Below are 57,671 nucleotides of genomic sequence, written 5' to 3'. Positions count from 1 at the left end.
CCGAGATGTATTACGATCCCGCCGAGCGCCCCATGTCGATCCTGGAGATCGAAGGGGCTCGCGAGGTGGCCATTGAATTTCATTCCCTGTCCAAGACCTACAACATGACCGGCTGGCGCATCGGCATGGCCGTTGGCAACGAGCAGTTGGTCAAGGGCCTGGGCAAGATCAAGGAAAACGTCGATTCCGGCATCTTCCAGGCCGTACAGGAAGCCGGCATCGTTGCCCTGGCCAAGGGCGAGCCTTATGCTGAACAGTTCCGGGGCATCTATAAAGAGCGCCGGGACGTGGCCGTGGCCGCCCTGGCCAAGATGGGCATTGCCTGCCGCACGCCCAAGGCCTCGTTTTACCTGTGGTGCAAGACCCCGGCCGGCCAGACGTCTTCGGCCTTTGTCACCAAGGTGCTCCAGGAAACCGGCGTGGTCCTGACCCCGGGCAACGGCTTTGGCGCGCCCGGCGAAGGCTATTTCCGCATTGCCATGACCGTCCCGGTGGCCCGTCTGGAAGAGGCCCTGTCACGCATCGCCAAACTGTAATCGCCTATATCGGCCTGGGGTCCAACCTGGGAGACCGATCAGCTTGTCTGCAAGCGGCCCGGGAGCGCCTTGCCGCGCTCCCGGACGCTTTGTTGGCGGCAGCCAGTCCGATCTATGAGACCGAGCCGTGGGGCGATCCCGACCAGCCGGCCTACCACAATCAGGTTGTGGCCCTGACCCTTGGCCCGACCTGGACGCCGCATCGCCTGCTGGCCGCCCTTTGGGCCATTGAAGCCGACCAGGGCCGGATACGCCACCCCAAGCGTCCGTACGGCCCCCGGACCCTGGATCTGGATATCCTGCTTTTTGGCGCGCTCCGTCTTGATACGCCAGAGCTGACCATTCCGCATCCACGGCTGCGCCAGCGCGCCTTTGTGCTCCTGCCTCTGGCCGACCTCGCTGGAGACGTGCCCATCCCGGACGGGCAGGGGGGAAGCGTTGCCCAGGCGTTGGCGAAAATGCCTTCCAAAGAAGTCGGGAAAATTGTAAGAGCAACCGAGTGACCGGCCTTACATCGGGGCCAGGGAAGGAGTGCTATGACCAAATGGCTTATTCTGATTGCAGCCGCTTTTATTCTCTATAAGCTTTTCATGGGCGACCGGGGACGCAAAAAAGAAAAAGAAGTCGAGATCAAAAAACACATGGCCGCCACAGGCGAGATGGTCAAAGACCCGGTCTGCGGCACCTATGTTCCGGCCGACGCCGACATCCGCGCCCGCGATGGCAACAAGGTCTATGCCTTTTGCAGCTACGAATGCCGCGACACCTTCGTCAAGCGCCTGGAAGCCAGTCGGACCCAGTCCGTTGACCAGGGCAAAGCCTCGGACCGCCCCGAAGACGGCCGCGCCTAGTGTCGCCTTCGGCCATTGCTGTCATGGTTTTCCTGGTGGCAAAGCTCTAAATTTATTAATCTATTCACAAAAAAATATAAATGTTCCTTTGTGAACGCTGCACGAGCTGCGGTCTGGAAGCGCCGGCATACATTTGGGCGTGCTCATAAGTCGTATAGCGTCATCGTCGCCGCAACACTTTGGACTCATGGTTCGATCATCGGTGTTGCAACCGACATCCGACCCATGAGTCTCTTTCTCCGCAAACTTCGTTTGACGCTGGAAACACGGCGTCGCCATCTGGCGCACAGCGTTTGTTTTGGGCGTGCCGTTCGGGAGTGCCCGCCACCGGCCCGCATGGCACCCGGTTGGCGGCGTCCGGCTGGCGGCAGCGCGGTGCGCCGTTGGCGAAAGACGAACCGTGCGCCAGCACGGTTTGGTTTCGTTTCGGGCGTGCCATGCGCCTGGGGCGCCGGCGCGGCAAAGAAGATGCGAGGGGATGCGCGCGACCACAGTCCGCATAGGCGTCCTTCAGAAAGCCCCAAATGGTGCGGTCCCGTTTTTCGCCGATAGTGTTGGCGTAGGCGAACCCATTGGTTGCGAGGCTTTTCTTGCGAATTGACTATGGATGGATAGTTCACGCCGAAAGAAGTCATCCAGGTGTTCGTGACGTTGCGGCTGGCTGTGCCCGTTATTTGAAAAGACGGAGCATGAGGGGTTTCCTTTGCCAGGGCCGGGTGCCGGGAGCACGGCAAGGCCTGGGCTTGGACAGGGCAAGGCGTTTTGGACAGATGATTGTCGGCGGCAGGATTTGCCGCCCTCATTTCCCCTTGCTTGAGCAAAGTTAACATAATTTACATTATGGGACATTGGCAAGGGTGGCATTGAAGCGGGGGTCGGTGTCCACGCGCCCTGCCGAAGAAGCCCCCGGCAAGCCGCACACTGACGGCTTGCCGGGGGCTGATTACTTTTTGAATACGATTCGTATTACACTTTGTTTACTGATTGCCGTCGCAGCCCTGATGCCGATACGACCCCTGTCGGCTGCATGTCTGGCGGCCGGCTTGTCGGCCAGGATGGACGCTGGATCAGCAGCATCTCGCCACAGCAGACTCAACCCACGCACTCCGGGGCAGCAACCGCAGCATTGCCAGTCAATCGCTCCTGTGCGGCTTAGAGGAAAAGCGGCACAGGCGCAAAAGCCATAACGTCCACCAGCCCCTTGTCCGTGAGCTTGAGGCTCGGGATGACCTCCAGGGACAGAAACGACATGGCCATAAACGGATGCGCCTCCACGTGCGGCGACAGGCCGGCGATTTCCCGATAAGCCCCGTCCAAAGCCTGAAGGCCCGAAAGAACGACTTCCAGCGGCGCATCGCTCATAAGCCCGGCCACGGCCAGCCGCACCTGGGCCAACACCTGGCCGTCACGCACCACGGCAAACCCGCCGCCAGACACCATGAGCGTGCGGGCGGCCAAGGCCATGTCCGCGTCATTGACGCCAGCCACAATGATGTTGTGGGCGTCATGGGCCACGGTGCCGGCAATGGCCCCGGCTTTGAGGCCAAGGCCCTGGACGAAGCCCAGCCCCAGGTTGCCGGTGCCTTTGTGGCGTTCGATAACGGCCAGTTTGGCCAAATCGCGCCCCGGATCGGCCACGGCCAGCCCATCGCGTACCGTCGGGGCGACAACCAGCGCTTCGGTAACGATCTGGCCCGGAACGATGCCGATAACCCGCATCCGGGACGATGTGGCCGGTACAGCCAGACGGGCCTCGGCCAGTTCCCCTCCCACCCGCATGGCCCGGGGCGGGGTCAGACAAGACCGGTCGGCAAATTCCCATTCCTCCAGCCGCCGTCCGGCCAGCACCACCTGGCTTATGGAAAAAGACGTTAAATTCTCGACGAGTACAGCGTCGGCCCGATAGCCCGGAGCAATGGCCCCCCGGCGATTCAGGCCGAAATAGCGGGCCGGGTTGATCGAGGCCATGGCCACGGCCCGAAGCGGCGGCACGCCCAGGGCAACCGCCTGACGCACCAGGGCGTTTAGGTGCCCTTCCCGGCTCAAATCCGTGGGGTCACGGTCGTCGCTGACCAGGGAGAACTGGGCCGCGTTGTCCGGGGTCACCAGCGAGATCAGCGTTTCCAGATTTTTTTCGGTGCTGCCCTGCCGGATCATAATGTGCAGGCCCCGGCGTAATTTTTCGCGCGCCTCGTCAAGTTCGGTGCATTCGTGGTCCGACCCCGGTCCGGCCGTGGCATAGGCGTCCAGCGCCCGGCCGGTCAGCCCCGGGGCGTGCCCGTCAATGACCCGGCCCCGGGCGGCGATGAGCTTTCGCAGCACCATATCGTCGCCGGCCACAACGCCGGGGAAGTTCATGACTTCGGCCAGCCCCAGGATGCGGTCGGGATGCCGGGCCAGCATGGCGGCCACGTCCATGGCCCCCAGACGCGCCCCGGACGTGGCCATGTCGGTGGCCGGCACGCACGACGGCATCATGAAATAGCAGGTGACCGGCAGATCCTGGCTGCAGGCCAGCATGTATTCGATGCCGGGCAGCCCGAGCACGTTGGCGATCTCGTGGGGATCGGACACCACGGCGCAGGTGCCATGCGGGGCCACGGCCCGGGCGAACACCGGCGGCGACAGCAAGGTGGATTCAATATGAATATGCCCGTCGATAAACCCCGGGCACAGATAGCGGCCGGCGGCGTCGATGGTTTCGACGGCCTCGCCGCCGGCAAACCCGACAAAGACGCCGTCGGCTATGGTCACGTCGGCGTCATGAATTTCCCCAGACAGCACGTTGAGCAACCGAGCGTTTTTGATGCGCAAATCAGCCGGTGCGTCGCCGCGGGCCACGGCCAGCCGGTGTTTGAGGACATCAAGATTTTCGGCAACAGGCATGGTCGGCCTCTTTTTGTTAAAGCATCACTTTAGAAAATGGGATTGAATCGCCGGCCGTTTTTCTCTATAAGCCGGCCCATGAACGCACCAGGAACTTTCATCCTCGGCCCAGCCGACGGCCGCGCCCGCACCGCTCGGCTGACCACCGCTCATGGCGACATCGAAACCCCAATCTTTATGCCGGTCGGCACCCTGGGCACGGTCAAAAGCCTGTGCCCCACCGATTTGCAGGCACTTCACGCCCAGATTATTCTTGGCAACACCTACCATCTCTATCTGCGTCCCGGCGACGAACTGATAGCCCGTCTGGGCGGGCTGCACAAATTTATGGCCTGGGACGGCCCCATCCTCACTGATTCCGGCGGTTTCCAGGTGTTTAGCCTGTCCGGGCTGCGCCAGATCGCCGAGGAAGGCGTCACCTTCGCTTCCCATATCGACGGCTCGCGCCACCTGTTTTCGCCGGAAAAAGTCATTTCCATCCAGCGCAATCTCGGCTCGGACATCATGATGGTTTTGGACGAATGCGTGCCCTATGGCGCAGACCGGGCCTATACCGAAAAATCCCTGGGTCTGACTACCCGCTGGGCCGCACGCTGCCGGGAGGCGCACCCGGCCGGCGACCGGGGGCAGCTTCTTTTTGGCATCGTCCAGGGCGGATTTTTCAAGGATCTTCGGGCCAAAAGCGCCGAAGAAATCATCGGCCTCGGCTTTGACGGCTATGCCCTGGGCGGGTTGTCCGTGGGCGAGAGCCGCAGCGAAATGTACGACATCCTGGACGACGCGGCCCCCCTGCTCCCAGCCGAACGGCCCCGCTACCTCATGGGCGTGGGCGCGCCCCGGGATCTGCTGGCCGGCATGGCCGCCGGCATCGACATGTTCGACTGCGTGCTGCCCACGCGAAATGCCCGAAACGGCACGCTTTTCACCTTCCAGGGTAAGGTCAACATCAAACGGGCCGAATACCGCGAAGACGACTCGCCGCTGGACCCCACCTGCCCCTGCTACGCCTGCCAGACCTTTTCCAAAGCCTATCTGCGTCACCTCTATATTGCCAAGGAACTGCTGTCCTATCGCCTGAACACCCTGCACAACCTGACGTTTTTCTCAGTCATGATGGAGCGGGCCAGGGAGGCTATCCGCCAGGGCCGTTTCGCCGCCTTCCGGGCCGAGATGGAAGCCCTCTACCCTGATGCCGAGGATGAGGCGACGGAATAAAAACTTTTCCCAGTGGGGGGGTCCGGGGGCCTCAGGCCCCCGGCCGCCGGAGGCATCTTCATCTTCTGCCTTTTCTTCTTCAATCTCCTAATAATTTGAGCATCTTCGCTACGTCGGTGGTCGGCGGTTGGCATGAGCCGCCCCGGCAGACATGGGCAGCGGCATGGCCGTCTGCCGGCAGTTGGTAGCGGGTAAAGGGGGCCAAGGCCACGATGTCCGGCTCGTCGTCGTCAGAGGCCGTGGCCGGGCGCAGCACCACCGCCGCTTCCGGCAGATATTGGGTAAAAATCGCCCGGGCCAGGGCCTGGGTGTCCGGGCTGGCCGGATCACCGGCAATGGTCACTTCCGAGGCGCGGGCCAGCAGTTGGGACAGGCCGCACAGGAAAAAGGCGTGGCCCGAGGCATGCTCGGCCAGCCGTGGGGCCATGGCCCGGGCCAGGGCGGCGGCGCTTTCTTTGTATGTCGTATCCCCGGTCAGGCGGAACAGCGTGGTCAGCACGAAAAAGGCCACGCTGTTGCCGGACGGAATGGCCGCGTCGTAATAGATTTTTTGGCGCAAAAGCAGCGTCTCGCCGTCGTCGGGCGTGAGGAAAAAGCCCCCGGCCTCGCCGTCGCCAAAATGCGCCAGCAGGGCCTTGGTCAAACCGACCGCCTGCCCCAGATAGGTTGTCTCAAAGACGGTCTGGTAGAGTTCGATGAGTCCCCAGGCCAGAAAGGCGTAGTCGTCGAGCATGCCGGGGATGGCCGCCTCGCCCAGCCGCAGCCGATGCAGCAACCGGCCGTTTGGCAGCGCGAGGTGTGCCAAAAGGCCGTCGGCGGCCCGGCGCGCCTGATTGGCCAGCTCCTCGTCGTCAAAGGCCCGGGCGGCCTTGGCCAGGGCGGCGATCATCAGCCCATTGATGTCTGTCAGCACTTTGTCGTCGCAAAGGGGGCGCACCCGCTTTTCCCGCGCGGCAAGCAGGATCAACCGGCAGCGTTCCAGGCGCTCGGCCAGCCCGGCCGCGTCCAGTCCGGCCGTGGCCGCCGCTGCTTCCAGGCTGGCCGGCAGGGACAGGATATTGCCGCCGCTGCCCTCGCCAGTGGCTTCGTCGTGGAAATTGCCGTCCTCGCTGGCGCCGTAAACGTTCATGAAAAGCGTCGCATCGGCTCCCAGCAAGGCGCGCAGTTCTGTGGCCGTCCAGACATAGAACTTGCCCTCGACCCCTTCGCTGTCGGCGTCCTCGGCGCTGTAAAAAAGCCCGTCCGGGCTGGTCAGATCGCGGCGCACATAGTCAAAAATCTCCAGCGCCGTGCGCTTGTACGCCGCCTCGCCAGTGGCCAGAAAGGCTTCGGTGTAGGCCATGGCAGCCAGGGCCTGATCATACAGCATCTTTTCAAAATGCGGCAGGAACCAGACGGCATCGGTGGCATAGCGGTGCAGGCCAAACCCAACCTGGTCGTAGACTCCGCCCCGGCGCATGGCGTTAAGGCTGGCCCGAACCATGGAAAGGCAGGCCGAATCCCCGGTGCGGCGGTATTCCCGAAGTAAAAAGAGCAGGTTATGCGGCGAAGGGAACTTGGGCGCGCCGCCGAAGCCGCCGTTTTGGGCGTCAAAGATAGCTGTTAACTGGGCGCGCCCCGCTTCCAGCTCGGCCTCGGCCGGCTCCACGGTCGCGCCGGTATCGGCGGCGGCCATCTGGTCGCGCACGGCGTCCAGCACCTGGGAGGCGTTGCCGATAACAGCCTGCCGGTTGCTTTTCCAGGCCATGAGTACCCGTTGCAACAACTCGCGCAGACCGGTGCGGCCGTAGCCCGATTCCTTGGGGAAATAGGTGCCGGCGAAAAAAGGCTGGCCGTCGGGTGTGAGAAAGACAGTCAGCGGCCAGCCGCCCCGGCCGGTGAGCGCCTGGCAAAAGGTCATATAGAGGGTGTCCAGGTCAGGGCGTTCCTCGCGGTCCACTTTGACGGCCACCACCGTGGCTCGCAACAGGGCAGCAATGTCCGCGTCCTCAAACGATTCCCGTTCCATGACATGGCACCAATGGCAGGTGGAATAGCCGATGGACAAAAAGATCGGCTTGTCCTCGGCCCGGGCCAGGGCAAAAGCCTCTTCGCCCCAGGGGTGCCAGTCCACGGGGTTATAGGCGTGTTGCTGGAGATAGGGGCTTTTCTCGTTGATAAGCCGATTGGGCGTGCGGTGTTCCATGGCGTCCTCCCACGGTTGCTATGTCCCAGCCGGCGGCGCTTGGCAACCTCTTGACGCGGCGTTTGACCCGCGCCCCGCGGCATTTCGATTCCCGGGTATGGATTTTCGCGGCGCAGTTCGTTTGGCCCGAAGCCGCAGCGTTTGGCTCCTGGTTCCTGGGTGTGGTGCCCGGACTTGCCTTCGACTGTCCATTGCGGCATAGGGTGGTGTAAGTTTCACAATTTTGACGACTTCAACCCGTTTTATACCTGGAGTACCGCCATGCAAGCCAAAAAAGCCCTGATTATCTCCGCTGATGCTTTCGAAGACAGCGAACTTCTCTACCCGCTGTACCGTCTGCGCGAAGCCGGGTTCGTGGTGGACGTCGCCGCGCCCGCTGCCGGAACCATCACCGGCAAGCACGGCTATGCCGTGGCTGCCAATCTGGCTGTGGACGCCGTGGAATCGGCCGGCTCGTGCGGCTACACGTTGCTCGTCCTGCCCGGCGGCAAGGCTCCGGCGACCCTTCGCACGCTCCCCAAGGTCATTGACATCGTGACGGATTTTGCCTCTTCCGGCATCCCCATAGCCGCCATCTGCCACGGTCCCCAGATTCTGGTCAGCGCCCGGCTGCTGCGCGGCAAACACGCCACTTGCTACGAAACCGTGGCCGGGGAACTCAAGGAAGCCGGCGCGCTTTATGAGGACTCCCCGGTGGTGGTGGACGGCCCGCTCGTCACCTCCCGGATCCCCGACGATCTGCCGGATTTTATGCGCGAGGTCATGAAAAAGGTCGGCTAACCATACCGCCCTCTCTCGTGTCGCGTTCGGTAATTGCTGTTCTGGTTTACCTAACATCAACATACTGAATTTATTATTTTTATTCACAAAAAACATACATGTTTTTTGTGAACGCCACACGAGCCAATTCCCTGGTTGCTTCCGGCGTCCCGGCGCGGTAAGGCCTGCCGTGTCGCCGATGCCGGAGGTATGCCCCACGCCATGACCCAGCCTGTGTATCTCAAACGCGTTGCCCGCTACGACGACCCGGGCCTGGACACCGCCGTGGCCGCCCTGCTTGATGGGGCCGGCTGTCCGGTCGGGGTTGGAAGCAAGGTGCTCATTAAACCCAATCTGGTGGCCCCGCGCAATCCCGCCCTGTCCTGCACCAGCCCGGCCGTGGTGCGGGCCGCCTGCCTCTATGCCTTGGAAAAGGGCGCGGCCCGGGTCACCGTGGCCGACTCCCCGGCCTTTGGCACCGGGCGCATTGTGGCCCGGCTGGCCGGACTGACCGAGGCGGTGGCCGATCTGCCGGTTGCCGTAGCCAGCCTGGATCGCCCCCGGGCCATTGCCCTGTCTGTCGGCGGCAGCATAGGCGTCTCCCGGCTGGCTTTGGAGGCCGACCACATCCTAAACGTCGCCCGGCTCAAATGCCACGATCAGATGGGCCTGACCCTCACTGTTAAAAATCTCTTCGGCTGCGTGTGCGGCTTTCGCAAATCCCTGGCCCACCAGCGCCTGGGCAGGGAACCCGGCCGCTTTGCCGCAATGATCCTCGATGTGCTGGCCGCTCTGCCCCCGTCCACGGCGCTGCTGGACGGCGTGGTCTGCATGCACAAGGCCGGGCCGGTGGGCGGCGAGCCTTTTGCATTGGGCCTTTTGGGAGCGGCGGCCAGCCCCGTGGCCCTGGACACGGCCGTCTATACCCTGCTTGGCCTGTCGCCGCGCCGGATTCCCTTATGGCAGGCGGCCATAGCCCGGGGCCTGCCCGGAACCGACCCGCTGGGCCTTGTCTATCCACTCAACAATCTCAACGATTTTAGCGCAGAAGGCTTCGTGGTCAAAGAGCTGCTGGCACCGCTCAACTTTGAAACCAGCCGGTTCATCCGGGGACGCCTCAAAAGCCTCCTGGTGACCCTGCGCCCCACTCCTCAGAAGCCCCCCAAACATTGACAGGACGGCAAAGCCCGCTACCTTGCGCGGTATGCCAAATTGCATGCGAAGCCGCCATGTTGTGGCCGGTCAGGTCCAGGGCGTGGGATTTCGCCCGTATATCTACCGTCTGGCCCGGGAACTCGGGTTGGCCGGCTGGGTCCAAAACACCCCGGCCGGCGTGGTCATTGAGGTGGAAGGCGCGCCGGAAGCGTTGATGGCCTTTGCCCGCCGCCTGCCGGTCGAGCTGCCGCCCCTGGCCCGCCTCCTGTCCCAGAGCACAGCCACCATCCCGGCTACAGGCGAAACCGGCTTTGGCATCGTGCCCAGCGCGCCCGGCACCGGGCATGCTGTGCTGATCAGCCCGGACACGGCCACCTGCCCGGACTGTCTGGCCGATATGGCTGATCCGGCGGGACGCCGCCACCGCTATCCCTTCACCAACTGCACCAACTGCGGCCCGCGCTACACCATCACCCGCCGCGTCCCCTACGACCGGGAAACCACGTCCATGGCCTGCTTTCCCCTGTGTCCGGCCTGCGCCGCCGAATACAACGATCCGGGCGACCGGCGCTTCCATGCCCAGCCCAATGCCTGTGCGGCCTGCGGACCGGCTTGGTGGCTGGCCGACCGGCAGGGAACCGTCCTGGCCCGGGGTGATGCGGCCATCCAAGCCCTGGCCCAGGCCCTGGCCCAGGGGCAGCTCGCTGCGGTCAAGGGCCTGGGCGGCTTTCATCTGGTCTGCGATGCCGGCGACGACGCGGCCGTGGCGCTGCTGCGTCGCCGCAAGCATCGCCCCACCAAGGCCCTGGCCGTCATGGTTGCGGATCTGGCCGTTGCCGAGCGCCTGGGACAGGTGGACGCGGCCGCGCGCGACCTGCTGGCCGGGGCCGTACGCCCCATCTGCCTGCTGCCGCTGCGACCTGGAAGCGGGCTGGCGGCCTCGATCGCCCCGGATGTGGCGGAAATCGGCGTCATGCTGCCCTACACGCCCCTGCACCACCTGCTGCTGGCCGATTTCGCTGCCGCAGTTGGTCCCGGGCGTTTGCCGGCCCTGGTCATGACCTCGGGCAATCTCGGTGGCGATCCCATCTGCCTTGGCAATCGGGAGGCGCTGGCACGGCTGGGCGGCATTGCCGACGTGTTTTTGCTGCACACCCGCGACATCCTGGTGCGCACCGACGATTCGGTGGTGCGGCCCCTTAATGCCAGTGAAGCGGCGGCGGCCGGGACGTCAGCTATGTTTTTGCGCCGGGCGCGGGGCTATGTTCCCTCGCCCGTGGCCCTGGCCCGGTCCGGCCCGGCCGTGGTCGGGCTTGGGCCGATGCTCAAGGCCACCATCTGTCTGACCAAGGGCGACCAGGCCTTTGTCAGCCAGCATATCGGCGACCTGGAGAGCCTGTCGGCCATGCAGTTTTACCGGGAAACCCTCGACCATCTGCTCGGAGTGCTTGGTGTTTCGCCCCAACTGTGCGTGGCCGATCTGCATCCCGATTATCCGAGCACCCACTACGCCCTGGAACAGGACCGCTGGCCGGTGGTGCGCCTGCAGCACCATGTCGCCCACATCCATGCCGTCCTGGCCGAGCATCGGATAACGCAACCGGTCCTCGGCCTGGCCCTGGACGGCACAGGGCTTGGCGAGGATGGAACCCTGTGGGGTGGGGAATGCCTGCTCGTTGATCCGAGCGCTTTGACCCACAAGCGGCTGGCCCATATCGCGCCCATGGCCCTGCCCGGCGGCGACGCGGCCGTGCGCGAACCCTGGCGCATCGCCCAGGCCTGCCATTTCACCCTGGGCCGGCAGCTCGGGGACGGCCTGCCCTGGCCGTGGCTGCCGGCCCACGCTGGCGCGGCAAGGGTGGTGGAGCAGATGCTCCAAAAAAATATTAACTGCCCCGTGACAACCAGTTGCGGGCGGTTGTTCGACGCCGTGGCGGCAGCGCTGGGGCTGTGCCTGACCATTGAGTATGAAGGCCAAGCCGCAATCCGGCTGGAGCGAATCCAGGATGTATCCGAGACGCGTCCCTATGCCTGCCCGGTTGTTGGCGCAGGCGAACCGGCCGTGCTGGACACCCTGACACTGTATGATCAGGTGGCGTCTGATGCCGCCCGGGGCGTACCGCCGGGGTGTGTGTCGCGGCGCTTCCACCTGGGGCTGGTGGAAGGACTGGCTGATCTGGCCCAGGCCATGGCCAGGCGGGCCGGCATCCGGCACGTGGCTTTAAGCGGCGGTGTGCTGCAAAACCGCACCCTGGCCGTTGCCCTGCCGGCGGCCTTGCAACGCCGTGGTTTGCAGGCCTTGGTGCACCGCCGCCTGCCGTCCAACGACGGATGTATAAGCCTTGGGCAAGCGGCCTTCGGGTCCATGCTTGCTCGATAGGAAAACGCAATAGGGTAGCGATATTCCACGAAGATTAAATTTGGATTAAATTGGTATAAATTGAATTGACAGGCTTGCTGCCGGGAAGTAGGCCTCAGCGCAAATGGCTGCTGGCGCATTTTCCCCCTACGCCTCGGGCCTGTGGCAGACTGGTTGGAGGACCGAGGCACGCCAAAGATGGCGCGTCCAGCCGGCTGTCCTGTCTGGAACCGGGCTGCCTGGTGTGACGAAGCCCTCTCCTTACAAAACCGTTAAAAAAAGCATAGTATCAGCACTGGGGCTGTGTCCAGGGCGGGAAGGCCCGCACTGTTTTATCGATTCTGCAAAAATCACAACGCAACCGGCCACAATCCAGAACACTGGTAATTGTTAGCAGTATAACGAAGCGCTGACAACCGACGCATGTATGACAACCCTTGACGATTCGTGTTTTGATGCGTATTTTATATAAAGAAGTGGCTTGTCAAAGCGTGAAAATGCAAAAAATATTTACCCTGCAATAGGCATCAGTTCATATGCAATTAATCAAATACGGAAATTATTCCAAGTGATGGATGCTCCGGTATCAGTATAACTGACTTGTGTATGATTATCTTTTGCAAGCAGCACCCCTACTTTTTCTTGCAGAGCCAGTAGTACCCATGTCCGCTTCTGGACATGTGACACAAATCAATTCATAGCGTTGGAGGCGACATGAACACAGATGAAACAAACCAGGCAACGATGAGCCGCTTCGACGATGCATTCGATCGCATCAAGAAAGCCACCGGCATGCGCACGCAGGTGGAAATCGCCAAACTGCTGGACATTCGTCAATCCAGCATATCGGATGCCAAGCGTCGCCAGTCCATTCCCGATAGCTGGCTCATCAAGCTCTATCAGGTCTACAACCTCAACCCGAGCTGGATTCTCGACGGCGATACCCCGCAGTTTCTGGGCGAACAGCGGACAGGTGCCTTCCAGGTCAAGGAACCGGCCGAAGCGTACGGACGTAAGCCAAAGCACTACCAGATGCCGGTGTGCACCATGGCCCTGCCGGAAGACGCACAAGGGCCCTGGCAGGAACAGCCGGTGGAATCCTTGACCGTGCCCGAACAGTTCCATCGTCCTGGGCTGGTTGTCGTGCGTATGGACGAAAGCGACATGGAGCCGGTCATCCATCGCGGTGCCTATGTCGGCATCGACAAGGACCGCCGGACCATCCGCTCCGGTGCGCTCTATGCCCTTGATATGCCCATGGAAGGACTGGTTATTAAAAAGATCGTGCATGACAGTGAAAACGGCAGGCTCATCCTGCGCTCGGAAAATACGGATTTCGCGGATCAGACGCTGCCGGCCGATGGTTCGGCCGAGCGCATCGTCGGCCGTGTTATCTGGGTGATCCAATCAGTCTGATTTCGCTCCGGTCTGTTTTTGCCCGCCTTATTCCCCAGAAGCGCGCCGCCAGCCCAGGCGGCGCGCTTTTTCGTTTGGGCTGACCCAGCCGCGCCCGCGTTGTGCCCTGGGGCGGGCGTTTGCCGGGATGCCGGCCGTCTGAGACGCCAGAACGGCTGCCCCCACACGGCGCTTTTCGATTATAATTGACAACAATTCTCAATTTCAATATCAAGAAGGTGTCCCGAGGCGTTGCCCGACGGTGGCCCTGCCCGGCGCGTCAGGCGGTACGGAAGTCCGCGCCAAGCCGTTTGACGCGTTCCTGCTCTGATCATGGCAACGCTTCGGGATAGTATCCACCGGAGGCTCCCGTACGTGATCCCATCCCATATCCGCCGCGCCCTGACCACCCTGCTCCCCATCCGCCAGCCCGTGTTCCTCTGGGGACCGCCGGGCGTGGGCAAAAGCCAGATCGTGGCCCAGACGGCCGCCAGCCTTGGCCTTGACCTCATCGACATCCGGGCCGTGCTTCTCGATCCCGTGGATCTGCGTGGTCTGCCGCAAATCGATGCCGATGGGCGCACCCACTGGCGCGCTCCGGCTTTTCTGCCTGTCCAGGGCCAGGGGGTGCTCTTTCTCGACGAATTAAACGCCGCCCCGCCCCTGGTCCAGGCTGCCTGCTACCAGCTCATTCTCGACCGGGCCTTGGGCGAATACCGACTGCCCGACGGCTGGACCGTCCTTGCCGCCGGCAACCGCGAACAGGACCGGGCCGTCACCCACCGCATGCCCTCGGCCCTGGCCAACCGGTTTGTGCATCTGGAAATCGAGGCCCATCTCGAAGACTGGGTGGCCTGGGCCACTTGCGCCGCAATGCGCCCGGAAGTCATCGCCTTTCTCCGCTTTCGGCCGTCACTGCTCCATGATTTCGATCCTGCCGTAGCCTCGCGGGCGTTTCCCACGCCCCGGTCATGGGAGTTCGTCTCCACCATGCTGGCCGGCTCGCCCGACCCGGACGTGGAACTGGAACTGTTGCGCGGGGCCGTCGGCGACGGTGCGGCCCTGGAATTTTCCGGTTATTTAAAGCTGTGGCGGGAGCTTCCCGACACCGATGCCGTGTTGGCCGATCCCGACGCCGCGCCGGCCCCGGTCGAACCCGGGGCGGCCTATGCCATCTGCGAGGCGCTGGGGCGCATGGCCTCCCCCGAGACCATGCCGGCGTTGACCCGCTACGCCGCCCGGCTGCCGGTGGAATTCGGGGTGCTGCTCATGCGCGACGCCGTGCGCCACGACAGCCGGGCCGCCCAGACCGAGTCGTTTGCCGCCTGGGCCAGGGACAATGCTGCGGTGTTCGTGTGAGCGCCCCTGACGCCATGGTCCGAAAGCTCGTGCGGGCCAGGATGGAACTGGTGCTGGCCCATCCCTTTTTCGGGGCCATGGCCCTGCGGCTCATCCCCATCGACGACGCCGGCTGTCGGGACATGTGGACCGACGGCGTCCACCTTGGCTACAATCCGCTGGCCCTGGCCAGCCGCAGCGAAGAGGATATAACGGTCATGGTGGCCCATGAGATCCTCCATCTGGCCTGCGAGCATCATCTGCGCCGCAAAGATCGCGACCCGGCCCTGTGGAACAAGGCCTGCGATCTGGCCATTGCCGCCCTGCTGGTGGAAGCGGGCTTCCCCCTGCCCAAAGGCCATCCTTTCGAAGCTGCCCAGGCCGGCAAACCGGCCGAGGCCATCTATGCCGCCTTAACCGGCAACAACGACGAACGCGGTGGCGGCGGATCGGAGAAAAAGGCCAAGACCTCGGCCGCACCGGCCGAAACAGCACCCGGCGGCGGCGACGGCGACACGCCCTTTGCCGGTGCCCCCACCGATCCCAAGGCCGCCCCGGCCGGGGCCGATTTGTCCGGGGCCACAAGGCAACGCCAATCGGCTAGCGGCGACAAAGACGGCGACGGCCGGATCGGAGACAAATCCAGCCACAGTGTTGGCGAAGTGCGCGACCATCCCGATCTGGACGGAGCGCGCCAGGAGCCTAAGCGCCGCGAACTGACCGAAAAACTGCGCCAGGACGTCAGCCAATCCCGCCGGGCCGCTGCCGCCATGGGCAACATGCCGGCCGGGCTTGAACGGGTGCTGGCCGGACTGGCCCGGCCAAAGCTCGATTGGTCCACCCTGCTGCGCCGGTTTATTCTGGACCGGGCGGTCAGCGACTATTCCTGGTCGCCGCCCAACCGCCGTCATATCCACATGGGCCTGTATCTGCCCTCACCGCGTTCCATGTCACTCGGCGACGTGGTGCTGGCCATCGACACCTCAGGCTCGGTGGACGCGCCACTTCTGGCCGCCTTTTGTGCCGAACTGTCGGGCGTCCTTGAGGTCTGCGACGCCCGTCTGCTGGTCTACTGCTGCGATATGGCCGTTAGCCAGGCGCAGGTCTGGACCCGGGCCGACCCGCCCTTGGAATTTGTCCCGGCCGGTGGTGGCGGCACGGACTATCGCCCGGTCTTCGCCAAAGTGGCCAGCGAAGGCCTGCACCCGGCCTGCCTGCTGTATTGTACCGATCTTGAATGCGACCGATTTCCGGCCGAGCCGCCCTATCCGGTGCTCTGGGTCGTGCCGGCCGCAGCCCGGGGACGGCCGCCCTTTGGCGACGTCCTGCATCTTTCCGCCTAAAAGGAAACATCCATGCGCATTACCTGGCATATTGAAAAAAAACGCGGCAACCTGCGCCCGCAACTGTTCTACGACGTGCTGCTCGAAGGCCATGAAAAGGCCCTGGCCCTGCCCTATGTGCGCATCGACTCCACCATCCCCGAGCCGGACGCGTCCTGGCAGTCCCATTGCTACCCCAACGAACACGAACGGGCCGGCAAAGCGCCGGCCAGGGTCTATCAGCTGGCCACGCCCAACCACGCTGCCGGCACACTGCGGCAATCCGTGCGCCTGCCCTGGCGCGAGGACAATGCCTATCCCGAGGTGGAGGCGTCGTTTCGGGAATTGCGCCGGGTCTTCGAGGCGGCCCTGGCCGCCGCCCATGACAGCCAGCCCATGGACGTACGCGGGGAACTGGCTCTGTCGGCCAGCCTCAAGCGGGATATCGCCCCCGGGCTTATGGCCGAGCGGCTCTTGCGGCTTGCCCGCTAAGAGGACGGCAACCCCGCCGCAAAATGACCAGGCCGGCGGCCCTGTCCTTCCTATGGACAGGGCCGCCGGCCTGCACCGTCAGCGCGAGGCGGTGCGCCTGCCTATTCCCCGCGTAGTTCCTTGTAGTAATTGATCAGCCCGTTGGTCGAGCTATCATGGCCCGCCACCGGCTCGACACCCGAAAGCTCGGTTAAGATCGTCCCGGCCAGCACCTTTCCCAGCTCGACCCCCATCTGATCATAGGAATTGATGTCCCAGATGGTCCCCTGGCTAAAAATCTTATGCTCATACAGCGCAATGAGCGTTCCCAGGGTCTTGGGATCAAGCTTTTCATAGAGAAACGAATTGGTCGGCCGGTTGCCGCTAAAGGCCTTGGCCTGGGACAAGAGCGCCAGCCGGTCCTCGTCCAGGCCCGAATCGGCCAGTTCGGCCCGGGCTTCGTCTGCGGTCTTGCCCTTCATGAGCGCTTCGGTCTGGGCGAAAAAGTTCGACAGGAGCATGTCCTGGTGCCGGCCCAGGGGATTTTGCGTCTGGGCGGCGGCCAGGAAATCGCAGGGAATGAGCCGCGTACCCTGGTGGATGAGTTGGTAGAAGGCATGCTGGCCGTTGGTGCCCGGCTCGCCCCAGATGACCGGGCCGGTGGAATAATCGACCGCACGCCCATCGGTGGTCACTGACTTGCCGTTACTCTCCATGTCGCCCTGCTGGAAATAGGCTGCAAAGCGGGTCAGATACTGGTCATAGGGCAGGATGGCCTGGGTCTGGGCCCCAAAGTAGTTGTTGTACCACAGGCCAAGCAGTCCCATGATGATGGGAATATTGCGCTCCAGGGGGGTGGTGCGAAAATGCTCGTCAGCAAGAAACGCCCCTTCGAGCATGGCCTCGAAATGATCGAAGCCGACAGTCAGGGCAATGGTCAGGCCGATGGCCGACCACAGGGAATAGCGTCCGCCGACCCAGTCCCAAAAGGCGAACATATTGGCCGTGTCGATGCCAAAGGCGGCCACGGCCTTGGCATTGGTGGAAAGGGCCACGAAATGTTTGGCCACCCCGGCCTCATCCCCTGCCTGGGCCAGAAACCAGTCCCGGGCTGCATGGGCGTTGGCCATGGTTTCCAGGGTGGTAAACGTCTTGGAGGCAATGATGAACAGCGTGGTTTCCGCCGAGAGGCGTTTGAGCGTCTCCACCATGTGCGTACCGTCCACATTGGAGACGAAATGCGGCGTTATACCCGGCACGGCGTAATGGGCCAGGGCCAGGGAGGCCATCTGCGGACCGAGGTCGGAACCGCCGATGCCGATATTGACCACATCGGTGATGCGCTTGCCGGTATACCCCTTCCACTGGCCGGAATGGATGCGGCCGCAAAAGATGCGCATCTGGTTGAGCACCTTGTTGACTTCGGGCATGACATCGCGCCCGTCCACAACAATGGGTCGGTTGGACCGGTTGCGCAGGGCGACATGGAGTACGGCCCGGTCCTCTGTGCGGTTGATCTTGGCCCCGGCAAACATGGCGTCGCGCCGGGCTTCGACCCCGGCCTGCCGGGCCAGATCGAAGAGCAGGCCCATGGTCTCGTTGGTGATCCTGTTTTTGGAATAATCGAACAGGATATCGCCCAGGCGCAGGGAATGCCTGGCGAAACGCTGCGGGTCGGCCGCGAACAGCTCACGCATGTGCAGATGCTGGACCGTTTTATGATGCTCGGCCAGGGCCGCGTGGGCAGGCAGTTCCGTCATCAGTGGCATGGCGCAGACTCCTTGTAAAAAACGGGCTTGGCAGGGAGCATCCCCGGCCGGACAGGGATGCGGCAGCTGGTTGACCCGGCCGAAAAACCGCCGATGGTGCGCTCGATTCCGGGCAAGGCGATCATAGACCAGAAGTCTTGCCCAGTCCTCAATAAAAAAACAAACCAGACAGGAGCCCCGGGAAGAACTTCTCCCCTTGCCTCCAGGTGGGATTCCAAAGGGCTCAGCCCTTTGGCCGCCGGAGGCCTCTTCTGCCTTCTCTTCTCATCTCTTCGCATCACCTTCCAAAAACGCCAGCTCCGCCTCGGCAAAGGCCACGGCCGGCCCCACGATATGGCCGGCGGCCAGGCCGTGCCCCAACAGCGCCGTGAGTGTCAGCGGCGCGGTCACGGGCAGGGCAAATGTCTGCCGCAGCCCGGTCGGCCGCTTGTCCACAAAGACATAGAGCGACACATCGCCCATCCCCTGCCCGGCAAAGGCTTTGGCTGCGGCCAGGGCTGTGCCGCCGGAGGTGAGCACGTCGTCGAGAAGGACCACGGGCAGCCCGGCTTCACCGCCAAAAACCTGCCCGGCCAGGCCTTTTTCCGACGTATCCGGCCGGAAAAGGGCCAGCGGCAGGCCACACCGGGCGGCAAAGGCCCCGCACAAGACCGGCGAAAGCAGGCTGCTCACGCTGCCAAGGGCCAGACGCCGCTCGGCCAGCCAGAGCGCAAAGACATCCCCCAGCAGTTTCAGATTGCCCGGGTTACAGACAAACTGGCGCAGCGACACGTAGACGTGGCTGACGCGCCCGGATTTAAGCGTAATGGGCTCGGCCGAGACGGTGACCGCCCCGGCCTGCCAGAACCGTTCGGCCAGGGCCGGTCCGGCCGACATCAGACCGCCCCCTGCTTGTGGCTGTCATACAGGGCCAGATATTCCCGCAACATTTCCGGGATGGGCAGATTGTAGGGACACCGCGTGGCGCACTCGCCGCAGTCGATGCACTCGCGCACCGTCTCCATGGTTGCGCCGGAAAAGCCGACCGCCTTGGCCGGGGACAGCCGCTTGGTCACCACCTTGTACATCATGGCGTAGGTGATGCGCACGCCCTGGGGACAGGGCTGGCAGTATTCGCAGCGCCGGCAAAACCGCGAGCCGAGTTCCTGGCGAAACGCCTCGGCCTTGGCTGCGTCGGCTTCGGTCCAGACGGCCTCGCCCGAAAAGACGTCGGCCGCCTGATCCACCTGCTCTGCCGTGTCGCAGCCGGCCAGCACGAGGAGGTCAGGCTCGCGGCGCAAAAAGCGCAGGGCCAGCTCGCCGTCGTCGAGCATACCGCCGGCAAAGGGCTTCATGGCCAGGATGCCCATGCCCTTGGCCCGGGCCTCGGGGAAAAGGTCGGCGGCGGCTTCGGTCTCAACGATGTTGTAGGGAAACTGGATGGTGGCGAAAAGGCCCGTGGCCACAAGCTTTCGGGCCATCTCCAAACTGTGGGAGGTGACGCCGATATGAAGGATCTTGCCCTGTTCCCGGGCCTTGACCAGCGCTTCCATGGCCCCGCCCGGCCCGAGCAGGGTCTCGAAATCCTCGGGCGTGGACACCTGATGCGGCTGGTAGAGGTCGATGCGGTCCGTTTGAAGACGCGTCAGGCTCAGTTCCAACTCCTCCATGGCTTCCTTGGCCCCGCGCATGCCGGTTTTGGTGGCGATGACCACCTTGTCGCGCAGGCCGGCAAAGGCCAGACCCATCTTTTCTTCGCTGTCCAGGTAGCGGTTGGCCGTATCGAAAAAGGTGAAGCCCCGGTCCACGGCATGGCGCAACAGCGCCGCCGCCGCCTCCCGATCCAGGCGGATGATGGGGATGCCGCCAAAGCCCACGGCCGAGGCGACGATGCCGGTGGTGCCGAGTTCCCAGGTACGCATGATCGAACTCCTTGGCCGCGCCGGGCCGGCCGGTTTGATTGCCAATGAGTGTGCCGCCGGTCCAAACCGGCTGTCAACAGGCTAGGGGCATGTCTGGTTGGGGTTGCTGCTCCGGCGATCCAGGCTTGCAAAAAGGGCCACCCCGGCCGCGCACAGTCCACCGGCCAGGGCAATGGCGGTCGGCGCGTCCACAAGACTGGCCGTCGTCCCGGCCAACAGCGAACCGAAGGGGGCCATGCCGACGAGAGTGACGGAATAAAGGGCCATGATACGGCCCCGCATGGCGTCGGGGCTTTGCTGTTGCAGCATCGTATTGGAAGCGGCGAAAAAAAAGATCAGGCAAAAACCCAGGAGCGTTGACAGGCACAACGAAAGCCAAAACGTCTGGGAGAAGGCGAAGGCCACCATGACCAGCCCCACTCCCAGACCGGAAATGACGCGCCACCGCGAAAGCCCCCGGCCCTTCTGGCGAAGGGCGAGCAGCAAGGCGCTCGCCACGCTGCCGATTCCTGTTGCGGCCATAAGAAAGCCCAGGCCCTGGGCTCCCTGGCCCAGCACCGTCGTGACGACCACAGGCAACAGTACCATGTAAAACGAAGCAAACAGGCTTGTAACGATAAGGCAGCCCAGGATCGAACGTATGCTGCCCTCGCCCCAGGCATAGGCCACCCCCTGGCGGACATGGCTTAACACCGAGCCGGTGTTGGAGCGCGGCTGGGAAGGCGGCAGGCGCATGGCAGCCAGGGCGGCGATGACGGCCAGATAACTGAGGCCATTGACCAGAAAGCACCAGCCCTCGCCAATGACGGCCACCAGCACGCCGGCCATGGCCGGGCCGACGACCCGGGCGCTGTTGAACATTGAGGAATTAAGCGCAATGGCGTTGTGCAGATCTTCGCGCCCCACCATGTCCACCACAAAGGCCTGGCGGGTCGGCATATCCACGGCATTGACCAGCCCCAGGAAGGTGGCCAGGGAGACGACCAACCAGACATTGGCGGTTCCCGACAGGGTCAGGGCGGCCAGGGTCAGGGCTTGCAGCATGGCCGCAGCCTGGGCTGCGATGAGGATGGCCCGTTTGTTGCCGCGATCAGCCAGACAGCCGCCAAAAAGGCCAAAGAGAAAGACAGGGATGTGGCTGGCAAAGCCCACCAGCCCCAGCGCCATGCTCGATCCGGTCAGGCGATACACCAGCCAGGACACAGCCACCGACTGCATCCAGGTTCCGGTGAGCGAGACAAACTGGCCGGCAAAAAAAAGCCGGAAATTGCGGTGCCGAAAGGAGCGCAGCAGGCGGTCGCGGGCTGGCGCAGCAGGGGTTTCCATAGGGAGGACAAACGGCCGCGCCGCTTAGGCGGCTGCGGGCCGTTTGTCTGTCATCCTTTCCCGCCAGGGATCAACTGCCGGTTTCGTCGCCTTCAGGGGCCAGGGCAAACAGCGTGTTCAAAAGCGCCATACTGGCGGTGATGGTGGCCACTTCGTCAGGGGTCAGCCGGGCCAGCTTGGCGGCAAAGGAGGCTTTGACCGCCTCCCGGGCCGTGGCCAGGATGGCCAGACCGGCTTCGGTCAGCCCCAGGCGCACCCGTCGGCGATCCGACGTATCCGGCGTGCGTTCGATAAAGCCCCGAGAGGTCAGCGTATCCACCAATTTGGACATCGATGGCAGGGAAACGCCAATGTACTCGGCCAGATCCGTTAAGTTGGAGCCAGTGTTGTGCCGCAAAAAGGCCAAGCTGCGCAGTTCCGGCACCCGCAGATCAGGAGCGCTCTGGCTGCGCATGGTACGCCTGAAGTCCTGCATGACCAGCGGCATGACGTCGAGCATTTCACGGGCGCAGATGTCGAGGGAATTGACCATGGCTGTACCCTACCGCTAATAGTTAGTTAAGGAAACAGTAAGGCCGCCTCAGCGATGCGTCAAGGCCACGTCGGCGTTATTCCAAGAGATCGACAGCCATATGCTGAGCCGGAGTAAGCCCCAGGCAGCGGCAGACCGTGGCCGCCAGCCGGGTCTGGGCCACGCCGTCGGCAGCGGCGGCCAGCGGCAGATTGGAAAAAAGCGATCCCGGCACAAAAGAGGCGTCCACGCAGTGGTCGCCAGACCATTTCTGGCGGTTGTCCGTAAAGACCGCCCCGCCCGTGCCGCCGATGGCCGAGGTCCAGGCCACCCGGTACGGCGGGCGGCAGCCCACCACCAGATCCGGGGCCTGGGCGGCCAGCGGCCCCTCGTAGAGGTCGGCCTGCCGGTGCACGGCGGCAATGGGCGCGGTGTTGCCGTCGGTCAGGGCGGTAAGGCGCGCGGCAAGCTCCCGGGCCAGGGAGTCAGCCGGCTCGCCCGCAGTAACGACCCCTTGCGGTTCGCGCCCGGCCACATTGAGGTAGATGGAGCCAAAGCCCATGGCAAAGGCCCGGCTGGCCGGCCAATCGACAAAGCGGAACAGTTCGCCGCTGTCGGCCGGATCGTGGGGAGTAAGCTTCAAATAGCCTTCCCGGACCAGCCAGGCATTGAGATTGATGGAACGGGTGTAGGAACAAAAGCCGTGGTCCGAGCAGACAAACAGGGCTGTATCGTCGCCGGCTGCGGCCATGGTCCGCCCGACGACGGCGTCCATGCGAACCATATGGTCGTCAATGACCGGCCCCAGACGGGCGGCCTCGGCTGCGTCGTAGAGGGGATGGGCCGGGTCGTGCAAACGCCAGAAACAGTGCTGGATGCGGTCGGACGTGTCGAAAACAACGGACAACAGCCCTTCCCGAAACCGCCCCAATTCGTAATCGAGCATGGCCTCGCGTTCGCGGGTGACGTCGTCGCACAAGGCTAAAAAAGCCTCGTCGGTCATAACGCCGTCGGTCAATCCCTTGGTCTCTTCAGGCATGCCCAACGTGGCATAGGGACCGCCCAGGGCTGTGGCCAATTCGGCGGCATAGCCCGGCGGGGCGGCAATGGGCAGATGCGGTTGGCTCGGATCAATCTGGAGGGGGCCGAGATAAAGCGCCAGGGGTGTAACGCTGCCCAGCCACAGCCGGGTCAGGCCGCGCACCACCCCGCCCTGGCCCGTATCGAAAAAAAGGGGCAGATACGGCGACCACTGGCCGGGTTCAAGGCTGCCGGACCGGCCGCACAGCGTATAGGCCAATCGCCCGTCCGAGCGCGTCAGTTCCAATGAAACGGTGGCGGCCGCCCGCTTGCCCATGACTGTGGCCAGCGGGCCTTCCACGGCAAGCTCGGCCCGGCCGTCGGCAAAGCGCACCGGCACGAACTTTCCACGCCCCCCCGCTTCCCGGGTTTGCGGCGCGTCTTCGGCATACTGGACGTAGTTGCCCAGGCGTCCCTTGATATCGGGAGCGCCAAGACCGGCCAGGGTGGTCACACCATCAAAGGCCGGCGGATAGGTCACAGGCCAGCGCACGGCCGTGACCGGCAGCCCGGCTTTGGCGGCCGTCTCGAAAAAGGTTTCGCCGGTGTAGGCCGGTTGGGGCACGCCTCCCGGCCCCGGGCGGGTCAGCGACAGGCGCGGCAGATAGGCCCCGGGGCTGCGCACGATGAAATCAAAAATGCCATGGCGGCCAGGGTTGGTTCCGGTGGCCAGACACGTCCAGGCCACCGGGCTCTGAGCCGGATTGGCCGTAGAAAGGGCAACGAAACGGCCGGTTTCAGCCAACCGGGCCAGATGCGGCAGGCGACCCTGGGCCATAAGCCGGCGGCACAGGGCCGGGTCGAGTCCGTCGATGCCAAGAACAATGGCCTTGGGGAAGGTCTTTGGATGCTGCATGAACCGGATTCCCTGGGGTTGGAATTTTTTCATGGGGATGTCCGCACCACCTAGCATGAAATCCCCCCCCTGCCCAGGTTCTCCGGTCAGCTTCGACCAGCGAGATACACAATGGCCCGCATGGCCGCCGCCTGGGCTTCGGCCACGGACTCATCCAGCGGTTTGGGGCCAAGGCACAGCCCGGCGGCAAAAAGACCGGGCCGGGGCAGATCCACGGGCAATAGGACCGGATGCACCGGGGCAAGAAACCCGGGGCCGGTTGTCGGCAGGGCAAAAAGCGCCGCTGTCTCGGCCAGACCGACCGGGACCACAGGCACGGCCAGCACCAGCCGGTCCGGTCGCAGACGCACGCTGCGGCCAAGGAGGATATCCTCACCCGTGACGGCCAGATCGGCTCCCAGGCGTTCCACCCGGGGCGCTCGCTCGGGGTCGTAGCGGAAAAAGAGCACGCCCAGCCGCCGGGCCTCGGTGTAGAGGTCTTCGGATTCGCCGGGCGTGGTGATGTCGCGGTAAAAGACCGCCACCTGGGCACCGGGACGGCTTTTTTTCAGCTCCACGGCGGCGCACAGCGCCTGGGCGCAGCACACCCGGGCGCAGGCCGTAAAGCCATGGCGCTGCCGTGAACCCACGCACTGGATAAAAACCACGGTTTGCGGTGTATCGTCCGGTTCGGGATGGGTGCGCCGCCAGTTTTCAAATTCGAGCTGGGTCATGACTCGGGGGTCACGGCCGAGCAGATACTCGTCCGGCCGGGCCTCGCCGCTGCCAAGGGCCAGGACAGCCGCGCCAAAAGCGATCTCCTGCGTTCCCAGGGGTGTGGCGAGACTGCCGGTCCAGCCTTGCGGCGTTTGCGCCGCTGCGATCAGACGTGCGTCAGTCATGACGGTAATGCCCGGGAGGCTTTGGACCGCCTCGGCCATCTGCGCCACAGCTTCCTTTGTTTCCCGGCCCTTCCAGACCGTTGGATGCTTGCGCGGATGGCCGCCCAGGCGCGCACTCGCCTCAACCAGGGTCACGCGCTGCCCGCAGCCGGCCAGCCCAAGGGAGCAGGCCAGCCCGGCCGCCCCGCCGCCCAGGACCAGGACCGGCAGTGGTTCCCGGGGAGGCGGCGACACCCGGACCGCAGCCAGAGCTTCCAGGGCCGCAGCCGAGCCTTGGACCGAGGCCAGCGAGGCTTCGCCCGGACCGCCCAGGGTGCCGGCCACAAAAACGCCCGGTCGGCTGGTGGCCACCGGCGCATACGGATCGGTGGCCACGAAACCGCCCCGGCCAAGTTCCACCCCCGAAGCGTCCAGCATGGCCCGGTTGGCGGCCGAGAGGCCGATGCCGACCGCCAGGACCGCCATGTCCACGGCGTCCTGGCATTCGGTGCCCTGCTGGTCGATAAAGCGAAAGGTTACGCCGCGCCCGTCCGGGCCGGCGGCCAGGGTGTGGGGCCGGGCATAACGGACGGTGAGGCCCTGGGCTTCAGCCTGATTGAGGGCTTCCTGGGTGCCGGCCACATGGGCGCGCAGATCCATGGCGTAGAGGGTGCGGCGGGCTTGGGGCAGGGCCAGGGCCTGGCGCACGGACACGGCGCAGCACACGGCAGAGCAGGCCGGACGCTCTTCGGGCTGGTGCATTCGCGAGCCAACGCACTGGATAAAGGCCACGGACCGGGGGGGGCATCCGTCCGAAGGACGCACCACGCCGCCATCGGCAGCCAGCATGGTTTCCACGCTCAGGCTGGTGACCACATCCGGGACGACACCGTACGCCAGAAAATCAAGGCCGCCGGGTTGAAAGGGCGAACACCCCGTGGCCAGAATAACGGCTGCGACCCGGATCTGTTCCGTGCTCCCCTCCCCGGTCTGGCCCAGGACAGCGCACAATTCGCCGGGCGCACCAGTTACGGATTCCAGCCGACAGCCGAAGCGGACCGTGAGGCGCGGATGGGCCGCAACCGCTTGGGCCAGTTCGGCTACAAGCGCCTGGACCGGCTGTCCGGTCTGGACCAGGGCGGCAAGATGGGCCGCGCCGCCGCCAAGGCGCGTGCCGGCCTCAATGAGGAGCACCTCCTGCCCGGCTACGGCCAGATCGAGGGCGGCGCGCAGGCCGGCCAGACCGCCGCCGGCAACAAGCACAGGGAGTCGGTCCCGGGCGTCCATTAAAAGCCTCCGTCCAGTTCGGCTTGGAAATGCCGCTGCTGCAGGCGGCTGCGTTCCTGGGCCGCCTCGATTTCCGTCTGGGACCAGGGGGTGGCAATCATGGTTTCGGCCACCAACTGCCACAGGTATTTGACTTCATAGCGGCAGCGGCCGGGATAAAACCGGGGCAGGCGTTTTTGCAGTTGATCGCGGCAGTTGGCACAGCCCACCACCACCACATCGGCCCGGCAGGCTTCGAGCTGGGCCACCTTGAACCGGCCGTGGGCCGCGGATTCTTTTTCAAAAGGCATGGGCCAGTTGCCGCCGCCAGCCCCGCAACAATAATTGTTGGCCCGGTCCGGGTCCATGGCCACCACATTTTCCTGGCCCACGCAGGCAGCCAGGATGGCGCGCGGCTCATCGTAATAGCCCTTGCCGAAATGGCGTTCCAGTTCCCGGCCGTGTTTGCAGGCGTCATGCCAGACGTAGGTCCGCCCGGCATTGCGGGTCGGATCGAGCCGGATGCGGCCCGAGGCGATGCGCTCCAACAGGTAATCGTAGAAATACACGGCATCGACCTGACGCGACGGGTCTTGCAAGGCGCAGGTTTTAAGGCCCATGCGGCAACCGTACGATCCGCCGCCGCAGTCGGGGATCAGCAGCCGGGCCGCGCCGAGGCTGCGCATGAGATCGAGCTTGCGCCGGGCCAGGACCAGGGAGACATCGGGGTTGCCGGTGAAAAGCCCCCAATCTTCCGCTTCCCAGTTGCGCGACGGCACGGTCCAATTCTCCCGGGCGTTGTAAAAAATGCGCCACCACCATTTAAGATCATCAAAATCGCCGAAGACTTCTTTGGAATTGAGGAAAACGAGGAGATCGGCCCCCTGCTTGTCCACAGGCACGTAAAAGCCGGGGCACTCTTCTTCGGCGAGTTCGCCGCCAATGTCGCTTAAGGTGTCGAGGAAGTCTTCCAGGGGGATGGCCAGGGTGTTGCCGGTCTCCAGCACCGAGGCAACGCCCTTTTCCAGCGTTCCCGGGACGTTGGCCCGGGGCACCAGACCGCGCAGCAGGCTGAATACGGCGGTGAGGTCAATGCCCATGGGGCAGACATGGGAGCAGCGGCCGCAACTCGTGCAGACCCAGGGAAACGGCGAGGCCGCAGCCTCAGCTTCGCGCCCCATGGCCAGAAGGCGCACGGCCACCCGGGGATCAAAGCCTTCCATGCCCGGCGTCCCCGGGATGGGACAGCCGCTGGCGCAGGCCCCGCAGCCCAGACACGACCGGACGTCGAGGGCCTGCAACCGGTCCTGCAGTTCCGGCGAGGCGACGGCGAGTTCCAAAGGCTCCATGGCAGGCGGTCTCCTTGGGCGTTGCGCCGGGGATCAGGGCAAAAAAAATGACACCGGGGCCGGGGCGACAAATGCCTGGTGCTGACAATGGTTTCGTGAGCAAAGCAATGGCAAAACGGCGTATTCTCCAATTTCCTGGTTGCCTTGACCTTCCCATAACATGCAGTAAAATAAATTAAAATTGGTAATTTACCACGTATTTGGCCAACCGCAGGCAACCGGATTGAATTTACGGAAGAAAATGGGGGAAATAAAAAGCACGCCGGCCAGGGACGGTTTGGCCTTGCCCGGGCAACACGGCCTTTGCGCTCTTCGTGACTGGCTCTGGCCGAACGCAACGTCTCAGATCGGACCCGCGTAGAGCCGGGCACTGCGGGGGTGTCTTGGGGCCGCAACAAGCGCCCGCACGCAGAGCGCATTTTAGCGGAGAGCGGTCCATGCCGTCGCCTCAAACCGCAACAGGCGCAGGTGCATTCGGGGGCATTGGAGCGTTATGGCGGGCTTGGCCTGCCCCCCTTACAACGGATCGTTCTCTGCCCCGCTCCACTCGTATGCGTTGCGAAGCCGGACGCGACAGCCGAGCTTTTCATAGATACGCAAGAGGCCGTAGCGGGTTCGGTCGAGGAAGACCATGTCCGGGTTCATGGAAAAATGCCTGCGATGTTTCCACATGGCCCGCGAAAGTTCCCGGCCTTTGGCGATACATCCGGGAGCCGCAGCAAAATCGAACTCTTCGCAGGCATAGAGGCGGCCAAGCCAGCGGCCAAAGTCATAGGCGGTCTCGTAAACGGCTTCCTCCGTCTGCGCGTCAAGCTTTTCCTCGATGAAATGCAGGCTGCGCAGCAGATCAAAATACCGGTCCCGGTCGCCGTTGACCATGGCCTGGGGCAGCTTTCGGTACAACTCGACGAATTTTGGGGTGAAGGATTTGACGCAACCAAAATCCACCAGCCCAAGTGAAAGGTCTTCGCCAATGATGTAGTTGCCTGGATTGGGGTCGGCGTGGATGCGGCCCAGGCGGTAAAAGCTCTGGAGAAAAACGGCATTGAGCCGGGCGGCCACGAGATTTCGCGCCTCCAGTCCCGGATTGGTCTTAAGCCATTGATTCAGCGGCAGCCCGGGCAGCCTTTGGGCGCACAGAATCTCCTGCCCGCACCCCTTTTCCCAGACCTCTGGGACGCGCACGCCGGCAACAGTCAGATTGTCCCGGAAAAAGGCCATGTTGTCCGCCTCCAGGCGATAGTCCGTCTCCTCCAGGAATCGTGCTTCGATCTCATCGAAAACCTTCGCGATGCCTCGGACATCCGGCAGCCGCCCGAGCGTTCCCCGGATCAGGCCCATGTCGTCGCCGATGGTCTGCCGGATGCCCGGGTACTGAAGCTTGACCGCCAGCTTTGCCCCTTCTGGACTTGTCGCTTCGTGGACCTGCCCCAGGCTGGCCGCAGCAAAGGCGGTGGCCGTAAAGGAGGCAAAGACCTCGCCGGGATCGCAGCCCAGGGCGTTGGACGCCGCCTTACGGGCCAGAACCCTGTTCATGGGCAAAACCTGGTTGTAGGATTGCTCCAACTCATTGCAGACGACCTCAGGCAGAAGCTCCAGCTCCAGGCTCAAAAGCTGGGCGGTCTTGAGCGCGGCACCCCGGAGCATGCTCAAACAGGAAAACAGCAGCCGGGCGTTTTTTGCGTCCGCCTTTTCCCGGGCGTCGAGTCTGGCGTCCTCGCTGAGAAACGGCTTCCTTACCAGGTAGCCGAGCACGTTGGCGCCCACCTTTGCGGTGGTCGCGCTGCCGATGATTCCCCGCCGCAGCTTACCGCTTGGTACTTTTGCGCCCATCGCCGCCCTCCATAAAGGCCGTGACTATGGTTTTCAAGGCGTCCGCGCCGGGCCGCATACTTTCCAGGCGCGCGAGTACATGGCTCCTGAAGAGAAAAGAGCAGATATCATAGGCCTTTGTCGCCACGTTCGCTCGCAACAGGGCGCAGCCGAGATCCATGGTCTTGTCGATGAGAACGCTTGTGGCCGTGAACCGCTCGGATGCGTCTTTGAGCCAGTAAAGGACAATGCCAATGCAATAATCCCAAAATAAACGCACGATAATTTCCTCAAACAGCATGTCCTCGAACTCTCCCTTCTCCCTGGCCGCAGCAAAGGCTGCCGACACGGTCGCGAAGAAAGGCTCCTGGATCGGGCGAAGCTCCCGGGAGTTGGGCGGGATGGAGAAAAAAACTGAATGAAAGGTGGCCTGAAGGAATTCCCTGTCCGGCAGGAAAGCATGGAGGATTTCTTCGAAAAAAGCCTGAAGCCGCTCCTGGAATGAATGTTCGTCAAGCCCCTCGATCCGCTGCAGGCTCGCAGCCGCCTGTGCGAAGCGATCCTCATAATAGGCGAAAAAAATGGCCTCCTTGGTGGGAAAATAGTTGTAAATAGTGGCGTCGCCCACCCCGGCCTGCTGGGCGATTGCCCGCATGCTCGTCGCGCGGAACCCCTTTTCGATGATCAGAGCGACGGCGGCGTCAAGAATGGCCTGTCTGGTCTCAATCTTCTGCTTGGCGCTGATTTTCATACACCATTCCGAACATACTATTTATTAAACACATTAAACTTGACTTTTAAATATATTGATTTCAGATTGAGGTCAACATTTACGACGCGCCGTAGGAACGGCAGCGCACAAAACCCTAAAATACCGAAGGAAATTGAAATGATGCAAGAAAACGCCATCACCGCCATTCCTGAACTCGCCGCCATTTTCAACGGGGCCGACAACATCCATGTGGTAAGCGTGGACTGCCGCAAAAGCCTGCGCGAATTCCTGTCTGCTGTTTTGTCCTATATGCCAGGCTGGATGCGTTTTCTCTACCGCGTACGATGGGTTTTCGTCCGCCTGCTCGGGGCGAGGCAGGATGGTGTCCCGGCATCGCTGTTCGTGGCCCCGGACGGCGTCCCCTTCGCCAAAGGGGAGCAATCTTCGATTTTCACCGTCATCGAGGCCAGGGAAGACAGCTTCTGGATTGGAAAAGCAACCGATACAATGATCACCGGCTATCTGGGCGTGATTGCCGAACCGCTGGAAAGCGGCGCAAACCGCTTTCATATTGTCACCGGGGCGAAATTCCTCCATTGGACGGGGTCGATCTATTTCGCCATCATCAAGCCCTTTCACAACCTCGTGGTTGCCTGCATGGCCCGCGAAGGGGCCGCCGTGCTGGCGGGTACTCCAGAAGACGCAGTATTTGTCCAGGATAGTAAAGCGTAGCGGTACGGCAGGGAAAAAGGGATGCGAGACGTTGCTCTCCCTGTCGGACCGGCCCATGGAATAAAAAAGCGCACCGAAGAGGCTTCGGTGCGCTTGCAATCAAGATATGGCAGGATCAACTACAGCATGGCCTGAAGCAGAGCCATGGGCGTGGCCGAAGGGAGCATGATCCGCCGCTCGGGCAGGGCTTTTTCGGCAACCAGGGTCAGCCACTGGCGCGAGGTGGACAACTGGGCAAAGGTCAGCCAGCCGCGTCCGGTCTCGTCGCTGGTCAGGCCGTAGCCGATCAGTTCCACCCGGATGGTGTCGCGCTCGCCGAGCGGCAGCACGTCCACTGTCAGCGTCCGGGCGGCGCTGTCAATGGCCAGATACTGCACTTCGCCGTACTTGCTCAAAAACGGCTTGGCCGCCGAAAGAAGCAGTTTGGATAAGGACTTGTCCTTGGCCGAAGCCAAATCGATATTAAATAATGCCATGCGACGTTACCAGGAAAGGGCCACCGAAACGTCGTCCATACAGGTCTTGAGACCTTCCCCGCACGGCGGTATAATATACTTGCCGTCAAAGCAGGCCAGACAGTACGGCGGCTCCTGGCCGCTTTTGCAATGCACGGCTTCCAGCAGCCCCTCAATGCTCAGGTAATGCAGCGAATCGAGGCCGATAAACCGGGCGATATCGTCCACGGACTGGTGGGCGGCAATGAGTTCTCCCTTGGAAGAGAAATCGATGCCGTAAAAGCACGGATTGCGGATGGGCGGACAGGACACGCGCATGTGGATCTCACGAGCGCCGAGTTCGCGCAGGCGCTTGACCCGGGTGCGGATGGTGGTGCCGCGCACGATGGAATCTTCGACAATGAGGATGCGCTTGCCCTTAATCATGCTTTTGACCGGATTGAGCTTCACCCGCACGCTGAAATCGCGCATGTCCTGGGACGGCTGGATAAAGGTGCGGCCCACATAGTGGTTGCGCACCATACTCATCTCAAAGGGCAGTCCCGAGGCCTGGGAATAGCCGATGGCGGCGTAGAACCCGGAATCCGGGAACGGCATGACGTAGTCGGCGTCCACCGGCGCTTCATGGGCCAGGATGCAGCCCATCTGCTTGCGCCGTTCGTAGACCACCTCGCCAAAGACTTCCGAATCGGGCCGGGCAAAGTAGACCAGTTCGAAAATACACTGGCGCACGGGCTGGGGATCGCAAATGCGATAGGACTGGAGCCGGCGGTCCTGGATGACCAGCATCTCGCCCGGGGCCAGCGACCGGATTGCCTCGGCCTCCATGAGGTCAAAGGCGCAGGTCTCGGAAGCCAGCACATAGGCGTCGCCCATACGGCCGAGCATCAGCGGCCGGATGCCATGGGGATCGCGTACGGCAATGATCTTGTCGTTGACCAACAGCAGGATGCAATAGGCACCCTTGACTTTATTGCAGGCCATGATGACGGCTTCTTCCAGGGAATGGCCGTTTAAGTACTTGGCAATGAGGTGTACAAACACCTCAGAGTCGATGGTGGTCTGGAAGATGGAGCCAGAGGCTTCCAGTTCCGCACGCAACTCCATAGTGTTGACCAGATTGCCGTTGTGGGCAATGGCCATATGGTAGTCGCCAAAGCGCACCAGAAACGGCTGGCAGTTGCGTAAAAGCGAAGCTCCGGTGGTGGAATAGCGGATATGCCCCACTGCCACCGTGCCTTTAAGCTCTTTGCCAAGATGGCGTTCGCTGAACACGTCGGCGACAAGCCCCATGCCCCGCTGTTCGCGGATACGGGTGCCGTCCCAGGTGACGATGCCGGCGGATTCCTGCCCGCGATGCTGCAGGGCATAGAGTCCGAAGTAGGTCATCCGGGCCGCCTCGGGGTGGCCGTAGATGCCAAACAGTCCGCAGTATTCCTTTTTCATGGTGCGTCGCCCGGGGTTAGTTGGCCCCGTAATACTCCTGAAGGCTTTTGACGGTGAGCCCGATCCCGTCCATCTCGCGGATGGCCTGGGCCATGGCTTTGGCCCCGGCCGCCGTGGTGGTATAGGGGATGCCATAGAGCAAGGCCGTCTGACGGATGATCATGGAATCACGCACAGTGCGTTTGTCGGAAACGAGATTGATAACCAGACCGATTTCCCGGTTCTTCATGTGGTCGACGATATGGGGCCGGCCTTCAAAGACCTTCATGACCGGGGTGACGGCGATGCCCTTGCCGGCCAGATAGGCGGCAGTCCCCTTGGTGGCCATGATTTTAAAGCCCACTTCGCTAAGGATCTGGGCGGCCGGCAGGATGTCGTCCTTGGCGCTGTCGGGCACGGAGATAAACACCGTGCCGGATTGGGGCAGAACCTGGCCGGCACCGAGCTGGCTTTTCATAAAGGCCAGACCGACGGAGGCATCAATGCCCATGACTTCGCCGGTGGACCGCATCTCCGGCCCGAGCAGCACATCCACGCCCGGGAAGCGGTTAAACGGGAACACCGATTCCTTGACCGAATAGTAGCCGGATTTGCGCTCGGCCCAGGGATTGATCTCTTTGAGCTTGCCGCCCATGATGACCTTGGTGGCCAGCTTGGCCAGGGGCACGCCCGTGGCCTTGGACACGAAGGGCGACGTGCGCGAAGCCCTGGGATTGACTTCCAGGATATAGATGTCGCCGTCTTTGACCGCGAACTGGATGTTCATAAGGCCCACGACTTCCAGTTCTTCGGCCAGGGCCACAGTCTGGCGTTCGATTTCGGCGATCAGTGCCGGATCGAGGCTGTGCGGCGGCAGTACGCAGGCCGAGTCGCCGGAATGGATGCCGGCCTCTTCGATGTGCTCCATGACACCGGCCACATAGGTGTCGGTGCCGTCGGAAACGGCGTCCACGTCCACCTCGATGGCGTTGACCAGGAACTTGTCGATAAGGATCGGATGCTTGCCCGAGGCGACCACGGCCACCTTGAAGTAGTTTTCCAGATCGGCCCGGTCATACACAATTTCCATGGCCCGGCCGCCCAGCACGTAGGAAGGGCGCACCACTACGGGATAGCCGATCTTATCCGCGATGACGGCGGCGTCCTCGGCGGTAAAGGCTGTGCCGTTGTCCGGCTGGCGCAGGCCCAGCTTTTGGAGCATGGCCTGGAAACGCTCGCGGTTCTCGGCTCGATCGATGCTGTCCGGCGAGGTGCCAAGGATGCGCACGCCGGCATTGAGGAGCGGCACGGCCAGATTGAGCGGCGTCTGGCCGCCGAACTGGACGATGATGCCTTCGGGCTTTTCAACTTCGATGATGTTGAGCACGTCTTCAAAGGTCAGCGGCTCGAAATAGAGGCGGTCAGACGTGTCGTAATCGGTGGAAACGGTTTCGGGGTTGGAGTTGACCATGATGGATTCCACGCCCATCTCGCGCAGTGCATAGGAGGCGTGGCAGCAGCAGTAGTCAAACTCGATGCCCTGGCCGATGCGGTTGGGACCGCCGCCAAGGATGACCACCTTGCGGGCGGCCTTGGGCGCGATTTCCTTGCCGGTTTCGTAGGTCGAATAGTAATACGGCGTGTAGGCTTCGAACTCGGCGGCGCAGGTATCAACCAGATAATACGTCGGGGTGATGCCCATGTCCTTGCGCAGCTTGCGAGCCTCAAGGCTCGAGCCCAGGCCGAAAAGCGAAGCGATCTGCGGATCGGAAAAGCCGTTTTGCTTGGCCGTGAGGACCAGTTCGCGGCATTCGGTGTTGGCAACAGCGATCTTATCCTTGGGGAAGGCCGCCAGCACGGCTTCCATGTCCACGATTTCTTTGAGCTGGCGCAAATACCAGGGATCGATCCAGGTGGCGTCGAAGATATCTTCCAAGGATACGCCGCAGCGCATGGCTTCGCGCACCTGGAACAGCCGCCGGGAATTGGGCTTGCGCAGATCGGCCAGCACCTGCTCCCGGTCGGATTCGCACACACCGGTCAACGCCGAAAAGCCCGTGGCCCCGATTTCCAGGGAGCGCAGGCCTTTTTGCATGGCTTCCTTGAAATTGCGGCCGATGCTCATGGCCTCGCCCACGCTCTTCATGGCAGTGGTTAAGTAGTCTTCGGAGCCTGGGAATTTCTCGAAGGTGAAACGCGGGATCTTGACCACGCAGTAGTCGATGCTCGGCTCAAAGGAGGCCATGGTCTCGCGGGTGATATCATTGGGAATTTCGTCCAATGTATAGCCCACGGCCAGTTTGGCCGCAATTTTGGCGATGGGAAAGCCGGTGGCCTTGGAGGCCAGGGCCGAGGACCGCGACACACGCGGGTTCATCTCGATGATAAACATCTCGCCGTCGGCCGGATTGACGGCAAACTGGACGTTGGAACCGCCGGTTTCGACGCCGATCTCGCGCATGATGGCAATGGCGGCGTTGCGCATCATCTGATATTCGTCGTCGGTCAGCGTCTGGGCCGGGGCCACGGTGATGGAATCGCCGGTGTGTACGCCCATGGGATCGATGTTTTCAATCGAGCAGATGATGACGCAGTTGTCGGCCTTATCGCGCATCACCTCAAGCTCGAATTCCTTCCAGCCGATAACCGAGCGCTCCAGCATGATTTCGCTTTTCATGCTGGCAGCCAGACCGACTGCGGAAATCTTTTCCAGGTCTTCCTGGTTGTAGGCCACGCCGCCGCCGGTGCCGCCGAGGGTGAAGGCCGGGCGCACGATGATGGGGAAGGGAATACGCTTGCCCCAGTCCCGCACGTCGTCCATGGTGTGGCAGATGCCGCTTTGCGGAATCTTTAAGCCGATGTTGTCCATGGCGTTGCGGAACAGATCCCGGGATTCGGCCTTTTTAATGGCTTCCAGGGACGCACCGATCAGCTCCACGCCGTATTCGGCCAGAACGCCGGACTCGGCCAAAGCGACTGCCGTATTGAGGCCAGTCTGGCCACCCAGGGTCGGCAGCAAGGCATCGGGTCTTTCCCGGGCGATGATGCGGGCCACGGTTCCGGGCTCGATTGGCTCGATGTAGGTACGGTCGGCCAGTCCCGGGTCCGTCATGATGGTGGCGGGGTTGGAATTGACGAGGACCACTTCGTAGCCCTCTTCTTTAAGGGCTTTGGCGGCCTGAGACCCGGAATAGTCGAACTCGCAGGCCTGTCCGATGACAATAGGCCCCGAGCCGATGATCATGATTTTTTTTATGTCCGTCCGTTTAGGCATGGGCGTGGGGTATTTTTTTTAGAGGGTGAAACGATGTAAGCGGAACCGCACAGGGATAAGCCACTTCGCCCCTTTGGGCAAGGGGTTTGCTCCGGGGGCCGGCTGGACGTTTTTTGGCACAGGCATCAGCCGCCGCGCGGTGGTCCGCCTGGGCCTTTCTTGACTTCCGGGCCGCCTTGTTTCAAAAAGCCTGTTTCTCCAGCGTCGCTTGGATGCCGGAAATAGCGCAAGGACACTCCATGAGCACCGATTATAAAAAGACCCTCAAGCTTCCCCAGACCTCTTTTCCCATGAAGGCAAATTTAAAGGAAAAAGAACCGGAAACACTCAGATTCTGGGCTGAAAGCGACATTTACCGGCGCATGCTTGCCGACCGGGAAGGTGCCCCCCGCTACATCCTGCACGACGGCCCGCCCTACGCCAACGGCCATCTGCACATGGGCCATGCGCTCAATAAAATATTAAAAGATATCATCGTCAAATCCCGCCATATGGCCGGCCAGCAAGCGCCCTACGTGCCCGGCTGGGACTGCCACGGCCTGCCCATCGAGCACAAGGTGTCCCAGGAGCTCAAAGCCAAGGGCAAGGAAAATCTGCCCGCCGTCACCGTGCGCCGTTTGTGCCGGGACTACGCCAAGAAATTCGTCGATATCCAGCGCAAGGAATTCAAGCGTCTGGGCGTTTTTGGCGACTGGGACGACCCGTATTTGACCATGCACCCCTCCTACGAGGCGGCAACGGCCCTGGCGCTGTGCGATTTCGTGGAGCGCGGCTCGGTCTATCGGGGCAAAAAGCCCATCCACTGGTGTCTGTCCTGCCAAACCGCCCTGGCCGAGGCCGAGGTGGAATACGCCGACGAGACTTCACCGTCGGTCTATGTCCGCTTTCCGCTGACCGATCCCAAAATCAAAGACATCTTCCCCATGGCCGACCCGGCCAAGGCCTACGCCGTCATCTGGACCACCACGCCCTGGACCCTGCCGGACAACATGGCCGTGGCGGTGCACCCGGACTTTGACTACGTGCTGGTGGCCGCTGGCGAGAGCCAGTACGTCCTGGCCCGGGAGCTGCTCGACACCGTGCGCGAGCTGTTTGGCTGGACCGAGGCGACCATCCTGGCCGAGACCCCGGGTGCTGCCCTGGAAGGCTTGGCCGCCCGGCACCCCTTCTACGACCGCCCTTCGCCCATCGTCACGGCCGATTACGTGACCCTCGACGCCGGTACGGGGCTGGTCCACACCGCCCCGGGCCACGGCCGCGAGGACTACGACACCGGCCTTCGCTACGGCCTCGACATCCTTTCGCCTCTGGACGACGCCGGCCGATTCCTCGACGTGGTGCCCTATTTTGCCGGGCTTACGGTCTGGGAAGCCAACCCGAAAGTCATTGAGAAGCTCAAGGAAACCGGGCATCTGCTGGCGCTCAAAAAACTCAAGCACTCCTATCCCCACTGCTGGCGCTGCAAGGAGCCGGTCATTTTCCGGGCCACCACCCAGTGGTTTGTTTCCATGGATGCCAATGAACTGAGGGCCAAAGCCCTGGCCGCCATCGCGGGCGACGTGGAATGGATTCCGGCCTGGGGCAAGGAACGCATCCACAATATGATCGCCTTTCGCCCGGACTGGTGCATCTCGCGCCAGCGCACCTGGGGTGTGCCGATCCTGGCCCTTTTGTGCGAGTCCTGCGACGCGGCCTACAACGACGCCGCCTGGATGCGCTCGGTGGCCGAAAAGTTTGCCGATCATGAACGCGGCTGCGACTACTGGTTCGAGGCCGAGCTTGCCGACATCGTGCCGGCGGGATTGACCTGCCCCCAGTGCGGCGGCAATCATTTCCGCAAGGAAACCGACATCCTGGACGTGTGGTTTGATTCGGGCACGAGCTTTGCGGCGGTGCTGGAAAAACGCCCGGAACTGGGCTTTCCGGCCGACATGTATCTCGAAGGCTCGGATCAGCACCGGGGCTGGTTTCACAGCTCGCTTTTGGCTGCCATGGGCACGCGCGGCGTTGCCCCGTACCGGCAGGTCCTCACCCACGGCTACGTGGTGGATGGTGATGGCCGCAAGATGTCCAAGTCGCTGGGCAACGGCATGGAACCCCAAGAAATCATTGACAAGCATGGGGCGGAAATTCTGCGCCTGTGGACGTCGGCCGTGGATTATCGCGACGACATCCGCATTTCCGACGAGATCCTGGCCCGGCTGGTGGAAGCTTATCGCCGCATCCGCAACACCTGCCGGTTTATCCTCGGCAATCTGGCCGACTTCGATCCGGCCGCAAGCGACGTGGCTCCCGAGGCCATGCTGCCGCTCGACCGCTTTGTCCTGGACACCGTGGCCCGCGACCACGGCCGTATGGTCGAAGCCTATGGCGTTTACGAATTCCACAAGGTCTTTCACACCTTGCACAACCTGTGCGTCACCGACTTGTCGGCCTTTTATCTCGACATTTTAAAAGACCGTCTTTACGTTTCGGCCACCAACTCTCTGGAACGCCGCTCGGCCCAGTCAGCCCTGTGGCGCATCCTGCGGATGCTGCTGCTCGACATGGCCCCGATCCTGTCGTTTACCGCCGAAGAGGTCTATCGCCACATGCCGGTTTGCCAGCGCGGCGAGGGGGCCTCGGTATTCACCCTGCCCCCCAGCGACGGCCTTGGCGGCTGGCGGTTGGACACGGCCACCCGGGAACGCCTGGAACTGGTCTTTGCCCTGCGCGGCGAAGTGACCCGGGCCATCGAACCCCGGCGCAAGGCCGGCGATGTCGGGCATTCGTTGGAGACTGCTGTGGTTCTGTATCTGCCTGAGGCGGTGCTGGCCTCGGTGGCTGGTCTGGACATGGATTTGCGCGAAGTGTTTATCGTGTCCCAGGTGTCGCTGGCCCCGGCCGAGACGGTACCGGCGGATGCTACCGCCTGCGAAAACGTGGCCGGAGCCGCTATCGGGGTGTCCCGGGCCAAGGGCGAAAAATGCGCCCGCTGCTGGGTGTACTACGAGGAAATGGCCGGACCGCAGGCCCCTGACCTGTGTCCGCGCTGCGCGGCTGTCCTGGCCGCCGAAGGTGTTTAGACCATGCGGCTCAGTTACAAAATAGCGGCCCCCCTGGCCGCTGCCATCGTTATCCTCGATCAGATCACCAAGCTGTGGGTCCAGGATCATCTGGTGCTTTTCACCACCCATCCGGTCATCCCGGGCTTTTTCAACCTCGTCCATGTGCTCAACCGTGGCGCGGCGTTCGGTTTTTTAAACCGGTCAGATATCGAGTGGCAGACGTATTTCTTCTTCGCGGCCACGGCTCTGGCCGTCATGATTATCTTTCATCTGCTGCGTATGGCCCGCGACGACGACAAACTGCTCATCATCGGCCTGGCCTGCATCCTAGGCGGGGCACTGGGCAACCTCATCGACCGCATCAAGACCGGTGAAGTCGTGGATTTCCTGGATTTTTATTGGAAAAGTTACCACTGGCCAGCCTTTAACGTGGCTGATATCGCCATATTCCTGGGGTCGCTTGGGCTGCTGGTGGCCTTTTACCGTTTCCGCCGGCCCACGTCCGGCTCCTAACACCGTAAGGACGCACATGATCCTGCCTGAACTTCCGGCCATGACGCCGGGCCAGATGGCCCTTTTGTTCGCGCTTCTGGCGCTGCCCATCCTTCCCAATTTCATTGCGATATGGCACAGCTTCCACAGAGAGTTTCCCACCCACATGGAGAAGATGTTCTGGTTCCTCCTGGCCATTTTCGTGCCCCTGCTGGGAGGTATTATCTACCTTATCTGGGGACGCAAGCGAGGTCGCAAGCCGTCATGAGAACCCGTCACGCCAAAGGCACGGCGCTGTCAGCCGCCCTGCTCGCCGCTCTACTTGGTGGATGCGCGCCGGCTCCCAAAGCCCCGTCGCCGCTCAATACCCCGGCCGACATGTGGGCTGAACTGGAGAACACCAAGGGCGAACTGCGCCGTTTAAACGCCAAGGTCGAGGAATTGACCCAGCAGGTGGAGCACAACCGGCAAGACCCGGAACTGGCCGGCCGCTTGACCCGCCTGGAAGGTCAAGTCAGCCGCATGGCCTCGCAGCTGGCCATCGACGTCGATGCCAGCGGCGCTCCCCGGCCGGCCGCCCAACCCGGTTACGGCGCAGGGACCGCGACACCCCAGCCCGGCTACGGCACAGGTGCCGGCTACGCAACCGCCCCCCAAACCGGGTATGGTGCTGCGCCACAAACCGGATACGGCACAGCTCCCCAGGCTGGCTATGGCCAGGGGCAAGGCGGCTATGGCGCGCCGGCCCAGGCCGGCTACGGCAGCGATACCGACGAACCATCCATCCCGCCCAATACCGCGTCCGGCTACGGTGCCCAGGCTCCGGCTGCGGCCCCGCCCGCCCCCAGCGCGCCGCCGGTCGTGGCCGAAACGCAGAATCCGGCCGACGCGGTCTATGCCAAGGGGCTGGCCAGCTTCAATGCCCGCCAATACCAGCAGGCACTCGGTATTTTCCAGGAGTTTGCCCGGGGTTTTAAAACCAGCCCGCTTATGCCCAACGCCCAGTTCTGGATGGGCGAATGCTATTTTCAACTTGGGGATTTCGCCAATGCCGCCCTGGCCTATCAGGAAGTCATCGAGAAATATCCGAAAAGCGCCAAGCATGCCGACGCCCTTTTCAAGCGCGGCGTGGCTTTTTCCAAGCTCGGCAATGCCGGAGCCGCCAAGTTGTCGTTTAAGGAAGTTATCGACAAATACCCGGATTCCGCCTTTGCCGCCCGGGCCAAAACCATGATGCCCAAGTAGGGCCGGCAAGGAGCGAGGGTTTTGATGGACACGCCACAAGACAAGCAGTACCGCAAGGTCGTCTACCTGACCTTTCCGCCCGAGGCCTCCGGCAAGCCACTGGTCTGCGATCTGTCCCGGGTGCACGGCCTGGCTTTCAGCATCCTGCAAGCCCGGATCACCCCGCGTCACGAGGGCCAGATGACGATTGAGATTACCGGCCCAAGAGACGCCTACGAGCGCGGCATCGCCTATCTCAAGGACCATGACATCGGCGTGGTTCCGGTGGCCCAGCGCATCTCCCGGGACGACGACAGTTGCATCCACTGCGGCATGTGTACGGCACTGTGCCCGACCAAGGCCCTGTCCCTCAATATTGAAACCCGACTGGTGGAATTTGACGATGAAACCTGTTCGGCCTGCGGCATGTGCACCAAGGTCTGCCCGGTCAAGGCCATGGAGATGTTGCTCGAAAACGGCGTGATGTAGTCGCAAAGGTGTCTGCCGTGGAAGAAAAACGCTCGTACATGCGCATTCCAACGCGCCTGCGTGGCCACTTGCGGCTGCTGCCAGGCCCCGAGGACATGCCGCTTTACCGTGAAACGCCGCCCATGGGCTCAACGGCCATCATCCTTGATCCTCGTGAAACCGGCATGAGTGAACCACTCTATGCCATGCTTTCCACCATCAACACCAAGCTCGATATGCTGCTGTCCATGCAAAACCGCGATCTCTTGGAGGCGGACTTCCCAGTCCCCATGGATATCGTGGAAATCAGCGGCGCGGGTGTCCGGTTTTTAAGTCTGACCGAGTTGCCGCTGGAGCAGCCCGTGGAAGCCGTTCTCATCCTGTCGCGTTTTCCTTTGCGCATGGCCGGGGCCATTGGCCAACTCGTTCGTTGCGAGGAAGCCGATGGTGCGTATACCTACGCCCTTGATTTCACCCGCATCCGGGAACGCGATCTGGAAAGCATTGTGCAATTCGTTTTTCAAAGCCAACGCGACGAGCTTCGCGGGAAAAAATGGGACTGATGCCGTATGGTCAACGACGAAGAACTGCTCGACCGCCTGCTTGAAAAGATCGTTCAGGAAGTGGTGCCTGATCTGCGCGAAAGTATTAGCGCCACCATTGAACGGGAAGTGGCCAGAACGCTGTCCCGGGCACTTTTGGAAAGCGAATTCCACAAACGCCTCAACCTGGAAATGCAGCAAGGCTTGCAGGACATCTATAAAGAGATTGTCCAGGCCGCCAAGCACGACAATGAGCCGCCAACTCCCGGCGGCCGGCAGCAGGCCGACCAGCTGTTCCAGGAAGCCGCCCAGCAGCTCGACAACATCCTCCAGACTACGGAATCGGCCACCACGGAGATCATGGACATCGTCGAGAAGCACATGGAGTTGCAAGCCGAGTCGGCCGGCGTCCTGGCCGGACTGCCCGGCGGCTATGCCGGTCCCCGGGACGTGGCCAAGTTGCAAAGCGCCAACGAGGCGCTGGGCGAAGACCTCATGCGCATCATGACCACGCTCAGTTTCCAGGATCTGACCGGCCAGCGCATCAAGCGTATTATTTCGGCGATTAAAAAGGTCGAACAGATCGTTTTGGAGCTGTACCTGTCCACCGGATTGCAGATTCGCGCCCAGGCCGAAGCCCCGGACCGCGATATCGAGGAACTCAAAGCCGAGGCCAAGCAGAAAGTGTCCGAACTCAAAGGACCGCAAACCGACGTCCAGCAGGGCGCGGTGGACGATCTGCTGGCCCAGCTCGGCCTGGATTGATCGAGCCTGCACCAGCGACTTTTAAGCGCCGCCCCTGCCCTTTAGTGGTGATGATGCTCGTGATCGCCCATGGGGTGGCCGTGGACATGGCGGTGCAGGATGAAATCCGGGTTGCGGATCAGCTGACCGCTCTGGATGGAATAGTAGGTGTCCGTGACCTGGGCGAGAAAATCCCAGTCGTGGGAAATAACGATCATGGGCTTGGCCAGATGGGCCAGGATGTCCACGAGGCGGTTTCGCGTGTCGGGGTCCAGCCCCCCGGTCGGTTCGTCCAGGAGCAGCGCTTCGGGTTCCATGGCCAGCACGCCGGCCAAGGACACGAGTTTTTTCTCGCCGCCAGAGAGGCGATGGGCCAGCCGGTCGCCAAAGCCGGCCAGCCCCAGCATGGCCAGGGTCTGTTCGGCCAGTTCCCGGGCGGCCCCCCGGGACAGGCCGCGATTGAGCGGCCCAAAGGCCACGTCGTCAAGCACCGTGGGGTAGATGATCTGATCGTCGGCGTTTTGCAGCAGCATGCCGATGCTGCGCCGCACCTCCCGAAAATCCCGTTCCGTCGTCATCACCCGCCCCTTGTGGCGCACTGCACCGGCTTGGGGGGGCAGCAAGCCCATGATCACATGGAGCAGCGTGGTCTTGCCGGACCCGTTGGGACCGTAGAGGCCGATGCGCTCTGACGCCTCCAAACGAAAATTCAGACCGGACAGCACGGGAACCGTTTTTCCCGGATACATGAAACCCACCTGCACCAATTCCAGCAACGGCTCAGACATTTCCTCTCCCGGCCAACCATTCGATCCAGACCGCGCCAGCAGCCAGCGCCACGACGCAGCCCAGAAATAGCACATCCCGCCTGCCGGCCGCAAACCGGTCCAGGCAGGGAAACACCCCGGTAAAACCGCGCAGCAGCATGGCCTGATAGACCCGCTGGGAGCGGTCGTAGCTGCGCACCAGCACCATGGCCACCAGGGCGGCATAGGTCCGGTAGGTGCGCCCGTCGGTTGCCGGCACAAAGCCCCGCAGCCGGGCCGCTGTGACCAACCGGCCGTATTCTTCGGCAATGACGTGCAGATAGCGGTAGGTAAAGACAAAGAGAAAGGAAAATTTGGCCGGCGCGCCAAGGGCGGTCAAGGCCCGTCCCAGGGCCGGAGCCGGGATGGTGCCCATAAGCGACAGGACGCACAAAAAGACGGCATTGGCCTTAAGCGTCACGAGGCCGGCCAGGGCGACGCCCTCCCGGGTGACGGTCAGGCCCAGCCCCTGCCACAGGGGCATTCCCGGGGTGGAGACCGGCAAAAACAGCCAGAGAAAGATGATAAAGAGGTTGACCGCTGCCGCGCGGCGCAACACCAGCTTGGCCGAGACCCCGGACAAGACGGTCAACACCAGTCCGGCCCCGAGAATGAGCAGCGGCGTTTGCGGGGTGCGGGCCAGGGCGGCGACCAGGGACAGGAGCAGGCAGGCAGCCAGGCGATAGCGCGGGTCCAGGGCGTGGATAGGCGAGGTTCCCCCGGCGAAGTGTTCGTCGATCATGCGCCGGGGCGTCCCCGCCGGCTGCCGGCGTAGGCGGCGATACCGGCCAGTCCCACCAGCCAGCCGATACCGCCGAGGATTTCGGTCAGGCCCGGCCCTTTTTCCTTTTCGCCCACGAGGATGGCACGCAGGGGCGCGATTTTTTTCTCCACCGCCGCTTCGACAAGGGCCGACAACGCCGCCGGGTCCAGGACGACGCCCCGGGATTCGGCCTGGGCAACGACTGGTGCGCCCGCAGGGACCGCGTCTGTCTGGCCGGTCCTCGGCGGGCCGCCGGCCGGAGCTGCGCCCGAGAGAGCGATGGTCGTGGCCGGGATCGCCGCCGGCGAGGCCGCCATTTGCGGGGAGTGCACCGGGTCCGCAGCCGAGGCAGGGGACGCAGGCCCGGCTGATGCGGCTGGCGTGGCGATTCCGGCAGGTGCGGCGAGTGCAGCAGATACGGCAGGCACCGCAGGCGCGGCCGATGCCGCAGGCATTTGATACTCCCCGGCCGTCACGACGCTGCCATTTTGATGCCCCTCCCCGGCCCGCAGCACAATGCGCAGATCGGCTTTGGCCGCCCGGGCAGCCGGCGGCACAGGAAACCGGAAAGCGCCCTTTTCGTCGGTCTTGCCGGTCAGGTACACCGCGCCCGTGGCAGCGTTTTGCACGGCTATTTCACCAAAACGCACCCGTTCAGAACGGCTGTAGCTGCATTCCACCACCACCTCATTGCCTTCAACATATGCAAACACGTTGACCCGGTGGGCCAGCGCCGGACAGGCCCAGACCGCAAGCAGCAGCGCAACCCCGGGCATGGCCCAAGGGCGCAAAAGGACACGCATCATGGTGACTCCTTGCCTCGCATTCTCTAACCAACCACAAGGCTGTCCGGTGCAAAAAGTGTTGCAGTGACACACCTTCCCTGCCCCCGAGCGGCACCCCGCCTGTCCGGGAAAGGGCACACGAAACGGCCGTTACTCCGCCAGCCGGATGGACAGCAGCTCCGGGCGCACCTTGGCCAGAAATCCCACGGCCATGGCGGTGATAACGCCCTCCACGACCATGATCGGCAGATGGGCCAGGAAAATGGCCCAGGCCGTGGTCATAAACGCCTCGCCGGACAGGGCCAGGGCCGTCGCCGTCAGCAGCGCAGCCAGCAGCACGGCGAAAAAGCCGCAGCAAAACGCGCCCACGCTGCGTACTGTCCCGGTGCGGCGCAGCCACGGCCCGAAAACCAGGGAACAGAGCACGGCCGGAAAGGCCATGTCAAACGTGTTGGCGCCAAGGACGATAAGGCCGCCATATTGGAAAAGCACGGCCTGGAGCAGCAAGGCCACGCAGATGGCCGGAAAGGCGGCCAGACCGAGAATGGCCCCGAGCAGGCCGTTTAAGATCAGATGGGCGCTCACCGGCCCGATGGGTACGTGGATGAGCGAGGCCACAAAAAACGCAGCCGAGAGCATGGCCACGGTCATGAGCCGGTCGTAGTCGAGACGCTTAAGCCCAAGCGTTGTGCCGACGGCAGCAAGCGCCCAGCCGCCGGCCAGGACCGGCCCGGAAAGAACACCTTCGGAAATATGCATGGCCGTCCTTGGATGCGGGTTTGCACGCTTTGCGGGGGCAGGCCGCTTGCCCCGCTCCCCGCAAAGCGGTTCGTTCTACTTCTTCTTGCGTTTGGGTTCAACGAACTTGGTCCATAAAACCGCCCCGCGCTCGATCTTCTTGGCTGCCCCGTCTTTCTGCATGGTTTCGGGCGCGTCGGTCAGGGCGGCAAACCCCCACCAGCCGGCAAACGGCACGGCGACGTTAAACACGCCGGCCGCGTCGGTCTTGACCACCTGGGCGGTCATATATTCGTTGGGGGCCTCATAGGCCTTGTCCTTGTTGTAAAATTCCACTTCGACGGTGACGCCGGCCGCCGGCTTGCCATCCACCAGCACCTTGCCCGTGAACACGTTGCCGACGTAATTGCCAAAGGGGCGCGTGAGCGGCACAATTTCAGCCGCCAACCCGACCGGCGCATCCCAGCCCTCTTCTTCACCGAAAGCCGGCACCACAACCTTGGTCAGGTGCTCGATGAACTTGTCCTCGGCCGGCTCGAAATATGGCTCGGGTGCGAGATAAAACGTGCCGACGCCGGGCTTTTTAAACGTGTACTCCCCGGTCCAGGCCGCATGGTCCATGATCTTGGCGGCCGTAAGCGTCGGCAGCAGATCGGTCTTGTGCTCGCCGTCCATGACGCCAAACGCCTTGGGCTTGGCCATGTCCATGCCGTTGCCTTCCATGGGATGGGAAAAAGAAACGGCAAGCTCCACCTTTGCTTTGCTTTTATCCGTGACCACATCCGCCGACGGAATAACCATGCCGAAGTGGGCCAGGGCCGGGGCAGCGCTGAGCAGCAGACCGGCCAGGGCCAGAGGAAGACTTGAAAGGCGCATAGGGGAGTCTCCTTTCCAATTTATTGGCGTCAACAGCCATACGACGCACCAGGAAAGTAGCTCGCACTCATAACAATTGCAAGAACGTAACACGAAAAAGCGATACAGCGAGAAATAAGGCCCGATCTGGCTCACGAACAGCGTATGTCGGGCCAGCGGCTTAAAACCCGACAATCAGGCGCAAGGAGACGTCGGGCTGATCGGTGGGGCGCAAACTGCCTTCCAGGGCCAGACGAGGAGTCGGTCGAAAGGCCACGGTCAGCACCGGAGCCACAAGGTTTTGGGGTTGGTAGCTGTAGCGGCTGGGCAAGGCGTTGAGCGCCAGGATGGCCGCCAGCGCCTTGCCGTCAGCCCCGGACGGGTCAACATGGTGGGTCAGTCGCTTATCGAGTCGAAAGGCCACGAGCGACAGGCCGGCGGCAGCGGAAAACCGTCCCCAGTCGTAGCCGACGACGGCCGAGGCCTCATGGCTGGTCCAGGAGAAAAAGGCGTCCCGGGCTGCGGGCGACGTGCCTTTTCCCGTGATGCTGGCCATCTCTTCGCGGGCTTCGGGCGCGGCGGCAGTGAAAAAGGCGTAATCCAGGCGGGCAAAGGCCCCCTGCCCCGGCTCCCGGCGGACAACCAGCCGGGCGCACGGCCCCCAGAGCAAGGCCGGCCGGATTTCCCAGGCTTCGTAAAAGCCCTGGCCGACGTTTTTGGCCTCAAAACGGCCCACAGCCGTGCCGATATGGCCGCCAAGCGCCAAGGTGAGGTGCTGCTGGTCAAGCAGACGATAGAGGACGCCGGCATAGGCCCGCTGTTCCGTCCAGTTGCGGGTCCAGCCGCCGTGCTGGGGGATAAAGGCGGCTGAGGGCGTAAACGAAACGGGTTCGCGCATGTCCCTGTAGCCCAGGGAGCGCGCCGTGGCCGACACTTCCAGGCGTCCCTCGTCGGCCGCCGCCGCTGCGCCTCCGGCCAGCACAAGCAGGCCGGTCAGCCAGACGACGGCGTATAAAGCGGTTCGGCTGGCTGGTTGCGGGCGCGCCATGGGCCGGTCCTAGCCGTTGTCTGGCGGGCTTACGGGCAGGGGCGGCACCGAGGCCGAAAGACCGCCGATGGGTATAAACTTTGTAAACCAGGCGAGATTACGCACCATAAGATCGCGGATAAGCCCCGGTTCGGCGATATCGTGCCCGCTTCTGGGATAGGCGGCCAAGCGGGTGACCACGCCCCGGCGGGCCAGGGCGGTGTAGAGTTCCAGGGCCTGGGTAAACGGCACCCGCTCGTCGCTGACCCCATGTTGGAACAGGGTCGGGGTTTTGATGGCAGCGGCGTATTTGAGCGGCGAGCGGTCAAACAGGAAGTCGAAGCGTTCGTAGGCTTCGCCCCCGAGATAGAGCGGGATGAAATCCGGCAGATCCATGCTGCCGCACAGGCTGGTCAGGTTGGTGATGCCGCCGCCTATGGAGGCTGCGGCAAAGCGGTCGGTGTGGCCGATGGCCCAGGCGGTCAGATAGCCGCCGTAACTCCAGCCCATAAGGCCCACACGGTTGGGATCGGCCAGACCGCGAGCCACCAGGGCATCAATGCCGGTTTGCAAGTCCGCAAAATCCTGGCCGCCCCAATCGCCCACAAGGGCTTGGCGAAACTGCGGCCCATAGCCGTCGGACCCTCGTACGTTGGGCTGGAAAATGGCGTAGCCGCGCTCGGAAAAAACCGCCAGCGGATAGCTGTTGAGGCTGCCAAGATACAGGCGCTGCGACGCCTGGGCCGGGCCGCCGTGCAATTCGATCAAAAGCGGCGGCGGTCCCTGGCCGGCAACGGCGACCACAGGCGGGGTGTAGAGCCCCTCGATGGTCGTATTGTCCGTGGATTGCCAGCGCACCGCGACGGACTTGGCCGTGCGGTAGGCGGCAAACTCCTGATTGACCGAAGAAACCGGCTTGGGAACAAACGGACTGGGCGCGGTCACATAGACTTCCGGGGGGAGGTCGGAGTCGGTCAGCACCAGCCCCAGGCACTTGCCACCGGGTGACAGGGCTGCCCGGGCCACGACATGGGGCGTGTCGGACACGGGACGGGGCGGCGTGCCGTCCAGGGGCACGGCGTAGATAACGGAGCTGACCCCTGCCGCCTCACGGACATAAAGGCTTTGGCCATCGGCAGACCAGCCCAGCAGCTCAGGCCGGGCGTCAGGCGTTTGGGCCAGGGGTCTAGCCGTGCCGCCGGCGGCAGGGGTCACCATGATCCGGGCAGCGGTGAAATAAAATCCGGGAGCAGCCGTGGCGACATAGGCCACCAGCGACCCGTCAGGGGAAAAACACGGGGCGTTTTCCGAGGCCTCGGTCGCGGCCAGCAGCCGGACAGTCCCCTTGGCCACGGCAACGACGGCAATGTCGGCGTGGGTGGCATCGCGGGGGCTGGGATCGCCGGAAGGTGTGACGTGGTGCCGGCCCCGGGGCGCGGCAGCCGGATCGGTGGTTTCAAAAACAATAAACCGGCCGTCAGGGGAAAAGGCAAACGCAGCCACATCGCGATCCATGACCAGGGGACGCGGGGTCGCCGCCCCGACCAGCGGAGCGAGGTACAGGCTCGATACGCCACTTCCGGTGTCGAGAACCTCCACCTCGGCATCGCAGCCGGGTTGGCGCGCTTCCGTTGTTTTGGCGGCCGTGGCCATGGTCAGGGCCAGGGATTTTCCGTCCGGGGAAAAAGCCAGATCGAGAATCTCGTCGCGGCCTCGCAGGAGACGGCGGGCTTGGCCGGTGGCGATCTGGAGCAGATAGACGTCGGTCGCGTCTTCATTTTGAGCGAGATAGGCCAGTTTGGACCCGTCTGGAGAAAAACGCGGCTTATCGCAGACCGTTTTCTCCGGGGTGACCGGCTTGGCCGGACCCTTGGTTTTATCGGCCAGATAGATGCGCGAGGAGAGTTCCCCCTCACCGCCATCGGGCATGGCCCGGGTGACGACAAAAGCTGTCAGGCGGCCATCGGTGGAAATCCGGATGTCGTCGAGCATGGCCACGCGCAGCATGGCGTCGATGCCAAAGGGTTTATCCGTTGCCGCAGCGCTGTTGGCGGCAGCCGTTGTAAGCGAGAGCACCAGGACAAGCAGACCGGCGAGCAGACGGTTTGCGGCGAAATGGGGCACAATGGACCTCTCGGTGAACATTGCCGACAGTGTACGACCGCTTGCCTTTTCGGTCAAATACCCCTGGGCCGCAAGTATCCCCGCCCCCCTTGCCAAACGCATAAAAACGAACTCGGGCGACCCTTGCGGGCCGCCCGAGCATTCAGACAGGGCATTTCACTTCTTTGGTCGATCCCGGGCCGGCCAGGGGTCGGAAACATTTCTTGGTGCCGCCGCAGATCGGGCATTTCCAGCCCTCGGGCAGATCCTCGAAGGATGTTCCGGCGGGCACCTTGCCCTTGCGGTCGCCCCGGTCCGGGTCGTAGATATAGCCGCAATTGGTCGTCTGACACTGCCACATATTCTCAGGCGCGGACATGTTCGCTCCTTCTCTGCGGATGATGCGACGCAACTAGGCAGGGTCTAGTCGACCTTGAAAAACGCCTTGGCCAGGGCCAAACACACCGGGCACTTTTCGGGCGCGGCGTCGGCAATGGTATAGCCGCACACGGAACAGACGTACCAGTCTTTGGCCGCATAGCCGGCCGGATCAGCGGCAGCCTGGGCATACAGATTGGCGTGCAGTTCTTCCACCGCATTGGCGAAGGTGAAGCCGCGTTCGGCCGCCTTGTCGCCCTCGGCCTTGGCGGCCTCGATCATGGCCGGGTACATGTTCTTGAATTCATGGGTCTCGCCGGCAATGGCGGCGGCCAGATTCTCGGCCGTGGTGCCGACACCCTTCATGTTGCGCAGATGGGTGTGGGCATGGACAGTCTCGGCAGCAGCGGCAGCCTTGAACAGCTTGGCCACGCCGGCAAGGCCTTCCTTCTCAGCCTGGGCGGCAAAAGCCAAGTATTTGCGATTGGCTTGGGACTCACCGGCAAAAGCTTCCTGAAGGTTTTCCATGGTCTTGGTCATTGACGCGCTCCTTGATTTAATTCGGTTGGGTGTTGTCGTTTGGGCCAAGGCACTTGTGACAGATGCCGCGCACCAGCACCTGGGCGTCGCGCACGCGCCCCCAGGCTGCAACTGTTGGCGGCAGATCGGTCAAGGTGGCCCCGGTCATGGTAAAATCACTAATGGCCCCGCAGCGCAAGCACACCACATGATGGTGCGCCGTGACATCGCCGTCAAAACGCGCCTCATCGCCCCCGGCCGGCACCCGCGTCACCAATCCCCGCGCTTCGAGGGCAGCCAGGGTCCGGTAGACCGTGTCCAGGGAGATGGCCGGAGCCTCCTCGCGAACCCGCCGCCAGACCGTCTCGGCCGAGGGATGATCCCGGGCCGCGACCATGGCCTTATAGACCACATACCGCTGGTTGGTAAACTTGAGTCCGCTTTGGGCGAACAAAATTTTGAGGGCTTCAATCTGCATGCGTTTTATTCCTAAATGCTGTTGATTCCTATTTAGAGAATCCGTCTTGGTCCGTCAACCCTTTTTTTGCTGCGCACCGCTACATCCACCACAACCGGCTGGCCCGCCACAGCCCGGACAGCGGCATGGGGCGGGAGCGCCCCAGTTTTTTGGCCAGATAGAGAAAGAGATAGGCCGCAGCCAGGGCGTCGTGGCGGGCGTCATGGGCGGCAAAGGCCGGCAGGCCATAGCGCCGGCACAGCGTCGGCAGCGTGTAGCCGGCCTGTTCCAGGTCGCCCCCGCCCTCCAGGGTCAGGCGTTTTTCCTCGTAGGCCATGGCCAGACGCAGGGTGTCGATGCACGGCGCGGCCAGCTCGCCACCAAAGGTGCGTTTGGACGCCGCGTTGAGAAAGGCCATGTCCAGATCCACATGGTGGCCGATGACCACGGCCGGACCGATGAAATCGAGGAGTCCGGCCAAGGCTTCGTCCATCTCCGGGGCTTGTTCCAGCTCGGCGGCGGTCAAGCGATGAATGAGCGACGATGTGCGGGGCACGTCCCGGCCCGGACGCACCAGGGTGGCATAGGTTTCGCCGGCCATGATCGAGAGCCCCCGCAGCCGCACCGCCGCAATGGACACCACCGCGTCGCGCCGGGGATCAAACCCGGTCAGTTCCGTGTCCACGGAGACGAACTCAATATCCTCCAAAAATGCCTGGGGATCACGCCCGGCCTGGATGGCATGATGGGCAGCCAGACGGGGATGGTGCCCCCGGGAGCCGGCCCGCAAGCCCAGGCGTGACCACAAACCGGCCCAAAGCGTCATGGCGCGCCCTCCCCTGCCCCCAATCCGGTGCCAAGGGCCTGGCGCAAGGCTTCCACGGCCCCGAAAGCGGCCCGGTATTCCTGTCGGCGGCGGGCCGAAAGGGCGCTTGGCCTGGCGACGACGTCAGGATCGCCGGTCAATCCCGACAAACGGGCCATGAGGCGTTCGCGCTGGAAAAAGGCGAAAGCATCCTCGGCGTTTCGTGCCACCTCCGGGGGAAGCCGCTCCAGGCGGCCCAGGGCAGCCAAGCGGTTGGCAGTACCGTTTTCCTGTATGCCGGCCAGCAGCCCGGCCAGACGGGCCATGGTTACAATCGGCTGCGTGCCCCGGGCGGCGATGTCAAAGACTGCAGCAAAGGAGCCGTCGCGCTCAACGAGTTTTCCCTGATGGATGCCAAGCGGTGCGGGATTGAGAAGCTGCGCCGCCAAACACGCACGCAGCGCATCCCGGTCCGGCCGGCTGTGGAGCAAACGCGCCCGCACGCCCTCGCCCAAGCCGCTGTCGCCGGCAACCATTCGGGCTTCCAGGTGGGCAAACTCCGGTCCGGTGCGCAAAAAGGCCGTAAGCCCGGACAAGAACACCGGCCCGGCAAGATGTGCACCGCCAAGGCCAAAGTCGGCCAGATGCCCGGCCAGGACCGGCAGGACGGTGTGGCAGTAGGTTTCCATGGCCCGTCCGATGATGTCGTCGTCGCCGTCGTCGGCCACAACGACCAAATCAAGCCCCAACCCCGGCAACAGCTCCCGCCGGCCGGCCGCTCCCAGCGCGAGCAGGCACCAGCGGGCCGGCGGCGGGCCAAAACGGCGCACAAGAAGTTCCAGCAGGCGGGCCAGCACCGCTTGCGCCGTCATGGTCAGCAACCCGCCAACCGTCGCTGCCGTGGCCCCCCGCGCGGCCAGGGCGGCAGCCAGGGGACCGGTCCGGCGGCACAGGGCAGCCAGATCCACGGCATCCCCGGCCCGGCGGATGGCCCGCATGAGCGCCATGGGCGAGCGGCCGTGGGCCAGCAGCAGATCGTTGGCCGTGACCATGCCCACCGGTTCGCCGTCGCCGGTCACCAGCAGATGGCGGATGCCCGCTTCGGTCATGCGGCTTAAGGCTTCAAAACAGGAGGTGGCCGCGTCCAGGGCGGCCACCGGCGCGGACATCAGCGTTTCCACCGGGGCGCCCAGGCCAAGTCCCTGGGCCACGGCCCGGCGCAAATCGCGATCCGTGACAATGCCGATGACCGAGCCGCTACCTTCGCGCACCAATACCGACCCCACCGCCGCTTCTTCCATGATTCGGGCCGTGCCGCGCAGATCCGTGCCGCGCGCCACAGCCACGATCCCGCGCGAGGCCACCTCTCCGGCCAGCCGGGTAAAGAGGTAGTCGCCGTCGGGTCGATCCGCTGGGTCGGCCTCGGTTCCTTCGGGCAAGACGCAACGCGACTGGGTCAGGCAGGCATCAAAAAAGGCCGTAACGGCCGGATTGCGTGCGGCAATCGCGGCAAATGCGACCCCGGGCAGCCGTACCAGAAACGTGTCGGCCGCCGCTAGAATCCGGCAACCGGCCGGGCAGCCGGGCAAGGCCCCGGCCACCCCGAAACACTCGCCCTCGCCCAAGGCGTCCTGCAAGCGCGCCTCGCCCGGTTCGCTGCCGGGTTCGCCGGTCGGCCGCACCATGACGACGCCGCCGCGCTGGATGCAGCAGACAAAGGGCTCGGTGGCAGTGGCCTCGGCAATCACTTCACCGTTGAGATAAAAAGCCACCCGGCCGGCCGTGGCCAACTCGGCCAGAGCGGCCGGGCCAAGCCGGTCAAAGGGTGGGGCCGTGGCCAGAAAGGCGGTGACGGCCTCGGGTTGCAGGGCCGGATCGGACAATTGCATAGGCCACTTCCTTAGGTCAGACAGCGCAGGCTGAAATGGTGTTCGAGAACGTCGCGCAAGCGCCCTGCCGCCTTGAGCGCGCCTTCAAGCCCGGACAGGGAGACAGCCTCCAGACGGGCCGGCACGACTTTATTTTCCATGGGCGCGCCGGTCCGCCAGGCCTTGGCCTGGGCAGTCAGGCGCAGCGCCTGGATAGCGTTAAGCGCGCTTTGCACATCCTTGGCAAACGGCTCCCCGAGAACCCGGGCTGCAACGAGTCCGTCCAGCCGGCCGAGGGTATCCGGGGCGGCGATGCCCGCGTCCAGGGCCAGGGCCTTGATCCCCAGGATCAGCGGATAGACGGCCTCGCCCTTCAGATCAATCACGGTATGCTGGCCCAGGCCAAAGCGTCCGGCGGCCAGATGGCCGAAAAGAAGGGCCGGCGGCCCGAAGCGCAAGGCCTCGCGGGCCAGCCCCCGGGCGAGTAGCGGCGTTTCCCCGACCCGGCGCAGCAGGTGGGCGGTTACGGCACCAGCCAGGGTTGCGTCGCCCCAAACAGGCCGGACATCGGCCAGCAGGGACACGGTCAGCACTGCCGCCTCGTCAGGTCGGCCGGCGGCTGCGTCGATGGCGTCGCGCCACTGGGACAGTGTCTTTCGCCAGTCCGGGGAGGCGGCCATAATGCCCTTGGGACACGGCGGCATGCCGGCTTGCCCCAGCACAGCGGCCAGACGCCCGGCATAGGCGGCAAAGGCCGCCTGGGTCGGGGCCGTGTCACAGTCGTTGGCCAGAATCAGGGCGTTGTCCTGGTCCGTGGCCAGAAACTGCTCCCGCCGTCCCTGGCTGCCAAGGACGACCAGGGCGAAGCGGCCGCCTGCATCAGGCGGCTCGGGCGATTCGGGCAGAGCGGGCGCATTTGCCGGATCGGGCGGATCAGCCAAATCAGGCGGCTCGGGCGATTGGAGCGGCCAGGGCCGGGCCAGGACGGCTGCTCGGACCAGAAACGCGTCGTAGAGCCGGCTGGCGGCCCGGCCCACGGCCAGGGCGTCGCAGCCCGGTGCGGCCCAGCCGGCGATCAGGCCGCGGATGCGCTCCAGCAGCCGCCCCAGAACGGCTGCGTCTGCGGCCAAGTCAAGAGCGTCTTCCAATGCCCGGATAGCTGTTTCCATGTGCCCTTCTCCCCTGCCGCAAACGGCAAAAGGGCCGGGGAAGAATTCCCCGGCCCCCGAGTGGCCTTATTCTGCGCCAACTCCCAGGTAGTTGCGGATCTGCTGCGCCCCGTAGAGGGACTGGGCCCGGGCGTCCGGGACCAGCACCGACCCCAGCCAGCCCACGAAGAAGGCGGCGGGCATGGAGATCAAGGCCGGGTTTTTCCAGGGAAAGATCGGTGCGGCGTTGCCGAAGATGTCCACCCAGACCGTGGGCGAGAGCAGGATCAGGCCCACGGCTGCCACGGTGCCGGTGATGATGCTGGCCGCCGCGCCAAAGGTGCTGGTTCCCTTCCACAGGATGGAGAGGAGCAGGGCCGGAAAGTTGGCGCTGGCAGCGATGGCGAAGGCCAAGCCAACCATAAAGGCCACATTTTGGCCCTTAAAGGCCAGGCCGAGCAGGATGGCCACGACGCCAAGCCCCACCGTGGCCCGTTTGGCCACCTTCATTTCGTTTTCTTCCGTGGAACGCCCGGCCCGAAACACGTTGGCGTAGAGGTCATGAGAGAGGGTCGTGGCCCCGGCCAGGGTCAGCCCGGCCACCACGGCCAGGATGGTGGCAAAGGCAACCGCTGCGATAAAGCCGAGAAACACCGTGCCGCCAGTCACTTCCGCCAACAGCAGGGCCGCCATGTTGCCGCCGGCGTCCACCTTGGCCACCACGTCGCGGCCGACCAGGACCATGGCGGCAAAGCCGATGATAAAGGTGAGGATGTAGAAGTAGCCGATCAGGCCCGTGGCGTAGAACACGGATTTGCGGGCGGCCTTGGCGTCGGGCACGGTGTAAAAGCGCATGAGGATATGGGGCAGGCCGGCCGTGCCGAACATGAGCGCGATGCCAAGGGACACGGCGTCAAACGGGTTGGCCATCAATCCGCCGGGATTGAGCACTTTCTCGCCGTAGGTGGCGGCAGCCGTGCTAAACAAAACGGTCACGTCGTAGTTGAAGTGGGAAAGGGCCATGATCACCATGACAGTCGCCCCGGAGAGCAACAACACGGCTTTGATGATCTGCACCCAGGTGGTGGCCAGCATGCCGCCGAAGAGCACGTAGGCGATCATGACCGCGCCCACGGCAATGATGGCCGTCTCATAGGGCAGGCCGAACATCATTTTGATCAAGGCCCCGGAACCCACCATCTGGGCGATGAGATAAAAGCACACCGTCAAAAGCGACCCGATGGAGGCGGCCACCCGGATGGGCTTTTGGGAAAGCCGGTAGGCCACCACGTCGGCGAAGGTGTATTTGCCGAGATTGCGCAGCGGTTCGGCGATGAGAAACATGATGATGGGCCAGCCGACCAGAAAGCCGATGGAATAGATCAGGCCGTCGTAGCCTTTAAGCGACACAAGCCCGGCAATGCCCAAAAAGGAGGCGGCGGACATGTAGTCGCCGGCCAGGGCCAGACCATTTTGCCAGCCGGTCACTGACCGGCCGGCAGCGTAGAACTGCGAGGCCGAACGGCTTTTGCGGGCAGCGTAATAGGTGATTATAAGGGTTGCGCAGATAAAGAAAAAGAAAAACAGGATGGAAGTCAGGTTGGGTTGGCCGATGGTGGTGGTGAAGGTATTCATCCCTGCTTCTCCCGCATGGCGTGTTTGATGGTGTGCACGGCGGCGTCGTAGTCGTCGTTGGCCCAGCGGACATAGAGTCCGGTCAGCAGCCAGGAGGCGACAATGACGCCAAGGCCCACGACAATGCCCAGCGTCAGGCTCCCGGTGACGTGGGTGGCAAAAATGTCGGGACGAAAAGCCAGGATAACGATGAAGCCGTAATAGATGGAAAGCATGAGGGCCGTAAGCGTCAAAGAGACGGTCCAGCGTTTGCGCACGAGGGCGGAAAACAGGCCGGCGTCAGGGGCTGACAAACCGGAGGCCGGGGCATGGTCGGGTTGCATGGTTTGCTCCTTGGAGCCGGCGTGCGGGCCGGGCCGGGGTTGGTCCGGGGAAGGCGCGGGCTGCGCCTTCCGTCCCCATCCGATGGCGGGCATCGTCGGGGATGGGCCAGGAATAGGCGGCCCGCGCGGCATTGGCCCGCAACTTTCGGCCAACGGCGGCAATGGCCCCATGGAGGGAGAACGAAGGGCTTCGCGTGGGGATTTGCCGTTTACCGGCAGGGAAAAGCCGTTGGCCGCAGCCAACGGCCGGCTTGGCCAAACAGCCCGGTCAGGCGGCGAGACATTTGCCGCGCGTCCAACGGCTCGAGGCGCACGGTTTTCAATTTTTAACTGTCGCCGCCCCTCCCCTTTCGTGAGGCCCCGTGCTAGAGCAAACTACGGCCTGCAGACAAATCCGCTGGGGGCTGCTGTTGGCCGGGCAGACCGCTCCCGGACCAGCGTTTCGCCCGCAACATGTCGGCGCAACAGTCCGTCTGTCCGAGCAAGGCAACGGGAACAGCATCGCAATGCAATCGGATAAACTCGTTTTCCGCATGAATACGCACGACACATACTGTAATCCCATCGAAATTCTGATCGTCGAAGACAGCCAGACTTTTGGCGTTGTCCTCAAAAGCAGAATCCAGCGGGAATTGTCCGTCCCAGTCACCTGGGTGCGCTCATACCAGGCCTGCGAGACGCTGCTTGCCAGGGGAGACACCGCCTTTTTCGTCGCTCTGCTTGACGTCAATCTGCCTGATGCGACACGCGGCGAGGTCATTGACCTGGTGCTTGGCCACAACATTCCGGTGATCGTCCTGACCGGAACGATCAGCGAGGCCACGCGCGACGCTTTCTGGGCCAAACACATCGTCGATTACATCCTCAAGCAGTCATCGCAATGCATGGATTACGCCATCAAGGCCGTGCGGCGCATCATCCGCAACAAGGATCTCAAATGCCTGGTTGTGGACGATTCCCGATTGGGCCTGCACCATGTCTCCAGCCTGCTCGCCGCCCACGGCTACCGGGTGCTGCAAGCCCAAAACGGCCGGGAAGCCCTGGAGCTCCTGGCCAGACACCGCGACGTCATCCTGACCGTGACCGATTATACCATGCCGCATATGGACGGCGTGACCCTGACCCAGGAAATCCGAAAAACGTT

The 57,671-nt window shown here is 63.2% G+C and carries 50 protein-coding genes (2 of these 50 running past the window's edge); 20 read left to right on the top strand and 30 right to left on the bottom strand.

Features of this window, described 5'->3' with window-relative positions; all coding sequences use genetic code 11:
- The 3 genes in view from GTA51_RS03275 to GTA51_RS03265 are tightly spaced (at most 33 nt apart) and all read left to right on the top strand, a layout consistent with a single transcriptional unit that may run on beyond the window.
- Positions 1-536, top strand: partial view of a pyridoxal phosphate-dependent aminotransferase gene (locus tag GTA51_RS03275; RefSeq protein ID WP_160958646.1) — the 3' end only. Its footprint begins 631 nt before the window's first position; the window shows 536 of its 1,167 coding nt (coding positions 632-1,167); the start codon falls outside the window, past its left edge; its stop codon occupies positions 534-536.
- On the top strand, positions 536-1,039 hold the full coding sequence (gene folK / locus GTA51_RS03270; protein WP_343039451.1) for a 2-amino-4-hydroxy-6-hydroxymethyldihydropteridine diphosphokinase: 504 nt from the start codon (positions 536-538) through the stop codon (positions 1,037-1,039). Before GTA51_RS03275 ends, folK begins: the two co-directional genes overlap by 1 nt.
- A 33-nt stretch (positions 1,040-1,072) precedes the next feature.
- Complete coding sequence (locus GTA51_RS03265; RefSeq protein ID WP_160958645.1) at positions 1,073-1,387, top strand: transcriptional regulator; 315 nt, start codon at positions 1,073-1,075, stop codon at positions 1,385-1,387.
- A gap of 1,152 nt (positions 1,388-2,539) precedes the next feature.
- On the opposite strand, the gene ade is transcribed toward GTA51_RS03265, so the two are convergent.
- Positions 2,540-4,273 carry an adenine deaminase gene (ade, locus tag GTA51_RS03260; protein ID WP_160958643.1) on the bottom strand — a complete coding sequence of 578 codons (1,734 nt, stop codon included), beginning with the start codon at positions 4,271-4,273 and terminating at the stop codon, positions 2,540-2,542.
- Positions 4,274-4,351: 78 nt separating this feature from the next.
- On the opposite strand from ade, the gene tgt reads away from it, so the two are divergent.
- Positions 4,352-5,488, top strand: a complete 1,137-nt coding sequence (tgt, locus tag GTA51_RS03255) for a tRNA guanosine(34) transglycosylase Tgt (protein WP_160958642.1) — start codon at positions 4,352-4,354, stop codon at positions 5,486-5,488.
- Positions 5,489-5,567: 79 nt separating this feature from the next.
- On the opposite strand, the gene GTA51_RS03250 is transcribed toward tgt, so the two are convergent.
- Positions 5,568-7,673 carry a thioredoxin domain-containing protein gene (locus tag GTA51_RS03250; protein ID WP_160958640.1) on the bottom strand — a complete coding sequence of 702 codons (2,106 nt, stop codon included), beginning with the start codon at positions 7,671-7,673 and terminating at the stop codon, positions 5,568-5,570.
- 261 nt (positions 7,674-7,934) lie between these two features.
- Here GTA51_RS03250 and GTA51_RS03245 point away from each other — a divergent pair, with 261 nt between their 5' ends.
- The 7 genes from GTA51_RS03245 to GTA51_RS03215 all read left to right on the top strand — a co-directional run bounded on the left by GTA51_RS03245 (position 7,935) and on the right by GTA51_RS03215 (position 16,493).
- Positions 7,935-8,453, top strand: a complete 519-nt coding sequence (locus GTA51_RS03245) for a type 1 glutamine amidotransferase domain-containing protein (protein ID WP_160958638.1) — start codon at positions 7,935-7,937, stop codon at positions 8,451-8,453.
- 201 nt (positions 8,454-8,654) lie between these two features.
- Complete coding sequence (locus GTA51_RS03240) at positions 8,655-9,605, top strand: DUF362 domain-containing protein (protein ID WP_160958637.1); 951 nt, start codon at positions 8,655-8,657, stop codon at positions 9,603-9,605.
- Positions 9,606-9,636: 31 nt separating this feature from the next.
- Positions 9,637-11,967, top strand: a complete 2,331-nt coding sequence (hypF, locus tag GTA51_RS03235) for a carbamoyltransferase HypF (protein ID WP_160958635.1) — start codon at positions 9,637-9,639, stop codon at positions 11,965-11,967.
- Between the two features lie 693 nt (positions 11,968-12,660).
- Positions 12,661-13,362, top strand: coding sequence for a LexA family transcriptional regulator (locus GTA51_RS03230; RefSeq protein ID WP_160958633.1), 702 nt, complete (start codon positions 12,661-12,663; stop codon positions 13,360-13,362).
- A 354-nt stretch (positions 13,363-13,716) separates the two neighbouring features.
- A complete protein-coding gene (locus GTA51_RS03225) occupies positions 13,717-14,700 on the top strand; it encodes an AAA family ATPase (RefSeq protein ID WP_160958631.1) in 984 nt (327 codons plus the stop codon).
- Positions 14,697-16,022, top strand: coding sequence for a DUF2201 family putative metallopeptidase (locus GTA51_RS03220; RefSeq protein ID WP_160958630.1), 1,326 nt, complete (start codon positions 14,697-14,699; stop codon positions 16,020-16,022). The genes GTA51_RS03225 and GTA51_RS03220 overlap by 4 nt, the downstream gene beginning before the upstream one ends.
- Positions 16,023-16,034: 12 nt before the next feature.
- On the top strand, positions 16,035-16,493 hold the full coding sequence (locus GTA51_RS03215) for a hypothetical protein (protein WP_160958628.1): 459 nt from the start codon (positions 16,035-16,037) through the stop codon (positions 16,491-16,493).
- 101 nt (positions 16,494-16,594) lie between these two features.
- Here GTA51_RS03215 and pgi read toward each other — a convergent pair whose 3' ends face one another.
- From pgi to GTA51_RS03165, 10 genes are all read right to left on the bottom strand, one after another.
- The gene (gene pgi, locus GTA51_RS03210) at positions 16,595-18,241 is read right to left on the bottom strand and encodes a glucose-6-phosphate isomerase (protein WP_160958627.1); all 1,647 of its coding nucleotides are present in this window, start codon (positions 18,239-18,241) and stop codon (positions 16,595-16,597) included.
- Positions 18,242-18,505: 264 nt separating this feature from the next.
- Complete coding sequence (locus GTA51_RS03205; RefSeq protein WP_246197935.1) at positions 18,506-19,117, bottom strand: phosphoribosyltransferase; 612 nt, start codon at positions 19,115-19,117, stop codon at positions 18,506-18,508.
- On the bottom strand, positions 19,117-20,142 hold the full coding sequence (locus GTA51_RS03200) for an aldo/keto reductase (protein ID WP_160958625.1): 1,026 nt from the start codon (positions 20,140-20,142) through the stop codon (positions 19,117-19,119). The genes GTA51_RS03205 and GTA51_RS03200 overlap by 1 nt, the downstream gene beginning before the upstream one ends.
- 81 nt (positions 20,143-20,223) lie before the next feature.
- A complete protein-coding gene (locus GTA51_RS03195; protein ID WP_160958624.1) occupies positions 20,224-21,468 on the bottom strand; it encodes an MFS transporter in 1,245 nt (414 codons plus the stop codon).
- Between the two features lie 70 nt (positions 21,469-21,538).
- Positions 21,539-22,000 (bottom strand): MarR family winged helix-turn-helix transcriptional regulator, encoded by a 462-nt coding sequence (locus GTA51_RS03190; protein ID WP_160958622.1) that lies wholly within the window; start codon positions 21,998-22,000, stop codon positions 21,539-21,541.
- 76 nt (positions 22,001-22,076) lie between these two features.
- Positions 22,077-23,948 carry an alkaline phosphatase family protein gene (locus GTA51_RS03185; protein WP_246197934.1) on the bottom strand — a complete coding sequence of 624 codons (1,872 nt, stop codon included), beginning with the start codon at positions 23,946-23,948 and terminating at the stop codon, positions 22,077-22,079.
- 53 nt (positions 23,949-24,001) lie between these two features.
- Entirely contained in the window at positions 24,002-26,062 is a 2,061-nt protein-coding gene (locus GTA51_RS03180) for an FAD-dependent oxidoreductase (protein WP_160958621.1), read from the bottom strand.
- Entirely contained in the window at positions 26,062-27,390 is a 1,329-nt protein-coding gene (locus GTA51_RS03175; protein ID WP_160958619.1) for a (Fe-S)-binding protein, read from the bottom strand. Before GTA51_RS03175 ends, GTA51_RS03180 begins: the two co-directional genes overlap by 1 nt.
- Positions 27,391-27,906: 516 nt before the next feature.
- On the bottom strand, positions 27,907-29,223 hold the full coding sequence (locus GTA51_RS03170) for an AarF/UbiB family protein (protein WP_160958618.1): 1,317 nt from the start codon (positions 29,221-29,223) through the stop codon (positions 27,907-27,909).
- Complete coding sequence (locus tag GTA51_RS03165) at positions 29,198-29,953, bottom strand: TetR/AcrR family transcriptional regulator (protein WP_160958616.1); 756 nt, start codon at positions 29,951-29,953, stop codon at positions 29,198-29,200. The genes GTA51_RS03170 and GTA51_RS03165 overlap by 26 nt, the downstream gene beginning before the upstream one ends.
- Positions 29,954-29,992: 39 nt before the next feature.
- Here GTA51_RS03165 and GTA51_RS03160 point away from each other — a divergent pair, with 39 nt between their 5' ends.
- Positions 29,993-30,646: a DUF2867 domain-containing protein gene (locus GTA51_RS03160; protein ID WP_160958615.1), complete on the top strand. Its 654-nt coding sequence runs from the start codon at positions 29,993-29,995 to the stop codon at positions 30,644-30,646.
- Positions 30,647-30,765: 119 nt separating this feature from the next.
- On the opposite strand, the gene GTA51_RS03155 is transcribed toward GTA51_RS03160, so the two are convergent.
- Genes GTA51_RS03155 through carB form a run of 3 tightly spaced genes read right to left on the bottom strand, consistent with a single transcriptional unit; the run spans position 30,766 to position 35,800 of the window.
- The gene (locus GTA51_RS03155) at positions 30,766-31,122 is read right to left on the bottom strand and encodes a hypothetical protein (RefSeq protein WP_160958613.1); all 357 of its coding nucleotides are present in this window, start codon (positions 31,120-31,122) and stop codon (positions 30,766-30,768) included.
- 6 nt (positions 31,123-31,128) lie between these two features.
- Entirely contained in the window at positions 31,129-32,547 is a 1,419-nt protein-coding gene (gene purF, locus GTA51_RS03150; RefSeq protein WP_160958611.1) for an amidophosphoribosyltransferase, read from the bottom strand.
- 16 nt (positions 32,548-32,563) lie between these two features.
- Entirely contained in the window at positions 32,564-35,800 is a 3,237-nt protein-coding gene (gene carB / locus GTA51_RS03145; RefSeq protein WP_160958609.1) for a carbamoyl-phosphate synthase large subunit, read from the bottom strand.
- Positions 35,801-36,039: 239 nt separating this feature from the next.
- Between carB and ileS the strand changes: the two genes are divergently transcribed.
- From ileS to GTA51_RS03110, 7 genes are read left to right on the top strand one after another with little or no spacing between them, the layout of a single operon-like run.
- Positions 36,040-38,865 (top strand): isoleucine--tRNA ligase, encoded by a 2,826-nt coding sequence (gene ileS, locus GTA51_RS03140; RefSeq protein ID WP_160958607.1) that lies wholly within the window; start codon positions 36,040-36,042, stop codon positions 38,863-38,865.
- Between the two features lie 3 nt (positions 38,866-38,868).
- Complete coding sequence (gene lspA / locus GTA51_RS03135) at positions 38,869-39,360, top strand: signal peptidase II (protein WP_160958605.1); 492 nt, start codon at positions 38,869-38,871, stop codon at positions 39,358-39,360.
- 16 nt (positions 39,361-39,376) lie between these two features.
- The gene (locus GTA51_RS03130) at positions 39,377-39,607 is read left to right on the top strand and encodes a PLDc N-terminal domain-containing protein (protein ID WP_160958604.1); all 231 of its coding nucleotides are present in this window, start codon (positions 39,377-39,379) and stop codon (positions 39,605-39,607) included.
- Complete coding sequence (gene ybgF / locus GTA51_RS03125; RefSeq protein WP_160958602.1) at positions 39,604-40,584, top strand: tol-pal system protein YbgF; 981 nt, start codon at positions 39,604-39,606, stop codon at positions 40,582-40,584. Before GTA51_RS03130 ends, ybgF begins: the two co-directional genes overlap by 4 nt.
- Positions 40,585-40,608: 24 nt before the next feature.
- Positions 40,609-41,052 (top strand): NIL domain-containing protein, encoded by a 444-nt coding sequence (locus tag GTA51_RS03120; protein WP_160958600.1) that lies wholly within the window; start codon positions 40,609-40,611, stop codon positions 41,050-41,052.
- 17 nt (positions 41,053-41,069) lie between these two features.
- Entirely contained in the window at positions 41,070-41,594 is a 525-nt protein-coding gene (locus tag GTA51_RS03115) for a PilZ domain-containing protein (RefSeq protein WP_160958599.1), read from the top strand.
- A gap of 6 nt (positions 41,595-41,600) precedes the next feature.
- Positions 41,601-42,338, top strand: coding sequence for a protein phosphatase CheZ (locus GTA51_RS03110; RefSeq protein WP_160958597.1), 738 nt, complete (start codon positions 41,601-41,603; stop codon positions 42,336-42,338).
- Positions 42,339-42,379: 41 nt separating this feature from the next.
- Here the strand turns inward: GTA51_RS03110 and GTA51_RS03105 are convergent, their stop codons facing one another.
- The 15 genes from GTA51_RS03105 to GTA51_RS03035 form a co-directional block, all read right to left on the bottom strand.
- On the bottom strand, positions 42,380-43,105 hold the full coding sequence (locus GTA51_RS03105) for an energy-coupling factor ABC transporter ATP-binding protein (RefSeq protein ID WP_160958596.1): 726 nt from the start codon (positions 43,103-43,105) through the stop codon (positions 42,380-42,382).
- The gene (gene cbiQ / locus GTA51_RS03100; protein ID WP_160958594.1) at positions 43,098-43,865 is read right to left on the bottom strand and encodes a cobalt ECF transporter T component CbiQ; all 768 of its coding nucleotides are present in this window, start codon (positions 43,863-43,865) and stop codon (positions 43,098-43,100) included. Before cbiQ ends, GTA51_RS03105 begins: the two co-directional genes overlap by 8 nt.
- Positions 43,862-44,692 (bottom strand): NikL family nickel/cobalt ECF transporter subunit, encoded by an 831-nt coding sequence (locus GTA51_RS03095; RefSeq protein ID WP_246197933.1) that lies wholly within the window; start codon positions 44,690-44,692, stop codon positions 43,862-43,864. Before GTA51_RS03095 ends, cbiQ begins: the two co-directional genes overlap by 4 nt.
- Positions 44,693-44,821: 129 nt before the next feature.
- Positions 44,822-45,430, bottom strand: a complete 609-nt coding sequence (gene cbiM / locus GTA51_RS03090) for a cobalt transporter CbiM (protein WP_160958592.1) — start codon at positions 45,428-45,430, stop codon at positions 44,822-44,824.
- 75 nt (positions 45,431-45,505) lie between these two features.
- Positions 45,506-46,285 (bottom strand): DUF4198 domain-containing protein, encoded by a 780-nt coding sequence (locus GTA51_RS03085; RefSeq protein WP_160958590.1) that lies wholly within the window; start codon positions 46,283-46,285, stop codon positions 45,506-45,508.
- A gap of 160 nt (positions 46,286-46,445) precedes the next feature.
- Positions 46,446-47,312 (bottom strand): hypothetical protein, encoded by an 867-nt coding sequence (locus tag GTA51_RS03080; protein ID WP_211922407.1) that lies wholly within the window; start codon positions 47,310-47,312, stop codon positions 46,446-46,448.
- A 9-nt stretch (positions 47,313-47,321) separates the two neighbouring features.
- Positions 47,322-49,415, bottom strand: a complete 2,094-nt coding sequence (locus GTA51_RS03075; protein WP_343039447.1) for a S9 family peptidase — start codon at positions 49,413-49,415, stop codon at positions 47,322-47,324.
- A gap of 142 nt (positions 49,416-49,557) precedes the next feature.
- Positions 49,558-49,773, bottom strand: a complete 216-nt coding sequence (locus GTA51_RS03070) for a rubredoxin (protein ID WP_160958587.1) — start codon at positions 49,771-49,773, stop codon at positions 49,558-49,560.
- Positions 49,774-49,817: 44 nt separating this feature from the next.
- A complete protein-coding gene (locus GTA51_RS03065) occupies positions 49,818-50,312 on the bottom strand; it encodes a rubrerythrin family protein (protein WP_160958585.1) in 495 nt (164 codons plus the stop codon).
- A 16-nt stretch (positions 50,313-50,328) separates the two neighbouring features.
- A complete protein-coding gene (locus GTA51_RS03060) occupies positions 50,329-50,769 on the bottom strand; it encodes a Fur family transcriptional regulator (protein WP_160958584.1) in 441 nt (146 codons plus the stop codon).
- 79 nt (positions 50,770-50,848) lie between these two features.
- A complete protein-coding gene (locus tag GTA51_RS03055) occupies positions 50,849-51,574 on the bottom strand; it encodes a 3'-5' exonuclease (protein WP_160958582.1) in 726 nt (241 codons plus the stop codon).
- Entirely contained in the window at positions 51,571-53,442 is a 1,872-nt protein-coding gene (locus tag GTA51_RS03050; protein ID WP_160958580.1) for a putative nucleotidyltransferase substrate binding domain-containing protein, read from the bottom strand. Before GTA51_RS03050 ends, GTA51_RS03055 begins: the two co-directional genes overlap by 4 nt.
- An 11-nt stretch (positions 53,443-53,453) precedes the next feature.
- Positions 53,454-54,590: a DUF294 nucleotidyltransferase-like domain-containing protein gene (locus GTA51_RS03045; protein WP_160958579.1), complete on the bottom strand. Its 1,137-nt coding sequence runs from the start codon at positions 54,588-54,590 to the stop codon at positions 53,454-53,456.
- 66 nt (positions 54,591-54,656) lie between these two features.
- The gene (locus GTA51_RS03040) at positions 54,657-56,204 is read right to left on the bottom strand and encodes a sodium:solute symporter family transporter (RefSeq protein WP_160958577.1); all 1,548 of its coding nucleotides are present in this window, start codon (positions 56,202-56,204) and stop codon (positions 54,657-54,659) included.
- A complete protein-coding gene (locus GTA51_RS03035) occupies positions 56,201-56,527 on the bottom strand; it encodes a DUF485 domain-containing protein (protein WP_160958575.1) in 327 nt (108 codons plus the stop codon). The genes GTA51_RS03040 and GTA51_RS03035 overlap by 4 nt, the downstream gene beginning before the upstream one ends.
- 533 nt (positions 56,528-57,060) lie before the next feature.
- On the opposite strand from GTA51_RS03035, the gene GTA51_RS03030 reads away from it, so the two are divergent.
- A protein-coding gene (locus GTA51_RS03030) for a GGDEF domain-containing response regulator (RefSeq protein WP_160958573.1) crosses the window boundary here: on the top strand, positions 57,061-57,671 show its start. The gene runs 661 nt beyond the window's last position; 611 of the gene's 1,272 nt are visible here — the first part of the coding sequence; the start codon lies at positions 57,061-57,063; its stop codon lies beyond the right edge, outside the window.

Origin of the sequence: Solidesulfovibrio aerotolerans (genome assembly GCF_009856865.1) — a bacterium.
GTDB lineage: Bacteria > Desulfobacterota > Desulfovibrionia > Desulfovibrionales > Desulfovibrionaceae > Solidesulfovibrio > Solidesulfovibrio aerotolerans.
Note: the sequence above shows the minus strand (reverse complement) of the source record. Positions and strands in the feature narration are given on the sequence as shown.

What these genes read in the sequence shown, in the direction of transcription:
- GTA51_RS03265 (WP_160958645.1), top strand. Translation starts at nt 1,073, where the DNA reads ATGACCAAATGGCTTATTCTGATTGCAGCCGCTTTTATTCTCTATAAG.
- ade (WP_160958643.1), bottom strand. Translation starts at nt 4,273, where the DNA reads ATGCCTGTTGCCGAAAATCTTGATGTCCTCAAACACCGGCTGGCCGTG.
- tgt (WP_160958642.1), top strand. Translation starts at nt 4,352, where the DNA reads ATGAACGCACCAGGAACTTTCATCCTCGGCCCAGCCGACGGCCGCGCC.
- GTA51_RS03250 (WP_160958640.1), bottom strand. Translation starts at nt 7,673, where the DNA reads ATGGAACACCGCACGCCCAATCGGCTTATCAACGAGAAAAGCCCCTAT.
- GTA51_RS03245 (WP_160958638.1), top strand. Translation starts at nt 7,935, where the DNA reads ATGCAAGCCAAAAAAGCCCTGATTATCTCCGCTGATGCTTTCGAAGAC.
- GTA51_RS03240 (WP_160958637.1), top strand. Translation starts at nt 8,655, where the DNA reads ATGACCCAGCCTGTGTATCTCAAACGCGTTGCCCGCTACGACGACCCG.
- hypF (WP_160958635.1), top strand. Translation starts at nt 9,637, where the DNA reads ATGCCAAATTGCATGCGAAGCCGCCATGTTGTGGCCGGTCAGGTCCAG.
- GTA51_RS03230 (WP_160958633.1), top strand. Translation starts at nt 12,661, where the DNA reads ATGAACACAGATGAAACAAACCAGGCAACGATGAGCCGCTTCGACGAT.
- GTA51_RS03215 (WP_160958628.1), top strand. Translation starts at nt 16,035, where the DNA reads ATGCGCATTACCTGGCATATTGAAAAAAAACGCGGCAACCTGCGCCCG.
- pgi (WP_160958627.1), bottom strand. Translation starts at nt 18,241, where the DNA reads ATGCCACTGATGACGGAACTGCCTGCCCACGCGGCCCTGGCCGAGCAT.
- GTA51_RS03205 (WP_246197935.1), bottom strand. Translation starts at nt 19,117, where the DNA reads ATGTCGGCCGGACCGGCCCTGGCCGAACGGTTCTGGCAGGCCGGGGCG.
- GTA51_RS03200 (WP_160958625.1), bottom strand. Translation starts at nt 20,142, where the DNA reads ATGCGTACCTGGGAACTCGGCACCACCGGCATCGTCGCCTCGGCCGTG.
- GTA51_RS03195 (WP_160958624.1), bottom strand. Translation starts at nt 21,468, where the DNA reads ATGGAAACCCCTGCTGCGCCAGCCCGCGACCGCCTGCTGCGCTCCTTT.
- GTA51_RS03190 (WP_160958622.1), bottom strand. Translation starts at nt 22,000, where the DNA reads ATGGTCAATTCCCTCGACATCTGCGCCCGTGAAATGCTCGACGTCATG.
- GTA51_RS03185 (WP_246197934.1), bottom strand. Translation starts at nt 23,948, where the DNA reads ATGAAAAAATTCCAACCCCAGGGAATCCGGTTCATGCAGCATCCAAAG.
- GTA51_RS03180 (WP_160958621.1), bottom strand. Translation starts at nt 26,062, where the DNA reads ATGGACGCCCGGGACCGACTCCCTGTGCTTGTTGCCGGCGGCGGTCTG.
- GTA51_RS03175 (WP_160958619.1), bottom strand. Translation starts at nt 27,390, where the DNA reads ATGGAGCCTTTGGAACTCGCCGTCGCCTCGCCGGAACTGCAGGACCGG.
- GTA51_RS03170 (WP_160958618.1), bottom strand. Translation starts at nt 29,223, where the DNA reads ATGGGCGCAAAAGTACCAAGCGGTAAGCTGCGGCGGGGAATCATCGGC.
- GTA51_RS03165 (WP_160958616.1), bottom strand. Translation starts at nt 29,953, where the DNA reads ATGAAAATCAGCGCCAAGCAGAAGATTGAGACCAGACAGGCCATTCTT.
- GTA51_RS03155 (WP_160958613.1), bottom strand. Translation starts at nt 31,122, where the DNA reads ATGGCATTATTTAATATCGATTTGGCTTCGGCCAAGGACAAGTCCTTA.
- purF (WP_160958611.1), bottom strand. Translation starts at nt 32,547, where the DNA reads ATGAAAAAGGAATACTGCGGACTGTTTGGCATCTACGGCCACCCCGAG.
- carB (WP_160958609.1), bottom strand. Translation starts at nt 35,800, where the DNA reads ATGCCTAAACGGACGGACATAAAAAAAATCATGATCATCGGCTCGGGG.
- ileS (WP_160958607.1), top strand. Translation starts at nt 36,040, where the DNA reads ATGAGCACCGATTATAAAAAGACCCTCAAGCTTCCCCAGACCTCTTTT.
- lspA (WP_160958605.1), top strand. Translation starts at nt 38,869, where the DNA reads ATGCGGCTCAGTTACAAAATAGCGGCCCCCCTGGCCGCTGCCATCGTT.
- GTA51_RS03130 (WP_160958604.1), top strand. Translation starts at nt 39,377, where the DNA reads ATGATCCTGCCTGAACTTCCGGCCATGACGCCGGGCCAGATGGCCCTT.
- ybgF (WP_160958602.1), top strand. Translation starts at nt 39,604, where the DNA reads ATGAGAACCCGTCACGCCAAAGGCACGGCGCTGTCAGCCGCCCTGCTC.
- GTA51_RS03120 (WP_160958600.1), top strand. Translation starts at nt 40,609, where the DNA reads ATGGACACGCCACAAGACAAGCAGTACCGCAAGGTCGTCTACCTGACC.
- GTA51_RS03110 (WP_160958597.1), top strand. Translation starts at nt 41,601, where the DNA reads ATGGTCAACGACGAAGAACTGCTCGACCGCCTGCTTGAAAAGATCGTT.
- GTA51_RS03105 (WP_160958596.1), bottom strand. Translation starts at nt 43,105, where the DNA reads ATGTCTGAGCCGTTGCTGGAATTGGTGCAGGTGGGTTTCATGTATCCG.
- cbiQ (WP_160958594.1), bottom strand. Translation starts at nt 43,865, where the DNA reads ATGATCGACGAACACTTCGCCGGGGGAACCTCGCCTATCCACGCCCTG.
- GTA51_RS03095 (WP_246197933.1), bottom strand. Translation starts at nt 44,692, where the DNA reads ATGATGCGTGTCCTTTTGCGCCCTTGGGCCATGCCCGGGGTTGCGCTG.
- cbiM (WP_160958592.1), bottom strand. Translation starts at nt 45,430, where the DNA reads ATGCATATTTCCGAAGGTGTTCTTTCCGGGCCGGTCCTGGCCGGCGGC.
- GTA51_RS03085 (WP_160958590.1), bottom strand. Translation starts at nt 46,285, where the DNA reads ATGCGCCTTTCAAGTCTTCCTCTGGCCCTGGCCGGTCTGCTGCTCAGC.
- GTA51_RS03080 (WP_211922407.1), bottom strand. Translation starts at nt 47,312, where the DNA reads ATGGCGCGCCCGCAACCAGCCAGCCGAACCGCTTTATACGCCGTCGTC.
- GTA51_RS03070 (WP_160958587.1), bottom strand. Translation starts at nt 49,773, where the DNA reads ATGTCCGCGCCTGAGAATATGTGGCAGTGTCAGACGACCAATTGCGGC.
- GTA51_RS03065 (WP_160958585.1), bottom strand. Translation starts at nt 50,312, where the DNA reads ATGACCAAGACCATGGAAAACCTTCAGGAAGCTTTTGCCGGTGAGTCC.
- GTA51_RS03060 (WP_160958584.1), bottom strand. Translation starts at nt 50,769, where the DNA reads ATGCAGATTGAAGCCCTCAAAATTTTGTTCGCCCAAAGCGGACTCAAG.
- GTA51_RS03055 (WP_160958582.1), bottom strand. Translation starts at nt 51,574, where the DNA reads ATGACGCTTTGGGCCGGTTTGTGGTCACGCCTGGGCTTGCGGGCCGGC.
- GTA51_RS03050 (WP_160958580.1), bottom strand. Translation starts at nt 53,442, where the DNA reads ATGCAATTGTCCGATCCGGCCCTGCAACCCGAGGCCGTCACCGCCTTT.
- GTA51_RS03045 (WP_160958579.1), bottom strand. Translation starts at nt 54,590, where the DNA reads ATGGAAACAGCTATCCGGGCATTGGAAGACGCTCTTGACTTGGCCGCA.
- GTA51_RS03040 (WP_160958577.1), bottom strand. Translation starts at nt 56,204, where the DNA reads ATGAATACCTTCACCACCACCATCGGCCAACCCAACCTGACTTCCATC.
- GTA51_RS03035 (WP_160958575.1), bottom strand. Translation starts at nt 56,527, where the DNA reads ATGCAACCCGACCATGCCCCGGCCTCCGGTTTGTCAGCCCCTGACGCC.